The sequence below is a fragment of the Paenibacillus sp. FSL M7-0896 genome (genome assembly GCF_037975415.1).
Taxonomy (GTDB): Bacteria; Bacillota; Bacilli; order Paenibacillales; family Paenibacillaceae; genus Paenibacillus_AQ; species Paenibacillus_AQ silagei.
The window spans coordinates 1-57,671 of sequence record NZ_CP150250.1 but is presented as its reverse complement, the minus strand read 5'-3'; the positions used below and the strand labels follow the sequence as shown (position 1 = coordinate 57,671).

At 53.2% G+C, this 57,671-nt stretch carries 52 protein-coding genes and 1 pseudogene (1 of these 53 running past the window's edge); 18 read left to right on the top strand and 35 right to left on the bottom strand.

Annotated elements, in window-relative coordinates:
- The 15 genes from MKY12_RS00265 to MKY12_RS00195 all read right to left on the bottom strand — a co-directional run.
- A protein-coding gene (locus MKY12_RS00265) for a TerC family protein (protein WP_036695602.1) crosses the window boundary here: on the bottom strand, window positions 1-98 show its 5' portion. Its footprint begins 646 nt before the window's first position; only the first 98 of its 744 coding nucleotides appear in the window; the start codon lies at window positions 96-98; its stop codon lies off the left edge, out of view.
- Window positions 99-125: 27 nt separating this feature from the next.
- Window positions 126-1,451: a TerD family protein gene (locus MKY12_RS00260; protein WP_339312434.1), complete on the bottom strand. Its 1,326-nt coding sequence runs from the start codon at window positions 1,449-1,451 to the stop codon at window positions 126-128.
- Between the two features lie 94 nt (window positions 1,452-1,545).
- Window positions 1,546-2,127 (bottom strand): TerD family protein, encoded by a 582-nt coding sequence (locus MKY12_RS00255; protein ID WP_036723550.1) that lies wholly within the window; start codon window positions 2,125-2,127, stop codon window positions 1,546-1,548.
- A 50-nt stretch (window positions 2,128-2,177) separates the two neighbouring features.
- Window positions 2,178-2,753 (bottom strand): TerD family protein, encoded by a 576-nt coding sequence (locus MKY12_RS00250; RefSeq protein ID WP_209876311.1) that lies wholly within the window; start codon window positions 2,751-2,753, stop codon window positions 2,178-2,180.
- 29 nt (window positions 2,754-2,782) lie between these two features.
- Window positions 2,783-3,379 (bottom strand): TerD family protein, encoded by a 597-nt coding sequence (locus tag MKY12_RS00245; protein ID WP_339312433.1) that lies wholly within the window; start codon window positions 3,377-3,379, stop codon window positions 2,783-2,785.
- 111 nt (window positions 3,380-3,490) lie between these two features.
- Entirely contained in the window at window positions 3,491-3,937 is a 447-nt protein-coding gene (locus MKY12_RS00240) for a tellurite resistance TerB family protein (RefSeq protein WP_036723555.1), read from the bottom strand.
- Window positions 3,938-4,194: 257 nt separating this feature from the next.
- Window positions 4,195-4,926, bottom strand: coding sequence for an amino acid ABC transporter ATP-binding protein (locus MKY12_RS00235; protein ID WP_339312432.1), 732 nt, complete (start codon window positions 4,924-4,926; stop codon window positions 4,195-4,197).
- Between the two features lie 5 nt (window positions 4,927-4,931).
- Window positions 4,932-5,579, bottom strand: coding sequence for an amino acid ABC transporter permease (locus MKY12_RS00230; RefSeq protein WP_339253102.1), 648 nt, complete (start codon window positions 5,577-5,579; stop codon window positions 4,932-4,934).
- Window positions 5,580-5,676: 97 nt separating this feature from the next.
- Entirely contained in the window at window positions 5,677-6,435 is a 759-nt protein-coding gene (locus tag MKY12_RS00225; protein WP_235191809.1) for a transporter substrate-binding domain-containing protein, read from the bottom strand.
- Between the two features lie 270 nt (window positions 6,436-6,705).
- Window positions 6,706-7,581 carry an N-carbamoylputrescine amidase gene (aguB, locus tag MKY12_RS00220; protein ID WP_036723561.1) on the bottom strand — a complete coding sequence of 292 codons (876 nt, stop codon included), beginning with the start codon at window positions 7,579-7,581 and terminating at the stop codon, window positions 6,706-6,708.
- 21 nt (window positions 7,582-7,602) lie between these two features.
- The gene (locus MKY12_RS00215) at window positions 7,603-8,631 is read right to left on the bottom strand and encodes an agmatine deiminase family protein (RefSeq protein WP_339315030.1); all 1,029 of its coding nucleotides are present in this window, start codon (window positions 8,629-8,631) and stop codon (window positions 7,603-7,605) included.
- A gap of 153 nt (window positions 8,632-8,784) precedes the next feature.
- Window positions 8,785-9,336 carry a phosphodiesterase gene (gene yfcE / locus MKY12_RS00210; protein WP_209876298.1) on the bottom strand — a complete coding sequence of 184 codons (552 nt, stop codon included), beginning with the start codon at window positions 9,334-9,336 and terminating at the stop codon, window positions 8,785-8,787.
- 252 nt (window positions 9,337-9,588) lie between these two features.
- Window positions 9,589-11,073: a glutamate synthase subunit beta gene (locus MKY12_RS00205; RefSeq protein WP_339312429.1), complete on the bottom strand. Its 1,485-nt coding sequence runs from the start codon at window positions 11,071-11,073 to the stop codon at window positions 9,589-9,591.
- 292 nt (window positions 11,074-11,365) lie between these two features.
- On the bottom strand, window positions 11,366-12,358 hold the full coding sequence (locus tag MKY12_RS00200; RefSeq protein ID WP_339312428.1) for a permease prefix domain 1-containing protein: 993 nt from the start codon (window positions 12,356-12,358) through the stop codon (window positions 11,366-11,368).
- A gap of 5 nt (window positions 12,359-12,363) precedes the next feature.
- Window positions 12,364-12,690 carry a PadR family transcriptional regulator gene (locus MKY12_RS00195; RefSeq protein WP_036723569.1) on the bottom strand — a complete coding sequence of 109 codons (327 nt, stop codon included), beginning with the start codon at window positions 12,688-12,690 and terminating at the stop codon, window positions 12,364-12,366.
- Window positions 12,691-12,919: 229 nt separating this feature from the next.
- On the opposite strand from MKY12_RS00195, the gene MKY12_RS00190 reads away from it, so the two are divergent.
- Together MKY12_RS00190 and MKY12_RS00185 are read left to right on the top strand one after the other, a co-directional pair.
- A complete protein-coding gene (locus MKY12_RS00190) occupies window positions 12,920-13,441 on the top strand; it encodes a TetR/AcrR family transcriptional regulator (protein ID WP_339312426.1) in 522 nt (173 codons plus the stop codon).
- Between the two features lie 120 nt (window positions 13,442-13,561).
- Window positions 13,562-14,404, top strand: coding sequence for a hypothetical protein (locus tag MKY12_RS00185; RefSeq protein ID WP_339315028.1), 843 nt, complete (start codon window positions 13,562-13,564; stop codon window positions 14,402-14,404).
- A 247-nt stretch (window positions 14,405-14,651) separates the two neighbouring features.
- Here the strand turns inward: MKY12_RS00185 and pulA are convergent, their stop codons facing one another.
- The 3 genes from pulA to MKY12_RS00170 all read right to left on the bottom strand — a co-directional run bounded on the left by pulA (window position 14,652) and on the right by MKY12_RS00170 (window position 21,009).
- Window positions 14,652-16,607 carry a type I pullulanase gene (gene pulA / locus MKY12_RS00180; protein WP_339312424.1) on the bottom strand — a complete coding sequence of 652 codons (1,956 nt, stop codon included), beginning with the start codon at window positions 16,605-16,607 and terminating at the stop codon, window positions 14,652-14,654.
- Window positions 16,608-16,912: 305 nt separating this feature from the next.
- Window positions 16,913-17,512, bottom strand: a complete 600-nt coding sequence (locus MKY12_RS00175; protein WP_339312423.1) for a C39 family peptidase — start codon at window positions 17,510-17,512, stop codon at window positions 16,913-16,915.
- Between the two features lie 23 nt (window positions 17,513-17,535).
- On the bottom strand, window positions 17,536-21,009 hold the full coding sequence (locus MKY12_RS00170; RefSeq protein ID WP_339312422.1) for a PAS domain S-box protein: 3,474 nt from the start codon (window positions 21,007-21,009) through the stop codon (window positions 17,536-17,538).
- Window positions 21,010-21,311: 302 nt separating this feature from the next.
- Here MKY12_RS00170 and MKY12_RS00165 point away from each other — a divergent pair, with 302 nt between their 5' ends.
- The 3 genes from MKY12_RS00165 to MKY12_RS00155 all read left to right on the top strand — a co-directional run bounded on the left by MKY12_RS00165 (window position 21,312) and on the right by MKY12_RS00155 (window position 23,957).
- Window positions 21,312-22,136: a hypothetical protein gene (locus tag MKY12_RS00165; RefSeq protein ID WP_339312420.1), complete on the top strand. Its 825-nt coding sequence runs from the start codon at window positions 21,312-21,314 to the stop codon at window positions 22,134-22,136.
- Between the two features lie 104 nt (window positions 22,137-22,240).
- On the top strand, window positions 22,241-23,347 hold the full coding sequence (locus tag MKY12_RS00160; protein ID WP_339312418.1) for a glycosyltransferase family 4 protein: 1,107 nt from the start codon (window positions 22,241-22,243) through the stop codon (window positions 23,345-23,347).
- 283 nt (window positions 23,348-23,630) lie between these two features.
- Window positions 23,631-23,957 carry a P-II family nitrogen regulator gene (locus MKY12_RS00155; RefSeq protein WP_036723574.1) on the top strand — a complete coding sequence of 109 codons (327 nt, stop codon included), beginning with the start codon at window positions 23,631-23,633 and terminating at the stop codon, window positions 23,955-23,957.
- A 236-nt stretch (window positions 23,958-24,193) separates the two neighbouring features.
- On the opposite strand, the gene MKY12_RS00150 is transcribed toward MKY12_RS00155, so the two are convergent.
- Window positions 24,194-25,435, bottom strand: a complete 1,242-nt coding sequence (locus tag MKY12_RS00150) for a DUF445 domain-containing protein (RefSeq protein ID WP_339312416.1) — start codon at window positions 25,433-25,435, stop codon at window positions 24,194-24,196.
- Between the two features lie 297 nt (window positions 25,436-25,732).
- Here MKY12_RS00150 and MKY12_RS00145 point away from each other — a divergent pair, with 297 nt between their 5' ends.
- The 3 genes from MKY12_RS00145 (at window position 25,733) to MKY12_RS00135 (ending at window position 29,792) form a co-directional block, all read left to right on the top strand.
- Window positions 25,733-26,608 carry a Cof-type HAD-IIB family hydrolase gene (locus tag MKY12_RS00145; protein ID WP_339312414.1) on the top strand — a complete coding sequence of 292 codons (876 nt, stop codon included), beginning with the start codon at window positions 25,733-25,735 and terminating at the stop codon, window positions 26,606-26,608.
- 274 nt (window positions 26,609-26,882) lie between these two features.
- Window positions 26,883-27,353, top strand: coding sequence for an Imm30 family immunity protein (locus tag MKY12_RS00140; protein ID WP_339312412.1), 471 nt, complete (start codon window positions 26,883-26,885; stop codon window positions 27,351-27,353).
- Between the two features lie 93 nt (window positions 27,354-27,446).
- A complete protein-coding gene (locus MKY12_RS00135; protein WP_339312411.1) occupies window positions 27,447-29,792 on the top strand; it encodes a UvrD-helicase domain-containing protein in 2,346 nt (781 codons plus the stop codon).
- A gap of 88 nt (window positions 29,793-29,880) precedes the next feature.
- Here MKY12_RS00135 and MKY12_RS00130 read toward each other — a convergent pair whose 3' ends face one another.
- Window positions 29,881-31,209 (bottom strand): 6-phospho-beta-glucosidase, encoded by a 1,329-nt coding sequence (locus MKY12_RS00130; RefSeq protein ID WP_339312409.1) that lies wholly within the window; start codon window positions 31,207-31,209, stop codon window positions 29,881-29,883.
- A gap of 273 nt (window positions 31,210-31,482) precedes the next feature.
- Between MKY12_RS00130 and MKY12_RS00125 the strand changes: the two genes are divergently transcribed.
- Window positions 31,483-32,199: a GntR family transcriptional regulator gene (locus tag MKY12_RS00125; protein WP_036723582.1), complete on the top strand. Its 717-nt coding sequence runs from the start codon at window positions 31,483-31,485 to the stop codon at window positions 32,197-32,199.
- Between the two features lie 92 nt (window positions 32,200-32,291).
- Here the strand turns inward: MKY12_RS00125 and MKY12_RS00120 are convergent, their stop codons facing one another.
- Both MKY12_RS00120 and MKY12_RS00115 read right to left on the bottom strand, forming a co-directional pair.
- On the bottom strand, window positions 32,292-34,835 hold the full coding sequence (locus MKY12_RS00120; protein ID WP_339312407.1) for a hypothetical protein: 2,544 nt from the start codon (window positions 34,833-34,835) through the stop codon (window positions 32,292-32,294).
- 23 nt (window positions 34,836-34,858) lie between these two features.
- A complete protein-coding gene (locus MKY12_RS00115) occupies window positions 34,859-36,823 on the bottom strand; it encodes an S-layer homology domain-containing protein (protein WP_339312406.1) in 1,965 nt (654 codons plus the stop codon).
- A gap of 617 nt (window positions 36,824-37,440) precedes the next feature.
- Here MKY12_RS00115 and MKY12_RS00110 point away from each other — a divergent pair.
- The 3 genes from MKY12_RS00110 (at window position 37,441) to MKY12_RS00100 (ending at window position 40,687) form a co-directional block, all read left to right on the top strand.
- Window positions 37,441-38,736 carry an extracellular solute-binding protein gene (locus tag MKY12_RS00110; protein ID WP_339312404.1) on the top strand — a complete coding sequence of 432 codons (1,296 nt, stop codon included), beginning with the start codon at window positions 37,441-37,443 and terminating at the stop codon, window positions 38,734-38,736.
- Window positions 38,737-38,819: 83 nt separating this feature from the next.
- Window positions 38,820-39,704, top strand: coding sequence for a sugar ABC transporter permease (locus MKY12_RS00105; RefSeq protein ID WP_339312402.1), 885 nt, complete (start codon window positions 38,820-38,822; stop codon window positions 39,702-39,704).
- Window positions 39,705-39,745: 41 nt separating this feature from the next.
- Window positions 39,746-40,687: a carbohydrate ABC transporter permease gene (locus tag MKY12_RS00100; protein WP_339312400.1), complete on the top strand. Its 942-nt coding sequence runs from the start codon at window positions 39,746-39,748 to the stop codon at window positions 40,685-40,687.
- 126 nt (window positions 40,688-40,813) lie between these two features.
- Here the strand turns inward: MKY12_RS00100 and MKY12_RS00095 are convergent, their stop codons facing one another.
- The 3 genes from MKY12_RS00095 to MKY12_RS00085 form a co-directional block, all read right to left on the bottom strand.
- Entirely contained in the window at window positions 40,814-41,398 is a 585-nt protein-coding gene (locus MKY12_RS00095; RefSeq protein ID WP_339253070.1) for a 50S ribosomal protein L25, read from the bottom strand.
- An 84-nt stretch (window positions 41,399-41,482) separates the two neighbouring features.
- A complete protein-coding gene (locus tag MKY12_RS00090) occupies window positions 41,483-42,430 on the bottom strand; it encodes a DUF1861 family protein (RefSeq protein WP_036723585.1) in 948 nt (315 codons plus the stop codon).
- Window positions 42,396-42,692 carry a helix-turn-helix transcriptional regulator gene (locus MKY12_RS00085; RefSeq protein WP_339253067.1) on the bottom strand — a complete coding sequence of 99 codons (297 nt, stop codon included), beginning with the start codon at window positions 42,690-42,692 and terminating at the stop codon, window positions 42,396-42,398. The genes MKY12_RS00090 and MKY12_RS00085 overlap by 35 nt, the downstream gene beginning before the upstream one ends.
- A gap of 201 nt (window positions 42,693-42,893) precedes the next feature.
- Between MKY12_RS00085 and MKY12_RS00080 the strand changes: the two genes are divergently transcribed.
- From MKY12_RS00080 to MKY12_RS00070, 3 genes are read left to right on the top strand one after another with little or no spacing between them, the layout of a single operon-like run.
- Entirely contained in the window at window positions 42,894-44,075 is a 1,182-nt protein-coding gene (locus MKY12_RS00080) for a glycosyltransferase family 4 protein (RefSeq protein WP_036723587.1), read from the top strand.
- Window positions 44,075-45,181 (top strand): glycosyltransferase, encoded by a 1,107-nt coding sequence (locus MKY12_RS00075; RefSeq protein WP_339312399.1) that lies wholly within the window; start codon window positions 44,075-44,077, stop codon window positions 45,179-45,181. Before MKY12_RS00080 ends, MKY12_RS00075 begins: the two co-directional genes overlap by 1 nt.
- Complete coding sequence (locus MKY12_RS00070; RefSeq protein ID WP_339312398.1) at window positions 45,174-46,256, top strand: mannose-1-phosphate guanylyltransferase; 1,083 nt, start codon at window positions 45,174-45,176, stop codon at window positions 46,254-46,256. The genes MKY12_RS00075 and MKY12_RS00070 overlap by 8 nt, the downstream gene beginning before the upstream one ends.
- 812 nt (window positions 46,257-47,068) lie before the next feature.
- Here the strand turns inward: MKY12_RS00070 and MKY12_RS00065 are convergent.
- The 9 genes from MKY12_RS00065 to MKY12_RS00025 all read right to left on the bottom strand — a co-directional run bounded on the left by MKY12_RS00065 (window position 47,069) and on the right by MKY12_RS00025 (window position 55,717).
- Window positions 47,069-47,305 carry a hypothetical protein gene (locus MKY12_RS00065; RefSeq protein WP_339312396.1) on the bottom strand — a complete coding sequence of 79 codons (237 nt, stop codon included), beginning with the start codon at window positions 47,303-47,305 and terminating at the stop codon, window positions 47,069-47,071.
- 95 nt (window positions 47,306-47,400) lie between these two features.
- Window positions 47,401-48,177, bottom strand: coding sequence for an ABC transporter permease (locus MKY12_RS00060; RefSeq protein ID WP_339312394.1), 777 nt, complete (start codon window positions 48,175-48,177; stop codon window positions 47,401-47,403).
- Window positions 48,178-48,195: 18 nt separating this feature from the next.
- Window positions 48,196-48,984 (bottom strand): ABC transporter ATP-binding protein, encoded by a 789-nt coding sequence (locus MKY12_RS00055; protein ID WP_339312393.1) that lies wholly within the window; start codon window positions 48,982-48,984, stop codon window positions 48,196-48,198.
- A 22-nt stretch (window positions 48,985-49,006) separates the two neighbouring features.
- The gene (locus MKY12_RS00050) at window positions 49,007-50,035 is read right to left on the bottom strand and encodes an ABC transporter substrate-binding protein (RefSeq protein WP_339312392.1); all 1,029 of its coding nucleotides are present in this window, start codon (window positions 50,033-50,035) and stop codon (window positions 49,007-49,009) included.
- A gap of 47 nt (window positions 50,036-50,082) precedes the next feature.
- Window positions 50,083-51,537 (bottom strand): aryl-sulfate sulfotransferase, encoded by a 1,455-nt coding sequence (locus tag MKY12_RS00045; RefSeq protein ID WP_209876243.1) that lies wholly within the window; start codon window positions 51,535-51,537, stop codon window positions 50,083-50,085.
- Window positions 51,538-51,579: 42 nt separating this feature from the next.
- Window positions 51,580-52,122, bottom strand: a complete 543-nt coding sequence (locus MKY12_RS00040; RefSeq protein ID WP_209876242.1) for a MarR family transcriptional regulator — start codon at window positions 52,120-52,122, stop codon at window positions 51,580-51,582.
- Window positions 52,123-52,331: 209 nt separating this feature from the next.
- A complete protein-coding gene (locus tag MKY12_RS00035; protein ID WP_339312391.1) occupies window positions 52,332-53,453 on the bottom strand; it encodes a hypothetical protein in 1,122 nt (373 codons plus the stop codon).
- A 102-nt stretch (window positions 53,454-53,555) separates the two neighbouring features.
- Window positions 53,556-55,028: a HAMP domain-containing sensor histidine kinase gene (locus MKY12_RS00030; RefSeq protein WP_339312390.1), complete on the bottom strand. Its 1,473-nt coding sequence runs from the start codon at window positions 55,026-55,028 to the stop codon at window positions 53,556-53,558.
- Window positions 55,025-55,717 (bottom strand): response regulator transcription factor, encoded by a 693-nt coding sequence (locus MKY12_RS00025; RefSeq protein WP_036723597.1) that lies wholly within the window; start codon window positions 55,715-55,717, stop codon window positions 55,025-55,027. The genes MKY12_RS00030 and MKY12_RS00025 overlap by 4 nt, the downstream gene beginning before the upstream one ends.
- Before the next feature lie 238 nt (window positions 55,718-55,955).
- Between MKY12_RS00025 and MKY12_RS00020 the strand changes: the two genes are divergently transcribed.
- The 3 genes and pseudogenes from MKY12_RS00020 to MKY12_RS00010 all read left to right on the top strand — a co-directional run.
- A complete protein-coding gene (locus MKY12_RS00020; RefSeq protein WP_339312388.1) occupies window positions 55,956-56,366 on the top strand; it encodes a hypothetical protein in 411 nt (136 codons plus the stop codon).
- Window positions 56,367-56,571: 205 nt separating this feature from the next.
- On the top strand, window positions 56,572-57,015 hold the full coding sequence (locus MKY12_RS00015; protein WP_339312386.1) for an SMI1/KNR4 family protein: 444 nt from the start codon (window positions 56,572-56,574) through the stop codon (window positions 57,013-57,015).
- Between the two features lie 18 nt (window positions 57,016-57,033).
- A pseudogene (locus tag MKY12_RS00010) lies at window positions 57,034-57,150 on the top strand (flavin reductase family protein); the annotation flags it as partial.
- On the opposite strand, the gene MKY12_RS00005 reads toward MKY12_RS00010, so the two are convergent.
- Window positions 57,147-57,671 (bottom strand): helix-turn-helix domain-containing protein, encoded by a 525-nt coding sequence (locus MKY12_RS00005; RefSeq protein WP_339253042.1) that lies wholly within the window; start codon window positions 57,669-57,671, stop codon window positions 57,147-57,149. The pseudogene MKY12_RS00010 and the gene MKY12_RS00005 overlap by 4 nt on opposite strands.

The following is a 57,671-nucleotide window of genomic DNA, read 5'->3' as shown; positions in this document are numbered from 1 at the left end:
CTGACAGGGTCGGAGAGCGTTCCTGCAATATCACTCCATGAGAAGAAATGCCCGTAATTCTCACCGATACTCCTAAAAAAATCACTGAACCAGTCCATTCCACTTGCGCCTCCGGTAATATCAAATTATTTACTTCCCGCTACCCAGCGAAGCCCCCAGCCATAAGCCTCATCCATCTCCCGGTGACCGCTGAAATATTGCACGAGCCGTTCAATACTGAAGGTCTCGTTATCCACATTCCGGATCAGCGCGATGGCGCACATGCCTTTACGGTTGTTATGCTCGTCCAGATTCACGATAATATCCGGCCCTCCATCCTGCTTCAGGGTAACCACCCCATCCGCCTCAGACCAGTTGGTAACTCCTTTGTAAATAAAGGCAAACACCAGAATCCGTTCGATCTGGGCTACCTTACTTCCGTTTATACGCAGATTCTCGCCGGATGTTACGGAGCCTGTCCGATCATCTCCATCGAGCATCATATAAGGCTGCTGCTGCAGGTTACCGAACGCATTGCCCAGTGCCTGCACCACGCCTTTGCTGCCGTTCTTCAGCTCATACAGACAAGCCAGATCGAGGTCCACCCCGCCCTTGTTACGGCTGAACAGCCCTCCGCCCTGCTTCTGGTTCCAGTTCAGGTTAATCAGCAGCTCACCCAGACCGGAAGCGGATTTCTTCAGGTTAATCGAATCGCCCTTCTTCTTCAGCTCAATCTTCTTCAGATTGAGATTCAGCGCCGGTGCGGGAGCAGCCTCCTGCTTAGGCGGTGCCGGTGCAGGCGGTGGCGGAATCACAATATTCGGTCTGGATGACTCTGCGCGGGGCGGCGGCACTTGAAGCGGCGGTCGTGCCTGTGTCGGTGTAGGTTCCGGCGGCTTCGGTGCCGGTGCAGGCTCGTCCTCTACTTCTATGCCATAGTTGCCGCAGAGCGCCTTAAGCCCGCCCGAGAAGCCCGCAACAATCGCACTGTATTTCCATTCTTCACCATGTCTATATAATTCTCCAACTACAACAGCCGTTTCCACAGAGAACTGATTTCCAAGGTTACACCGCAGAAGCTGCGCACCTGCCGCCTGATTCACGATCCGGCACTCCGCTTCACTCATTTGTCCGAACATCTGCTTGCGGTTTTCTCCGTCATACAGAGTAAGCGTGAAGGCAATCTTCACTATGTTTGCCGGAATCCGCTCCAGCGAGACCTCGAACTGCTTCAGTCCGCCCGAAGCCGTACCCGGCACATCCTTATAAGTGATATATGGAGTAGACGGGTTATTGTAAAAGATCAGATCGTCATCACTGCTCACTTTACCGCCAGCTCCAAGCAGGAATGCGGAAGCATCAATATCCATGGAAGACGGAGCTTTCCACCCGATCTCAACCGTAATGCTGCGGAGCCCCGGGTTCCCTTTGGTCAGATCTGCTTTCTGTCCTTTGACTACTTCTGTATTCATTCTTACGCCACCTTTATACATGGATAAGAGCGCAACTTATCAGATTTTGTGTATAAAAAGGGCAGGATCGATGATGATCCCGCCTTTGAAGCTCTTATTGCGCGTCCAGCCCGTAGTTCTTGCATAATGCGCTTAGTCCGCCGGCGAAGCCGCTGCCAATCGCCTGGAATTTCCAATCCGCCCCCTGGCGGTAGAATTCACAGAAGACCACAGCCGTCTCGGTGGAGAAATCCTCGCCCAGATCGAACCGCAGAATCTCACGGTCACTGGATGCATCAACTACACGGACGAAAGCGTTGGAGACTTGTCCGAAGTTCTGCGCCCGGGCCTCATAATCATAGATCGTGACCGTGATCCCGATCCGCTGAATATTGGCAGGCACCAGACTGAAGTCTACGACGATCTGCTCATCATCCCCGTCGCCTTCACCTGTGCGATTGTCCCCTGTATGGGTTACAGAGCCTGTACCGCCGCTCGGGTTGTTATAGAATACAAAGTCATTTTCGCTTTTGGCTTTGCCGTCCTCATGCAGCAGGAATGCTGATGCATCGAGGTCGAAATCCTTGCCGCCGCTGTACTTGTTTGTATCCCAGCCCAGTCCTACAACTACTTTGGTCAGACCCGGATTGGTCTTGGTAAGATCAATCCGCTGTCCTTTGGAAAGACTGATCGTCACTGTCAAAAACCCTCTTTCCTTACAGATTTAATTCCCGTAATGTCAGAGCCTTATTGCAGACCGTAATCACGGGTCAAGCCGGAGAGACCGTCCTTGTAGCCGCTGCCAATCGCGTTGAATTTCCATTCTGCGCCGTTACGGTACAATTCGCCTACAACTACGCCTGTTTCAACGGAGAAATCTTCACCCAGGTCAAAGCGGATCAGTTCCTCACTGTTCGCATCGTTGACGATACGTACATAAGAACGGGAGACTTGTCCGAAGTTCTGGCTTCTGGATTCTGCTTCATAGATGGTAATGGTGAAGGCAATCTTGTCCACATCTGCAGGAACATTAAGCAAATCGACTTGAACCTGCTCATCGTCTCCGTCGCCTTCCCCGGTACGGTTATCGCCGGTGTGAACAACAGAAGCGTTCTCGTTCTGTTTGTTGTTGAAGAAGATGAAGTTGGTTTCTTTATCGACTTTACCGTTCGCATTCGTCAGGAACACGGAAACATCAAGGTCAAAGTCCTTACCGCCATCATATTTATTCGTATCCCATCCGAGGCCGACTGTGATTTTGGACAAGCCTGGATTTGTTTTGGTTAAATCAATTTTTTGTCCCTTGGATAAGTTAATAGCCATGAATAGAGCCCTCTTTTCTCAAATTGGATTTAGATATAGCGTTCTGCCAGCTGATTGATATGCGCGGCGTGGGCCGCTTCACCGATGGCTGCGAATTTCCACTCTTCGCCATGACGGTACAGCTCGCCGCAGATCAGTGCCGTGAAGCCTGTATAATTGTCTGTCAGATTAAACTTAACCAATTCTGCATTCCCTGCCGCATTAATAATGCGGATATACGCAGATTTGATCATTCCGAAATCCTGCTTGCGGTTCACCGCATCGTAGATGTTAACCACAACAAGGACCTTATGGACATCGGCAGGAATCTGCTTCAGATTCACCATGATCTGTTCGTCGTCCCCGTCGCCCTCACCCGTCAGATTATCCCCCGAGTGGACTACAGAGTTATTCGCATTCTGTTTGTTGTGAAAGCAGACAAGGTTCTGCTTGTTCGTCAGCTTGCCGTTCTCATTCAGCAGCAGCGCTGAAGCATCGCAGTCAACATTCGCCTGTTTTTTAACCCCAAAGAATCCCCTTGCCGGTTCGGCAGGGTCCCAGCCCAGTCCTACGATTACGTTAGACAGTCCGGCATTGCCTTTGGTTAAATCGATCTTCTGACCTTTTACCAGATTAATTCCAGCCAACTTGAAGTACCTCCGTTTCCAAATAGAAGTGTGCTTGCGGGTGTTACATCAGTGATACGGCGGTCCATCGCCTAAAGTTTCAGTAATTAGCAAATGAAATCCAGCCTGTACTTACAGGCTGAATTCACTTGGGCTAAGTCCCAGTACGCTGCAGATATTCCGCACAACTGCCTTCTCATGCTCGTCGAAGTCACCGTCTGCTGCACCAATCGCCGAGCATACGCCCACGATTAAGCGTCCAACCTCCGGTTTGCCGTTAAACTTCCCGATGGCCTTCAGCGCTTCCTGCTTGCCGATCTCCGGCGAGAACTCGAAGTTGCTTACATAGTAATTGAACTGGGCAATGACGTCCCTCATGTCAAATACCTTGAGTTCATTGCTGAGATTCATATATCCCGCCATCTTGTTCTTCTCAGCTTCCTCAATCTTGCCGTCAGCAGCAGCGACCAGCGCGCAGCCCGCCACCACCGCGTTCATAAAGTCTTTATTTTTAAATTTTTTCACTTGATCCGTCAGTCCGCTTTTGGTGGTATTCAGCCAATTTTTGAATGTGCTCATCGTATTCTCCTTCTATCATTATGGAATTATGACCAGCAGAAAGCCTATGCCGTCTTATTAAGCACCCTATCCTTTTCTGCCGGAAATATAAGGATAAATCATTATGCAGAACCGCTGTCATCCTTATACTTTAAAAAAAGATATCGCCGAGCCTCCTCCCCGCCACCCTGGGCAGCTATTCACGCTTGGACTTATTGCCTATTTCTTACTCTTCTAATATAACCGATTAAATAACAATATTCTACTTTGGGCGATTCTTACAGCACCTTGGACAGAAACTCCCGTGTACGCTCATGCGACGGGCTGCCGAACAGCTGCTCCGGTGCACCCTGTTCGACTATGGCCCCCTGCTCCATAAAAAGCACCCGGTCCCCCACCTCACGGGCGAAGCCCATCTCATGAGTCACCACGACCATGGTCATCCCCTCACGGGCCAGCTCCTTCATGACCGCCAGCACCTCGCCCACCATCTCGGGGTCCAGGGCCGAGGTCGGCTCGTCGAACAGCATAATCTTCGGCTCCATCGCCAGTGCCCGGGCAATCGCCACCCGCTGGGCCTGACCGCCGGAGAGCGAGGCCGGATACATCTCCGCCTTCTCGCTAAGCCCTACCTTCTGCAGCAGCTCCAGCGCCTTCTGCCTCGCTTGATCCTCCGTCCATTTCCGCACCTTCATCGGGGCCAGCATGATGTTCTCGATCACCTTACGGTGCGGAAACAGATTAAACTGCTGAAAGACCATTCCCACCTCGGTACGGATATCGTTAATCCTTGTGCTCTTGGCCATCAAGGAAGTGCCTTCAATAATAATATTGCCCGCTTGCGGCTGCTCCAGCAGATTAAGGCAGCGCAGAAAGGTCGATTTGCCTGAGCCCGAAGGCCCGATGACAACCACAACCTCCCGGCTGTGAATGTCGACACTGATATCCGTCAGTACCTGATGGGCACCGAATGATTTGTGCAGATGCTTGACTGAAATAACCGGTTCCATAGGGGCTACACCTTCCGTTCGATATAATTAAGCAGCTTGCTGAGCGAATAAGTAAGAATGAAGTAGATCAGTGCAGCGGTCAGATACGGCTCCCAGATCCGCAGGTATTGTCCTTTCATGGTATTGCTCCAGTACATAATCTCAGGGGCGGCAATCAGCGCCAGCAGCGAGGAATCCTTAACCAGCACAATGAATTCATTCCCGAAGGCGGGAACCATCCGTTTGATGGCCTGGGGCAGAATAATGAAGCGCATCGCCTGCTGCCGGGTCATTCCGAGAGACAGGGCCGCTTCCCGCTGACCGGGGTCGATGGACTGGATACCGGCGCGGAAGATCTCCGCAGAATAGGCGGCGGAATTGAGCGACAGCGCCACGAATGCGCTCATCAGCGCATAGGTTTTGCCGTAGAACAACGGGATCAGCCCAAAGTGGACGATCAGAATCTGCACATAGAGCGGCGTACCCCGGAAGATATTAATATAGGCGTGGAACGGCCAGCGGAAATACCATTTGGGCGCCATTTTACCGAAGCCGATAATCAGCCCCAGCAGGGAGCCGCACAGAATGGAGACCAGCGATACGCCGATGGTGAACAGGGTCCCTTTTAGCAGAACCGGTAAATAATGAATGATGATGTCGAATCTGAAATCCATAGAATTCTTCCCTTCTCTTCTGCTTGTGGCTTGCTCAAAAAAAGAAGCACGCGCAATAGCAATCATTACGCATGCTTAATTGTTGCTGGCCCCTATGCTACTTCGCGTTCATAAGCGCCGCCGTGTCCGGCTCTTCGCCGAACCATTCCTTGTAGATCTCCGCATATTTGCCGTTCTCGATGACCTTCTTGATCGCCGGGTCCAGCTTCGCCTTCCATTCACTGCCCTTCGGATACAGAATGCCGTAGTACTCGGAGCCAAAATTCTCCTTATCAATAATGCCTGTCAGCTTCTCCTTCGGATTGTTCTTGATGTATTCGTTTACGATGGCGATATCCGCGACCACCGCATCCGCTCCGCCGCCGTTCAGCTCCATCAGCGCTACCGCATTGCTGTCGAACCGCTTCAGGTTACCGTTGTCGACGCCCATAATGCCGCTCATCAGCTCATCTGCTGTCGTGGCTGCCTGAACCGCAACCTTCTTCCCCTTCAGGTCCAGGGCGGATTTGATATCGCTGCCTTCCTTCACCATGATCATGTTCGTAGATTCGAAATAAGGGATGGAGTAGTCATAGGTTTCCTTGCGCTCATCTGTAATTGATACCGAGGATACACCCGCCTGATATTCAGTGCCCTGCTTCACACTGGTCAGCATGGTATCCCAGCCTGTGTTGGTGACCGTGTAATCAATGCCGGCCTCCGCCATCACCGCCTTAATGAAATCAATGTCAAAGCCCTTGATCGTATCGGTATCCATATACTCCATTGGTGCATAGCTGGCATCGGTAGCGATTTTGAGGCTTTTCCCGTCCGCACTGCCGCCTTTCGCATCATTACCAGAGCTACAACCCGCCATTGCCAAGACCAGGAGCGCCACCATACCTGACATCGCCCATTTTTTCCGGATTCCCATTCTCCAATCCCCCTACTTATTTGTAAAATAACTTAAGGAGATTTTATCAGATTAAAGTAGTGATGACAATTAACTTTATCCTTGTGTGTAATATAATATGACATTATTATCGATATATTGTAACATCTCATGCAAAAAAGCAGCCAGAATGCCCCGGAGAGAGCTCCGGCAGCATTCTGGCTGCTTAATGGTCTATACATATTAGCGCATAAGTTAGAAGGTCAGATCGCCATCATAGGAAGCAATCATCCGGTACAGCTCCGGACGGCGGTCACGGAAGATCCCCCATTCAATCCGGCCTACCTCAAGCGCATCCAGGTCGAATTCGCTGACTAGCACGGTCTGCTCATCCCGTCCGGCTTCGACAATCTTGTTGCCCTGCGGACCAGCGATGAACGACGAGCCGTAGAAATCAATGCTGGAATCCTCGTCAGTCTCCTTGCCGATCCGGTTGGAGGCCACGACAGGAATCAGGTTAGCGGCAGCATGACCCAGCATGCAGGTCTGCCAGTGATCCTTGGAATCGATTGACCCGTCCTGCGGCTCCGAGCCGATCGCTGTAGGATAGAACAGAATCTCCGCACCCATCAGGCTCATCACCCGGGCAGCTTCCGGGTACCATTGGTCCCAGCATACGCCGACTCCGATTTTGGCATAGCGGGTATTCCACACCTTGAAGCCGGTATCGCCCGGGTTGAAGTAGAACTTCTCTTCATAGCCCGGACCGTCAGGAATATGGCTCTTGCGGTATTTGCCCATCACGGTTCCGTCCGCATCAATGACCGCCAGCGAGTTGTACCGCGCATAATTCTTCTTCTCATAAAAGCTGATCGGCAGCACCACCGCAAGCTCCTTGGCGATGGCCTTGAAGTGGTTCACCGCCTTGTTCTGCTCAAGCTCCGTAGCATAGGCATAGTAATCCGACTTCTCCTTCTGGCAGAAATACGGCGTCTCGAACAGCTCCTGCAGCAGAATAATCTGCGCGCCTTGGGCTGCCGCCTCTCTAACCAGAGTCTCCGCCTTGCGGATATTCTCATCAATGTCGCCGGAACAGCTCATTTGCGTCGCGGCTACTTTTACTTGTCTCATGGTTGTTCCTCCTTGTATAGTCTAATTCACCGCAGGCATCTGCTGGGTGGTGCAATGCACGTTTCCGCCTTCGCCGATCACGGCCATTCCGTTCACGGTACGGACCCTGCGGTCCAGGAACAGCCCGGCCAGCGTCTCCTCGGCCAGCTTGTCCGTCTCAGCCGCTGTACCGCCGAAGACCGGCAAGATAATGCCGCCGTTCACAAAATAAAAGTTCAGATAACTCAGTGTCAGGCGGCTGCCCTCGAAGTCCACGCGGGGCGGCTGCTGAATGCGGATAATCTCCAGCTTCCGGCCTTTGGCATCGACGGCCTGCTCCAGGATGCGCAGATTCTCCTGCGTAATCGCATAGTTCTCATCCTGCGGGTCCTCGCAAACCTGGATAATCACCTTACCCGGTGCCGCGAAGCAGGCGATGTTATCGACATGCCCGTCCGTCTCATCCCCGCTGAGGCCGCGCTTCAGCCAGATAATGGACTCGGTCCCGGTATATTGCTTGACATAACCGGCAATCTCTTCGCGGTTCAGCTCAGGATTACGGTTCGTATGGAGCAGACATTCCTCCGTGGTTAGCAGGGTGCCCTCGCCATCCGTATGAATGGAGCCGCCCTCCATCACCAGTGGAGCATCGAACGCGCTGACCTCCAGGTGCTTCAGAATCTGGGGAGCTACCTCATCATCGAGATCCCAAGGCGAGTATTTGCCGCCCCAGGCATTGAATTTCCAGTTGACCCCGGCCAGCTTCCCGTCAGGACCCGTGAGAAAGGTCGGTCCGTTGTCCCGCAGCCAGGCATCGTTGTGCCGGATGGGGAGCAGTGTTACATTGTCCCCAAGCGCCAGCTTCTCTACCGTATCCAGCTCATCCGGATTGACGATAACCGTCACCGGCTCGAATTCGGCAATCGCCCGGATAATCTCAGCATAGCCCCTACTAACCGCTTCATGATTATCAGGATGTACCATAGAGTCCTTCACCGGCCAGGAAATGAAGGTCCGTTCATGCTTGGCCCATTCGGCCGGCATTGTATAGTGTAAATCACGTGGATGCATCATTTAGTTACCTCTGCTGTTTAGTTTTTGAAGCCGGGGATCTGCCCGCAAGCTCCTCACCCATCATACATGAATATGCCGGCAGGCTCAATTGCCGCGCAGCAATAATCCCTCTGGAAATATCCAGAGGGATTAGAGTGTGAAGCTGACTTGTTACAACCCGATCTGCTTGATGATATTGCCACTGAAGTCCTTAATGAGAAATTCCCCATTCTCCAGAACGCCGTAGGAGTTCGGGTTGTTCTCCTTCGGCAGCGCAATCGATCCGGGGTTGAGCACAGTAATGCCGTCCTTCACCTCTGCCACCGGCAGATGCGTATGCCCCTGAATGAACACATCCTGCGGGGATAGCGCCGGTAAGTGGTCGATGCTGAATCCGTGCCCGTGCGTCGCATAGATCTTGCGGCCCTCGTGCAGAATTAGCACATAATCGCCCATCATCGGGAACTGCAGCAGCATCTGATCCACCTCGGCGTCACAGTTACCTCTTACCGCCGCCAGCGATTTGCCCGATTGGCTGTATGCATTCAGCTTATCGGCGACCCCCTGCGGGTTGTACCCCTCCGGCAGTGGATTCCTAGGTCCGTGATACAGGAAATCCCCCAGAATGACCAGCGTGTGCGGCTCCTCCTCCTCTGCCTTCGCCAGCGCCTGCTCCAGCCAGTACAGGGATCCGTGAATATCGGAAATAAACATCAGCTTCATGTGAGTGCTTCCTTTCTGTCCATATATCCTGCCCAAAATGCAACATTTCGCTCACCATTCCCGTACGAATCGACTATTGTTGCATAAAAAGCAGGTTTCCTGTTCCTTCAAGCTGAATTGCGGGATGATTTCCTGCAATTTGTGCAACATTTCGCCTAAACTCCCATGTATCCATGCACCAAAACTGCAATATATGCAACAATCCGATGCAGACCACACCTATAAGATTAAAAGATTAATGTGCGTCCAGCCTCAAGGCAGATTGGACGAGCCCATCAGGAAGCGGTCTACCTCGCGGGCGGCCTGGCGGCCCTCGTTAATCGCCCAGACCACCAGACTCTGGCCGCGCCGCATGTCACCGGCCGTGAAGACTCCCTCCACATTCGTTGCCTGCGCGCCGAACTCTGCCTTAACGTTGGAACGCTCATCGCGCTCCACGCCAAGCTCTCCCAGCACTGTCTCCTCCGGTCCAGTGAAGCCCAGAGCCAGCAGCACCAGCTGCGCTCGAATGACCCCCTCGCTGCCCGGCACTTCTACAGGGGCCATCCGTCCGTCCTCTGTGCGCTTCCATTCAATACGCACCGTGTGCAGCTCCTGTACATGTCCGCTTGCATCGCCGACGAAGCGCTTGGTATTCACCAGATAGCGGCGCGGATCTTCTTCATATAGAGAAGCTGCCTCCTGCTGTCCGTAGTCCACCTTCAGCACCTTCGGCCATTCCGGCCAAGGATTGCCCGGCTGGCGGGTTAATGGCGACTGCGGCATAATCTCCAGCTGGATCACGCTGCGGCAGCCGTGGCGGATCGAAGTGGCTACACAGTCTGTCCCCGTATCTCCGCCACCGATAACGACCACATCCTTGCCCGCCGCTGACAGATACTCTCCGTCCTCCAGTCCGGAATCCAGCAGGCTCTTGGTGTTCAGTGTCAGGAACTCCATCGCCTGATGGATACCACGCAGCTCCCGGCCCTCCAGCGGCAGGTCACGCGCCTTGGTAGAGCCGCCGCAGAGGACGACCGCATCATGCTCCTCCTGTAACTGAGCTGCTGCAATATCTCTGCCAATCTCAGTCCGGGTGACGAAGGTAACGCCTTCCGCTGCCAGCAGATCCACCCGGCGTTGCACCTTCTTTTTATCCAGCTTCATGTTGGGAATGCCGTAGGTCAGTAGACCGCCGATCCGGTCAGCCCGCTCATACACCGTTACACTGTGTCCCGCCTTGTTCAGTTGGGCAGCGCAGGCAAGTCCGGCAGGGCCGGAGCCGATGACGGCAACCGTCTTGCCTGTCCGGGTAAGCGGCGGCTCAGGAACGATCCAGCCTTCAGCAAACCCTCTATCTACAATCGCTTTTTCGATCGATTTAATGGTTACCGAATCGCCGTTCTTCCCTACTGTGCAGGAACCTTCACAAGGCGCAGGGCAGACGCGTCCCGTAAATTCGGGGAAGTTGTTCGTCTTGTGCAGGCGCTTCAGCGCGACCTGCCAGTTGCCGCGGTATACCATGTCATTCCACTCTGGAATCAGATTATGCAGCGGACAGCCGCTGGCCATCCCTGACAACATACGCCCCACATGACAGAACGGTGTTCCGCAATCCATACAGCGGGCACCCTGCTCACGCAGTTGTTCTTCCTCCATCGGAACCGAGAATTCATTCCAGTTCTTAATCCGCTCCATTGGCTCGCATTCAGCAGGCGTCCGCCGCTGATATTCTATAAATCCGGTTGTTTTACCCATCCCTGTCATCCTCCGAGTCTCTCTGATTGGCCGCCGAAAGGTAATAGACGGCATTCATGCCCACACCCGGCTCCAAAAAGAAACACACTCTTCTGTCACCGTCCGTTATTCTGTCACTGTAAAGCAGCGAAGCAAGAGGCTATAACGGGGTTTCAAATCACCCCGGTACAGGCTCTTGCACGGTTATAATAAGGGGAATAAATGCCTTCATATTATCATCTATCCGCAGAGAGGGAACATGAGCAATGTCACCTTTTGTGTTAACGTTATGTGGCAAATCGTGTACACAGACTCAGGCAGCATCTTTTTTCTTGAACATATTGTAGACCGAGCTGAACACCCCGAACAGAATGCCCGTTAACGGGAAGACGATCCAGTTGATCTCCCACTGGTCGAATACAATACCGCTGACCAGAAAAACACAGGTAACCAGCGGCCAGATAATAGCGGCAACCGCACCGACAATCCGGTCCTCCTCCTTCTTCTCCTCCTGCTTCTCCTCACTGAAATCGCCGGTCTTCAGCAGTCTCTGATAAGCCCCCCGGATATTCCCGTAATACACGAAGAGGAAAACGGCTACAGCCACTATAATCAATAGAACGGCTACCCCGTAGGAACTGTATTCATCTCCAAACGCGGAAGATACAAAGATAGCAATCGGCGAAAGTACGCATAAACAGACACCCATGATAAGCGACAACGTATACGTGGCAGCAAAAGCGGACTGTCTCTGCTCAATATATGCCTCCAGCGGATACGGCAGACTGAAACCCGACTCCATGTATTTGTATTTCTCCATCTTCGTACCGCTGTAGATAAATAATGCGATAGCCGGACCGAGCAGCAGTAACAGGGGGATCAGCCCGATCATGCTCATAGCATCTTCAGAGAATACATTTCCCATGAACCCGTTCTCCCCCAGACCTGAGATCAGGATAAGCAGAGCAGCACCCAGCATAATTAGCCCAACGCCCCAACCTACGAGCAAGCCGGATCTTTTTTTGGCAGCGATAAATCCCTCTACAGCAAGCTCATCCAGCATGGGCAGCCCTAGTCCTTCCTCCTTACGAACCTCTCCAAGCCCCAGCTCACTGACCAGTTCATCAATGTTGCCGAATTCGGAAATGACGATGCCCACCGCCTCGTTCTCCGACTTCCCTTCATGCTTCAGTTCATAGTATTTCTCCTCCATGTTGCCAAGCAGCTCCTGCTTCAGCATCGCCATCTGTTCCGTTCTGGGCAGAGATGCGAACATATTGTTCAAGTATCCAATGATGGTATCCAAGTTCCTCACAGCTCCTTTATGAATTTGTTGATAACTTCCTGCGTGATCTGCCATTCCTCGCATTTGGCCCGGTAGTAGGCAAGACCCTGCGGAGTGATGCGGTAGTAGGTGCGTCTTTTGCCAAACGTCTCATCCAGGTAAAAGGAATCAATATAACCGTTCTTCTCCAGCCGGGTGAATGCCGAATAGAGAGTGGTTTCCTTCATAATGTATTTCTCTTCCGATAGCTTCCGTATGTTCTTGGAAATCTCATAGCCGTAAGACTCCCCGTCCAGAAGCATGTAGAGGATCATCGTGTCGTTGTATCCCCTAATCACATCACTGCTGATCAATTGCCTGCCTCCTATACTTCATCTGTCGTAGTAATTAAATTCAGTGTAGCACAATTACTACGACAGATGAAGTAGTGTTTATGATGAATGGAGAATTATTTTTAAAAGCGGGTTTATGGGCGTTATCCGTGCATCGAGCTGTTAGCAAGAACAGCAGGATTGACAGACAAATGTTTCTTTTATATGATTCATTTATCGCTCGATAAATAAAAGAATGGAACTGATTACAATGGCAGCAAAGGAAGATAAAAAGCAAAAAATTATGGAAAGTGCCTTGACCTTATTTGCAGAATATGACTACTACAGGACAACCACTGCTATGGTAGCTAAAGCTGCGGGAGTTACGCAGCCCTACATCTTTCATTTTTTTGACAATAAAGAAGACTTATATATAGCTGTGCTAAAACGTGCCTACGATCGGATTTATAACACTTTTATGGAAGTCGAGGCACCTGCTGATCAGCTGGTTGGCGCGATGGGCGCCAGTTTTTTCAACTTAATGGAGACACACCATTCCGAAGTACTGATGGTCATGCAGGCTTACACCATATCGGAAGCGGGGATCAAACAACATTCTGCTAAGCTCTATACGACTATTTTTGACGAAGTGACTGCCAAATTTCAGAAAGCCGGGGTACCTGATGCGGAAGGAAATGCAATCCGTTTTATGAGCATAGGGCTGCTAGTCACGTTATCCGAGGTGCTTGATCTATCAGAAATAAAACAATCCATACTGATGACTAAAGAATGAAGGATGAAGTAAATGCAAGCAGCAAACGGATAAATTCGTATCTGTTACTGCTTGCAATTATTTTGGATAATTATTTATTAATCGATAAATAAATAAAGGAGTGAGCTAATCTTGCATACTATGTTCAACGAGTTGATGACATCTGCCGTATCTATTTATAGGCGTGAAAAAGGACTCGTTATGCTTGGAGGGCTCGGGTTTGTTATTGCGGGATGTGCTGCTGTCTTTATGTTCTTTCAAGGAGCAGTTGTTCTACCGGAAGGTAATATAGAAAATGTATTCTCGTTTGCAGCAGCCTTAGGAATTTTTCTGTTATCCATTGCTGCGATCTTACCCTTTGCAGGCTTTACCACTCGCATGAGAAAAGTGATTCGCCGGCTTTTTATTGCTGCTGCTTCATACAGCTATGTAATTGAAACCCTGCAGAATTTCCGGGGCTTCAATCCCCGTTTCTCTAAAGCCGGCGGCCTAGTGGATACCCTTGGGGGAGCTTTATTTGGCGTCGTATCTCTTTCTTTTGTCATCGGGGGTATCCTGCTGGCTGTCCAATTTCTGAAAATGAAGGCTCCCTTATCTCGCCCTGTACTAATCAACGGTATCCGTTATGCCTTGCTGGCGGTATTTATAGCTAATCTGGCAGGACTGATCATGATGAGCTTACAAGGACGTTTTATCGGAGCTGGAGGCAATTATATTGTACTACATGGAATTGGCCTCCATTCGCTCCAAACCCTGCTGTTACCCGCCTGGCTGCTGGAACATTCGAGTCTAGGGTCCGGCAAACAGCGTCTGCTCCTGCATACAGGTTGTATAGCTTGGCTGATTGCCATTTTGGTAATAGCCGTTCAGACCAGTCTTGGCCGTTCTATGTTTGAGATTAGCTTGTTCCCGATACTTGCCCTCCTCTGTTTACTGGTTTGGCTGCTCACTGTCATTTCGGCTCTAATGTTTAACAAAAGGTGAGTGTTTGGGCTTAATACAGCCCCCGACCCCAGCACATTGTATTCGGTTTTTCGCCTACATTCGGCCCACTCACCCTCCCGCCAGCACATTGTATTCGGTTTTTAGCACACATTCAGCCCACTCACCCTCCCGCCAGCACATTGTATTCGGTTTTTCGCCTACACTAAGCATATTTCCGCCACAGCAAAAAGCAGACTGCCCCGGCAGCCTGCTTCTGTGCGATACCTATAATCCCGGTACCTATGATTTAGTTCACAGCAAGTACGATCATTCCTATTCCTGCAGTGGTTAAAGTACCGCTCTCCAGCCGTCCAATATGCGCTTCGCCGAATACAATGTCCCATTCGCCCAGTTCGGGCAGCATCAGGGTTGCACCTTCGGGGTTGGCATTGTACAGAACGTACAGATACTCCGCCGAATCTCCTCCGGCATGATCGCGGAGCGTGAAGGCCACCGCATGCGCCGGTGCATCCTCGAACACAAGATGGTCACGGATCTCCTCTGCGGTACGCAGACGGAAGGCGGGATGAGCGGCACGCAGTGCGATCAGCTGCTTCATGTATGCTACAGATCCGGCATGTTCCGCGCAGCGTTCCCAGTCCAGCCAGTTCACTTCCACTGGCGATTTATAGCTGTTCTCCACACCGTCCTTGGTCCGCAGGAACTCCTGACCGGCATGAATGAAAGGTATCCCCTGACTCGTCAGCACCATAGCCGAGGCCAGATGGTGCATAGCGCGGCGCTGCCCGTCTTCCACTCCTGCCGTAGACAAGACCAGCTTATCCCACAGTGTATGATTGTCGTGGCACTCCACGAAGTTCACACACTGCTGCGGCTCCTGGGCGTATTGCCCGAGGCCGGGCCCGTAGTAGATCGCTCCGGCAATGCCTGCCTTCACATTGCGTTCGAAGCCGATACCACCGTTGATGAAGCCCTTCTGGTCATGCAGGAATATATTACCCTTCACTGCATCGCGGAAGCCGTCATTGAAGTGGCCAATGCCCGGCATCTGATTGGCCTGGCACTGGTTGGCCCGAAGGTCCTCGGCCAGCTCCGTGTCCATCACCCAGCCTTCGCCTATCGTTATAATCGAAGGGTCCAGATCATCCAGACGACGGCGGATCTCGTTCATGGTCCCTGTATCATGCAGTCCCATCAGATCGAAGCGGAAGCCGTCGATATGGTATTCCCTGGCCCAGTACAGCACGGACTCAACGATGAAGCGGGACATCATCCTCCGCTCGGAAGCAGTATCATTCCCGCAGCCTGAGCCGTTCGACAACCGCCCGTCCTGCTTATACCGCAGATAATAGCCGGGAACCAACTTGGTGAAGTTCACCCGGAAGCCGTCATAGACATGGTTGTAGACCACATCCATAATGACACGCAGGCCGCGGTCATGCAGCGCCTGAATCATTGTCTTCAGCTCCCGGATGCGCAGGCCCGGAACATACGGATCTGATGCATAAGAGCCTTCAGGAGCATTGTAATTCTTGGGGTCATATCCCCAATTATAATGCGGCTCCGTAAGAAGGGTCTCATCTACGCTCTCTGTCGCATAATCATAGATAGGCAGCAGCTGCACATGGGTAACACCCAGACTGGCAATGTGATCAAGACCGGTGGCAATGCCCTCAGGACCCCGGGTTCCGGCTTCTGCAAGGCCGAGGTATTGCCCTGTATGCTTAATCCCGCTGGCAGGATTAACCGATAAGTCACGCAGATGAAGCTCATAGATCACCGCATCCACCGGGTCCTCCAGCGGCGGCTTATCCTGCGTCCAGCGCGCGGGATCGGTCTTGCGCAGATCCAGTATAGCCCCTCTGTCCCCGTTCACGCCGATCGCGCGGGCGTACGGGTCCACCGCTTCATTCCATAGCTCCCCGATACGCACCCTGTAGGTGTAGAACATCCCATCCAGATCGCCCGGAACGCTGAGTCTCCAGGTTCCCCGGACGTCTCGCACCATGGGTATCTGCCGCTGCGCAGGATCCTTCCAGGATGGATAGAGCACCAGCTCCGCTTCCTGGGCCGTCGGGGCCCACAGACAGAACGCGGAGCCGGACGCCGAATAGATTAGGCCAAGATCCTCTCCGTCATAGCTGAACAGCTCATCGAAATTCCGGTCGAAGACGGAGATTCCGCTGGTAGCCGCCGGGTCCCCGTAATCAATCGGTTCCTTCATTTCCTTCTGTACTGACAAGGCATACCGCCTCCTTTACCCTTAACTAAATATACGGCAGGGCTCCTGGGATTTATACAATTCCTATTTTCTCTATTTGAAATTTTATCCTAACCGCCAACTTTGTGCAAACGTTTGAATCACACTCTGCAAGTGGAAACGGCTTTTCCGTCCTTTTAAAGGACGGTAACGTTTCAGCGAGAAATAGAAGGTTAAGTTATCCTGTGCAACATATAAATTCTATATTTCAAAAAGGCCGGGACACAGGAAATATCCTGCCCCGGCCCGGCTACTATCTAGAAGCAGACTGGTTGTCCGCCCGTCTGTCACGGCACATCTAGCGATTCCGGCAGATTGAGCGACACCATCGTAAGTATTCTTTTATTCGCGGAATAGGAGATCTGCCGTTCTCTGCCCGGCGTATAACCGCCGCCAGGATGTTGCACCCCGTTGTCATGGACAATCAGCTTACAGGAGCCGTCCTCCTCAGCCTCATAACCGATTCCCAGCACCCAATGATAGTCATACGCATATCTTCCGCGCCAGCGGAAGCTGAACCACTTGTCGAATTTGAGCGCGACCGGACGCCCGGCATCAATCTCGGCCCGATAGCGACCGATATCATTGAACACGGATACCTTAATCAGGTCGGAGCGGTTACTTAAAGGCGGCAGGGCTGCGCCGATGTACGCCCGGAGGCCTCTGACAAAGCTGCGTGCACTCATGCCCCAGGGCGTCCCGCCATGATGGGTGTAGATGTAATTGATATGCGCGGCCATGGAATCAAAATGACGGATACCCGGAATAAACGTCCGGCCCATATGCGAATGCCAATATTCCAGGAGGGCCGCCATGGTCGCCGGCCCGCAGGCTGAGGAAGGCGAGGCTACGCCTGTCTCCCACTGTGTATACGCCTTCGCCTTCAATCGCTCACCAGAAGGCCTCCGGCTCATAGGGATACCCTATGGCTGCAACGCTCCAGCACCCGGTCAATATCGGCAGCCAGGAACGGCTTGCTGACAAAGTCATCCATGCCCGCCGCATAGCAGCGCTCCCGGTCCTCTTTTCTGGCATACGCTGTCACAGCTGCAATATACGGCTGATGCGGGGCAGGCGCCTGCTCGCGGATTCTGGCCGTTGCCGTAAGCCCGCTCATCCCCGGCATCTGTACATCCATGAATACCAGATCATACTGCTCACGGAGCACTGCCTGCACCGCCGCTTCGCCATGATCGACCAGATCGGCGGCATAGCCTCTTTTGTCCAGCATAGTCACCAGCAGCTTCTGATTCACCGGATGATCCTCCGCCACCAAGATACGTAGAGGCCCGAATTCAGCAGCGGATTCGCCTTCTTCCGGGATGCTACTATGTTCAGAGACCGGCGCCGGATCAGAGACAATCACCGTATCCTCCCAGCCGCCTTCCGGCTCCAGCTCCATATCTACAGGCAGGATGAAATAGAAATTCGATCCTTCCCCGACTACGCTATCCACAGTGATGGCACCGCCCATCAGCTCCACCAGCTTTTTGCAGATGGCCAGCCCCAGTCCGGTTCCCCCATACTTGCGGTTAATGGACGGGTGCAGCTGCGAGAAGGACTGGAACAACAACGGCTGCTTCTCAGAAGGGATTCCTATCCCTGTATCGGCCACGCTGAATTTGAGCGTCAGCTTCTTGCGCTCCCTGCTATATTCTCTGCTGAGCAGAATGGAGACCTGTCCCGTCTCGGTGAATTTCACGGCATTGCTGACGAGATTCACCAGCACCTGGCGCAGCCGGGCCGCATCTCCCATGATCAGCTCCGGCACATCCGCAGCCATGCGGCAGGACAGCTCAATATTCTTTTCACGGGCCTTCGGCATGAACAGCTCCGTGATATTGTCGAGTAATTCCACCAGACTTACCGGCTCGTGGGTAAGCGTCATTTTACCAGCTTCGATTTTGCTGAAATCCAGAATTTCATTAAGAATATATAGCAGGGATGCACTGCTCTCGCTGATAATCTGGGCATACCCCCGCTGTTCTTCCGTCAATTCCGTCTCACTTAGCAGATCGGTCATGCCCATAATTCCGTTCATCGGTGTACGCAGCTCATGGCTCATGATGGCGAGAAATTCCGATTTGGCCTGGTCCGCCTTCTCCGCCAGCTCCTTGGCTCTGATAATCTCCTTCTCCCCGGTAATGTCACGGAAGACTACAACCGCTCCCTTCCGCTCACCCTTGTCGAACAGTGGGGTTACCTGGTACTCGGCCAGGAAGCTGGAGCCGTCCTTGCGCCACAGCACCGCATCCAGGCTCTGATGGGCTTCTCCTGCCCGGACTGCCCGCATCAGCGGAGACTCCTCCGGCCGGTAATGGTTGCCGTCAAGCGCGGTCTGCTGGATGGGGTCCAGGTAAGGATGCCCGGTAATCTCATCACATTCGAAGCCCAGCATATGCGCCCCCGCAGGATTAATAAAGGTGACCCGTCCCTCGTTGTCCAGACCAAATATTCCTTCGGACACGGCATTGAGAATCAGGGTATAATCATTGCTCAGCTTCTCAATCTGCTCCGTGTACCTGATATGATCCGTAATGTCGCGGGAGATCCCATATACCCCAACCACCTGATGATCCACAACTATTGGAATATTAATCGTATTGATCTCCACCGGATGCCCGTCTTTATGAATCAGCGTCAGATCATAGCTCTGCGGCTCCCCTTGGCTGGCCAGGGTGAAATGATGCAGCGTCTTCTGGATATCCTTCTCAGCCACCAGCGGTCCAAAATAATTGCCCAGCAGCTCCTCCAGCGAGTAGCCGCTCAGCTTCTCCAGATTGGCATTCGCCGTCAGATAATCGCCCTGCAGATTCATGGAATATACCGCCGCAGGATTATACTCGAACAGGGACTTGTAGCGTTGCTCACTCTCCTGCAGCTTCGATTCGAATTGCTTGCGTTCAGTAATGTCACGGCCTACGGCAATAATCTCTGTCTTCCGGCCCTGCGCGTCAAAAATATACCGGCTGTTCGTTTCAAACCAGACATAGGTACCGTTCTTGTGGCGGTAGCGGTAGGAGGCCGGCGGAATCAATCCCGAATCCACGCTCTCCGCCATCTGATTCAGAATCATCTCCAGATCATCAGGATGGAGGTAATCGTAGGCACTGGTGCCGATCATCTCCTCAGGCTCATAACCGAGCAGCGAACGGCTGGCCGGTGAGCAATACAGGAAGATACTGTCCTTAATCGCATGGCGCGAGATCAGGTCGAGGGAGTTCTCCGACATCAGCCGGAAATTCCGTTCACTCTCCCGCAGCTGCTCCTCCATATGCATACGCTCCGTAATATCCTGCATCATGCCGAACAGCTGGGCTGGCTGGCCCTCCGGTCCCAGGATGACATCCCACTGGACATGCACCATCAGGACCTCCCCATCCGGCAAAATCATCCGGTAAGCCGTATTCCCCGGCTCCCCTAGTCCCATAGCCCGTTCTACGGCCTCCTGCAGAATCCGGACATCTTCCGGATGGACCAGTGCCAGGAAGGCCTCCTGATTCACTTGGCCTGTCTCCACACTATATTGCAGAATACGCCGCAGTTCGTCGGAGAACGTGATTCTGCCCTTCACCAGATCCCAACCCCATGAGCCTATTCGCGCCACCCGCTGCGCGGACGCAAGGGCCTCCTCGCTGTGCTTGCGCCGGGTGACGTTACGGCCAATCCCCATAATCCGTGTGATTTCACCCTTATCGCCGCGGACCACATGGAAGGATGTCTCGAACCATAGATAATGGCCCTCCTTATGGCGCAGGCGGCGACTGGAGATATTGTTCTTCAGCAGGCTGCCGGAGCTGTTGATTGCTTCAACATCCTCCAGGTGATAGAATTCGGCGCGGTTCCTGCCGACAATCTCCTCCGGATGGTATCCGATCTGGGAATAGGAGGACGGCGATATGAAGGTTATCGTCCCGTCGGGCAGGGAGAAGGAGATCATGCTCTGATCGTCTTTTATGAATAAATTGTACAGATCGCGGCTGTCTACGGTCAGCTGGTCAGCAATTTTGCGGTCTGTTACATCCTGTGCATATACAATAACGGTCCGGCCGGAAGGCTCCTCTTGGGCCGGAATGAAGGTCAGGGCGAGCCAGAACGGCTGCCCGTCAATGCCGGAGAACCGCTGCTCCACCTGTAGAGGCTGTCCCTGCCGCTGTGCAAGCTCTGTCCCGATTCGCTGAATAGAGAATTCTTCCTGCAGGTCCCGGCCGGCCCCCGATAGAGTCCCTGAGAGAAATTCAGGCTCAGTGCAGCCCAGCATATTGCAAAAAGCAGGATTAATCTTCATCCATCTGCCTCCTTCCGGAGACAATACAGCCATCCCCACCGGAGATAACTGGAAGGCTTGATCGAGAATGCTGTTATTCCTAGCCAGGTTATCCATCACCTAAGGCCTCCTTCATCTTGGGGCTGGCGCTTCTGCTGACCCTCTGTTGTGCTTCACTTGACGTTCTTCCTTCACAGTATACGATAAGACCGTCACGGAATGAAATGAAGGTCCTCCCCTTGGTTCGCATAAGTTAAAATTGATAATATTGACAAAATTAAGATAATATCTCTATAATAAAAAGCAAAACTATCTTCGTGACTCATTACGCCGGAAGCACCCGTAATAGAGGCCTGTTGGCCTTTACTGCGGGTGCTTTCTTTGTGTTCCGGGACATGAAGACAAGCGGAGGAATGTTAATGAACAATCTGTATAAGCCAAGTTGTCTGCTGCTGTCCCTCTTGATTGCCCTTGCCCTAAGCTTCCCGGCCGGTCCGGCTTCGGCAGCGGCGACGGTGATTACCTCATCGGTTCAGGCTTCCTTTGACCTGACTGCTGCTAAGGCGGACAGCACTGCCCGCGCCCGGATGAAGAGCCAGTTCACAGAGCTGACCACCCTGTCTGCCGGGTATGACAGCCGGGAGGTGCAGATCAGGACGCTCCATGATCAGAATACAGAGGCGTTGAATGCAGTCCGGGAGTCCATCAAGAATATGGACCAGGCCTCCATCACCAAGCTGAGCGCTGCCGTCAGCAGTGCCAAGCAGCGTTATCAGCCGCTGTTCGATCAATACAGCGCGCTGAACAAGCGGATCTCCCTGCTCAAGGGACTGAAGGACAAGACGCTGAACTCCGTCCTGAAGGCCCAGTCGGAAGCCATGAAGCTGCTGGTCCAGATTGCCCGCCAGGAGATCCGCGACAAGGAAGCGCTGCTCAAGGCCGCCAAGGATACCCGTACCCGCCGGATGGCCGCTGCCCGTAAGACCCTGGCGGGCATTGACAGACCGCAAAGCTTAATCAAATCACAGAAAAGCGCAGTCTCTGCCCTAAACAAGCGGCTAACGGCAGATTGGAGTGACTTCAAAGCGGCTATCCGCAAGCAGAATCCGGCTCTGGCCGGACAATCCTTATCTTCTATGGTCGCCGGGTACAAGCAGATCGCGGCGGGGAAGCTGAAGATCCTGGAGTATGAGCAGACGATTGCCGGAGTCATTGCAGCTACTCTTAGACAGACAGGCAGCTAGACCTTAGACGGCCGCTCCCTGCTTGCTCCTGTGTCTTCTGCACGCCTGAACGCATATGTTAGGTTAAGAACCATAACTACTATGCAGCGGGAGGAGCAGCCACAATGCATATCTGCATGATTGCACCGGAGCAGTTCACGGTTCCCGGGGACGGCTCTGTGGAGATTTGCATCTGGAATATCGCGCGGAGGCTGACCAAGAGACACAAGGTAACCATTGTGAGCCGCAGAGCCGCCGGGCTTCCTGACACGGATGAGCTCGAGCAGGTCCAGTTCATCCGGCTGCCCTCAGGCACCCCTTCCCGGTACCGCAGCTCCGTTCTTACATTCCTGGAAGCCTCAGAGCCGTTCGATCTTATTCAGATCGACAACCGGCCGCGGCTGGCGGCGGCTGTGAAGCGGCAGTACCCCGGCACTCCGGTGATTATATTTCTTCACTCTCTCACATTCGTGCCGCAGGAGCCCGGCATCGCCCGTTGCCTGGCCCTGGCCGATGCCGTCACGGCCAACAGCAGCTCCCTGGAGCAGCGGCTTATCCGGAGGTTCCCCGGCATCCGCAGCAAGCTTCGCGTGGTTCCTCTGGGAGCAGACCTGTCGCGCTTCACTCCTGCATCTGCGCAGGAGAAGGCGCGCCTGCGCACGCTGCATGGTCTTGGCCCGGGCTTCACGGTCCTGTTCGTAGGCCGGGTCATTCCGCGCAAGGGAGTGCCTGTGCTGCTCCGGGCCATGCACCGCCTGAACCGGCATATGCCCGCACGGCTGCTGATCGCGGGCAAGGGGAAGCCGCCGTATCTCCGGCAGCTGAGAGCTCTTGCCCGGCGGCTGAGCGTACAGGTGTCATTTCTCGGCAATATTCCCCATGAGGATATCCACAGTATGTATCAGGCTGCCGACTGCTTTATCTGCCCCTCCCAGCAGCATGAAGCCTTCGGGCTGGTGAATGTGGAGGCGATGGCCTCGGGGCTGCCGGTAATTGCCTCCAGCAACGGCGGAATCCGGGAGATTATTGATTCGGGCCGTAACGGCTATCTGGTGAAGCAGTACAGGAACCCCGCTGCTTTTGCCAGCCGTATGCTGCAGATCGGCCGCAATCCGGACCTTGCCGCAAGGATCGGACTGCAGGGAAGAAGTGATGCGCTGCAGATGTATGAGTGGCAGCATACCGCAGAGCTGCTGGAGAATATTTATCTGAAGCTGGTTCCTTCACGTTAACCAGAGGAAGCATCCTTCTAGAAGGCTCCTCCGGTTAACGAGGGGCACAACACTTTACCTTGAAATACTTTCCTGGCGGGCGGACAGCGCCGAACTGTAAGTCCAGTCAGGATACGACAATGTGTAATACGGATTTTGTGATCCTTCTCGCAGGATGCAGCCGGAGTTAATAATATACTACACATGTAAGCGTTGCCATTAAACAAATGCACTATACAGTAAGCCACCGAGATATTGGCAACCCCCTACAACCTATTATTCGCTGTAGAAAGGGTGCATCGTTATGTTAATGATCAAAGCTATCGTAAGACCTGAGAAAGCGGATGAAGTAATGGCCGAATTGCTGCTGGCCGGCTTCCCCTCCATCAGCAAGATGGATCTGCTCGGGCGCGGCAAGCAAAAGGGCATTCAGGTCGGAACCAACCATTACAACCAAATCTCCAAGAAGCTGCTGATGATCGTCATTCAGGATGAAGACAAGGATGACGTCATCAGCATTATTATGCGTACGGCCAGATCCGGTGAGCATGGCTCCTTCGGCGACGGCAAAATCTTTGTCCTGCCTGTACAGGAGGTCTTCACCATCAGTAACGGCAAGAACCAGCTATAGAGAAAGAAAACCTTCGCCCTGCTATATTCGCGCCAAGTGGAAACGGCTTTGCCGTCCTTTTAAAGGACGGTACCGTTTCGGCGAGAAATAGAAGGATAATGTATAGCGTGAAACATATACATTCTTATATTTCCATGAAAGAGGCAGCAAAGCATCCCCCCCGCTCTCCGTCTTCACGGAAGACCGGGGACTGCCTTGCTGCCTTTATGAATTCCTGAGTTCCTGATACATCAACCTCAGATCAGCTGGATCACGGTAAGCACCAGCCCGACCACAAATCCGCAGACGGCCCCGTTGACACGAATCCACTGCAGATCCTTGCCGACCTTCTCCTCCAGCATATTCACCAGAGCGGCATCGTCCATCTGATCGAGGTTCTCCTTGACCAGTTGCCCGATCCGGTAATGATTAGCTTCCACGAAGGAGATCAGTGTACCGCGAATCCGGTCCTCTGATGTCTGAATCCATTCCTTCTCCTGGCTAACCCGCCGGACCAGCGCGGCATACAGCGAGAACAGCCTGCGCCCGCCCCGGCCCCGGTCCTCTTCCAGCAGTGTAACCGCCTTGCCCCGCAGCCCTTGCAGCTGCTGTAGTACAAATGCGGCAGCGGCTTCCCCTTGAAGCTCATTCAGCGCCCAATTCTTCAGTGAGGCAATCCGTTCTTCATCGCTCAGCAGCTGGAACAGAGCCACCCGGATCTCCCGGATGACCTCCTCCCGGTAAGGGCTGTCCTCTTCCTTAAAGTCACGGATCGTAGACTGTACCATACCCTGGAGCATTTCCCCTAGCATATCAGCATCCACGAACCCCACGAAGGCCTGGAAGGCCATTCCCTTCAGTCCGCCAAGCTTAACCTCGGCCAGCTTCTCACTGGCGATCTTGCCCAGCATGGCCCGCGTCTCCGGGCGTCCGCTCCAGGCGGAGATCCCCTCCAGCGCAAAATCAAGGGCTGCAATATCCTTGCCCTCATTCATCAGGCTGGTTGCTATGGTATCTGCTGCGACTCCGAGCTTAGCTTCACGCAGATAGCTTGCTGCTGCCGATTGAATATACGGAACAGCCTGCTCTACCGGAAGCCGCAGCACGAAGCCCTTCAGCTGCTCCAGCACTTCCTGCCGCGCTTTCTTTCTGGAGAAGAACCGGGTCAGTACGCCAGCTCCAAGCGAGACTATATTGAAGGTGCGCAGCTTGTTCTCAATGCTCTCCTTGTTCAGCAGTTCATTCTCCATTGCAGAGATCAGGGACTGGATCAGCTTATCCCGGTTCTTCAGCAGCAGCGAGGTATGCGGAATTCTAAGGCCCAGCGGGTGACGAAACAGCGCCGTCACAGCAAACCAGTCGGCTATTCCTCCGACCAGACCTGCCTCGAAGCCGCCTCTCAGCAGAATAACTGCCAGATTCTCCGGCAGAAACAAGGTGAACAGAAAGCCGCAGGCCATAATAGCCAGAGAGATCGTAGCTAAATTTCTGGATTTCATCAGTATCTTTTCCCCCTTACATAGCGACCCCATGCCGCTTGCATCCCGGTCATCGTCCCTTGCACATGCAGAAGACGAACCAGGCTGTCAGGTTACAGGTCTGCCTTACATTGTACCACGGGAGCACTCTTTTCTGAAAATCCGTCACGCTGCATGCAGCAGCGAAGCTGTTCTGTAATACTATAGATGAACACTTTAATTTTAAATTTCCGAGTAAATAATGATAAAATACAGGCAAAGCATACGCACCCTTGCATGGGAACCTACAATAAACAGATAGAACAGGAGAACAATCACATGCTTATTGCACTGGATATGGACGGAACACTGCTCAATGCGGAGGGTGAAATCAGCAACGAGAATAAAGAGGCTATTCTTCAAGCACAGCGCCTGGGGCATATCGTGATTATCGCTACAGGCCGGTCCTACATGGATGCTGAACGGCAGCTGCGGCTGGCTGATCTGGAGTGCCCTGTGGTGAGTCTTAACGGTGCTGTGATCACGCTGGCTGACCGGACGGTGGCGGCAAGCACTCCGCTGAATAAAGAGGATATTATCCCCGCACTGCGCTGGATGAATGAAATCCCTGAATTGTATTACGAGGTATACACTAAGGATAATGTATATGTAGAGCTCGACAAGCGGGTACAACTGGAGAAGCTGGCTACTCATAAAGATACTGAGGTTCCCGAGGAATTAGCTTGGCTGCTTCAGGCGATGGTAGACCAGCAGTTCCAGCAGGCAGCGGTAACCTACGTGGAGAAGATGGAGGACGTCTGGAGCAAGGAAGAGAATCTGATCTATAAGACCCTGGTCTTCTCGCTGAACCGTGAGCTGCTGAAGGAAGCCTCTGTGCGGTTCGCTGCCATTCCCGGGCTGATTATTACCGCATCGCATGTCAACAATATCGAGATCAACCATAAGGAAGCGAATAAGGGCACCGGTGTAAGCATGCTCGCAGCCCATTACGGGATTCCTGCGGAGCAAGTGGCGGTGATGGGCGACAGCTACAATGATCTGCCTATGTTCGAGATGGCGGGGTACAAGATTGCCATGGAGAATGCCGCCCCTGTGCTGAAGCAGACCGCCGACTTCATTACGTTGAGCCATACGGAGAATGGTGTAGCGGCGGGACTGCGGCATCTTCTGAACAGCAAAACAGCCTTCAAATGAAGGCTGTTTCCGCTAACGGCGGTCGGTCCCCGAGCGCCGAAAGCATAATAATGAGATGGCGCCCAGGTTGACTGCCAAATATAGAATGAGCGTCAACCGTTCGGCATTGGTTAATTCCATAAGCACCGGAATAAACATGATATCCCTCCATACCTCACTTCTATTTGTCTATCTGTTATAATCAGCTAGTCCTTTGTCCAATATATTAGTATTATCTGTCAAAAAGTGGACTTTATGATAAATGGCGTTATTTTCTGCTGGGAGGAATTACTCTATGAACCACCTATACCCCGGGATTGCCCGGTTATATGAGAACCGGCTGCTGCGCACCGAGCTGGAATGCGAGCAGTTCGATCAGGCACTGGAGGGTCTGGCCGGTGATACAGAGGATGCCGTCATTCACCAGATCTTCAAAGTATTCGACGATGATACGGAGCAGGAAGAGGTGATGTTCAGCCTTGTTCATTTTGTGGAGAGTGTCCAGATGGAGATGTATCTGACCCAGCTGCTGGAGTCGCTGCCGGAGATGCTGGAGCACGCCCGCAACTGGGCGATTGTGCTGAATCAAAGAATTCTCCAGGACGACACTTACCGCAGGGATTACGCCGAGATCGCCGTCCGTATGCCGCCAAGAATCCGGCAGTGCCTGGCCTTCCTGCTGGAGGAGATCAAGGAGGACCAGCCCCGGCTGTACGAGCGCAAGGTGAATTCTTTTCTGGCCAAGCTGAATGCATCCGGGAGATAGCCTCGTGCAGAATAGAGTGCGGAATGGTATAGTGTATACTGGCCAAAACCGCATGACTGATTACGCATTCAGAAACAAACGAAGGTGAACATAATGAACAAGCTCTTATTTCATAATATCCCGCTGGGAGCCAGCGGTGAGAATATCCCCCAGGCGAAGGTAGCCTCAGCCCGGACAAGCCGGGAGACGGTACAGCCGGGGGACAGCGATGCCGCTTATTTCAGGCGGCTGGAGGCAGGCGGCATTCTGCTCAATCCGCCGCAGATCTCGGCGGTACGCCATCATCTCGGGCCGCTGCTGACACTGGCTGGAGCCGGCTCCGGCAAAACCTCGGTGCTGATCTGCAGAGCCGGGTATTTGCTGTCTGTGCGCGGCATCGCCCCCGGACGCCTGCTGCTGCTGACCTTCTCCAGCAAGGCAGCTGCAGAGATGCGCGAGCGGATCGCCCTGCTGCCCGGGGTGAACGAGGGGGATGCTGCGCGCCTGCAGGCGCGTACGTTCCACTCGTTCTTTCTTTATTTCCTGCGGCGGCAGGGACTGCGGCAGGATATTTTCAGCGAGACCCGCCGCCAGCATATTCTGCTGAAGCAGATTATGCGCGAGCTGGGACTGCCGAAGGATGCCTATCCGCCGGAGAATCTGCTCAGCCTGCTCTCCGCCTGCAAGATGAATATGGGCTTGCCCGGGCAGCTGCCGGAGACTACCGAGGCAGAGAAGGAGATGAAGGCCATCCTGGCTCTATACGAGCAGTGGAAGACCGATCATTTCAAAATCGATTTCGACGATGTCCTGCTGCTCGCCTACCAGATGCTCCGGGAACAGCCGGCGCTGCTGCGGGAGCTGCAGCAGCAGTATCAATATGTGATGGTTGATGAGTTCCAGGATACGAATGCGCTGCAATATGAGCTGGTGAAGATGGTTGCTGCTCCGCAGGATAATCTGATGGTGGTCGGCGACGATGACCAGACGATCTACTCCTTCAACGGTGCCCGCAGCGAGTTCATCCTGGAGTTCGAGAAGCTGTATCCGCAGGCCAAGGTGATCACACTGGATATCAACTACCGGTCCGGTCCGGCGATCATCGGGCTGGGCAACGGCATTATCCGCCATAATTCGCGGCGCCGCGCCAAGACGCTTCAGGCCGCCCGCAGCAGCGGCCTGCCGCCCCGTTATCTGCGTCCGCAGACGGCAGATGACGAGGCTGTGCAGATTGTGGAGCATATTGAGCGTGAGACTCAGAGCGGGACCCGGGAATTCCGTGATTTTGCCCTGTTATACCGCGCGACAAGCAGCAACCGGGCGGTCCTGGAGCTGCTGCTGCTGCACGATATTCCTTATATAGATTATGGGGAAGGCCAGCTGCTCTATGAGCATTGGCTGATCTCTCCGGTGCTGGATCACCTGCGCCTGTCGGTGAACCGCCGTAACTTCGCCGCCATGGAGAACATTCTGCCGACACTCTACATGAACCGGGACAAGGGAATGGAGCACATCCGGCGCATGGAGGCGGTACAGGCGAAGCAGGGCCCGTTGATTCATCTGCTCTCCATGCCGGGCATGGAGGATTTCAAGGGCGTCAAGCTGCGCGAACGGCTGGACCTGATCCGCGGCCTGCGCGAGCTGACGCCCGTGCAGGCGATCCGCCAGATCCGCACTGTATTCTATGATTATTTCATCGAAGGCAGCGAGCGCCATCAGGCTACGCTGCACCGGGAGACGCTGAAGGAAATGCTGGATGAGCTGGAGTCCTCGGCGGAGCGCTTCGCTACAATTCCGCTGTTCCTCGAATTCATCGACAACGTAACGGAGCGTAACGAGCAGAACCGGCAGCCGGGGCTGAAGGAGCAAGGCAACCGGGTGGCGCTGATGACCATCCACAAATCCAAGGGACTGGAGTTCCCCGTAGTCTTCCTGATCGGAGCCTCAGAGGGAATTCTGCCACATAGCTCCGCTCTGGAGGAGGACCGTGCGAAGGACCGCAAGCCAGCGAAGGCCTCGGTCAAGGTGATCAGCGCGGCTGCTGCAAAAGCCGCAGCCGAAGCGGGCATTGCCGCATTGGAGGAAGAGCGCCGGCTCGCCTACGTGGCCGTTACCCGGGCCAGGGAAGAGCTGTTCATCAGCTCGCCTGCAAGGCATCGGGGCAAGAAGGCGGAGGTCTCGCGCTTCATGCTCGCGGCCTTCCGCTCGGCGGCCCGCCCACAGGCACCGGCTCCAGCCGCCGGAGCCAGCAGCCCGGGCAGAACGCATGTAACCCGCAGCGGCACACACGGTTCAGCCGCAGTGAGAACACATACTGTTCCGGTCTGGCAGTGCACCGGCAAGTCCTGTCCGGGCTGGACCCGGATGAAGGCGGGCGGCGGCGAGGATCATCTTCCCTCGAAGCCCTGTCCGCTCTGCAAATCCCCAATGGTAAAAGGCACCCGTGACGTCCCGGTATAAAAGGACGCACGGCTGCCATGCATAACATCAGCCCCTTTCAGCAGCTAATCGGCGCTGCAGAACGGGGCTGTTGCTGTTATTCCCGGGTTTATCTTGCCCGCACCTGGAATTGGGGCAGGTACTCGGCATTCTGCTCCAGAATGTCGGCCAGTACTTCCTTGGCGATCTGCTCGTCACCCACCAGCGGATGGATCGTCAGGGCCTGCAGTGCAGAAGCATAATCTCCTCTTACTGCAGCATCTATGGTCAACTCCTCGTAAGCCTTCACTACCTGCAGCAGACCTCGGATCTGCGGGGGAAGTGGCTTGCTTGGTGCAAGCGCATGCGGCCCATCGGATTTGATGACACAGTTGATCTCAATGGAGACATCACCCGGAAGATCCGGAATAATCCCCTGATTACGCACATTGACGGTCTGAATATCGCCGGTATCATTATAGATGGACTTCATCAATTGAACCGCCGCTTCCGAATAGTAGGCACCGCCTCGTTTCTCCAATTGAGCCGGCTTACTGTTCACTTCAGGCTGCTTATAGATCTCGAACAGCTCGGCTTCCACTTCCTTCACATCATCGGCACGTGTCTTGCCGCTCTCCTGGTAATGCTCAGAGATCTCCCGGTACATCTCTTCCTTCATATAGTAGTAACGGTGATACGGGCAGGGAAGTGCACCCACGGACTGAATGAACTCCGAATCCCACTCCAGATCGGGGATGTTGGCCATCGAAGGCCCCTTGGCTCCCGACAGCTTATTGAGAAAGTCCTCCGTCACGTCCTCCCCTTCAATCAGTACCCGGGTCGTCCAGTTGAGGTGATTGATCCCGACAATCTCAATGAACATTTCCGATTGCGGAACCCCGTACAGCTCAGCGATCTGCATCTTCGTGCTTATCGGAAGATTGCATAGTCCCACAGACTTGACCTGGGAATGCTTCGAGACGGCTTCCGTAATGATACCGGCCGGGTTGGTGAAGTTAATCATGAACGCACCCGGAGCCAGCTCCTCGATATCCCGGCAAATGTCCAGAATGACCGGAATGGTGCGAAGCGCCTTGGCGAACCCGCCCGCGCCCGTCGTCTCCTGGCCGATTAAATGGTGGGCCAGCGGGATCTTCTCATCTCTGGAGCGTGCATCCAGCATACCGACACGGATCTGCGTAGCGACAAAATCCGCACCGCGAATCGCTTCGCGCCGGTCCAGTGTCGTATGCAGCCTGATAGGCTTGCCGCTTGCATCAATCATACGCTGCGCCAGCTCCCCTATGATTCTCAGCTTGTCCGCCCCTGCCTCGATATCTGCCAGATACAGCTCAGCAACCGGAAATTCATCATGATACCGGATCAGCCCTTCAACAAGCTCCGGCGTATAGGAGGAACCTCCTCCGATGACTGCGATTTTCAAGTGTTTCTTCTTCATTTGTGATTTCCTCCGTCTCTCTTGAAATGCTCTATTATTGCCCCGGTTAGATGTTTATAATAACAATTCTATTTATTGTTCCTACAAATACATGTCCTTTTTTAACCTTTTTTCTCCTCATTGGATTTTCTAATCGCTCAAATGATTTGTCAATCTCTATACCCGGCAAAGGGTGCACACATTATGGATTCAAAATCCCGTCATTTCCATATGGTTTCTCCTGCTCTTTTTCCGTGATATAATATAACAAATTGGCATCGGAGGAAACTTGTAATGACAAAGAGAACAAATAATACATTATATTTCAATATTAAAGAACAACTGCTCAAACAGATCCAATCCGGCTTCTATGCTGTCGGAGAGAAGCTTCCCACCGAAGCCGCGTTATGCGAGATGTTCTCCGCCAGCCGGACCACCATCCGCCTCGCGCTCAGCGAACTGGAGGTTCAGGATATTCTTGAGCGGCACCAGGGTAAGGGCACCTTTGTCAAACGTAAGGAGCTCCAGCTTAACCAGAAACGAAGCTTCACTGAAGATGTGCTGATGAGCGGCAAAGAGCCGACCAGTACAATTATTGAAGCCAAAGTGACACCTGCGGAAATCCCGCTCAATGAATTCCTCAATATTCCGTTGAAAGCACCGGTAAACCAGCTATTGCGGCTCCGCTATGCCGATAATGAACCACTCTTGTATGAGACTACTTATATTGCCTGGGATCTCGCCCCGGGGCTCATTAATGAATATAAGGATGGATCGCTCTTCTCCTTCCTTGAGTCAGAGTATAACCTGAAGGCCCACCGCTCTGTGGAGCAGCTCAAGCCTGTACTCGCGGACAAAACAGCCAGCAGGCTGCTTGGTGTCAAAGAAGGCTCCCCCTGCCTGCAAGTGAGAACTTTTACGTATTTGGCCGATGGTTCCCCTCTGGAATACAGCTTCGGCGTATTCCGGGGTGATTTCCCCAGCTATACTATCGAGAGACAGTTTGGATGAAGGAAGGCCGGGCGACCGTCAGCGCAGAGAGCATACGGAGCACCCCTGGATGGGGCGCTCCGGCTCCGTTACCTTCAGTTCAGTAAGCCCTGTTACTCCTTGATGATCTCAAAATAGCGCCCCAGCCAGTAGGGCAGTGTGAATACCGAACCAGACTCAATGCTGCCCGAACGGTAGTTATACCCCGGATTGGCCCCGGTAGTCTGGCTGTCATTTTCAAACGGATTCGAGTTATGCTTAATGATGCGCCGCTCATCCGGAGCCAGTGCGTAGTTCGTCTGTTTATAATCATCGCGGTCACCCGGTTCAATATACAGCACATCCTGACGGTCCCACTGTACCGGGAATTCAATCTGGAATTCAGGGAAACGGTACAGGAAGCGGACCGCCGACTGCAGATCGACATCGGTTTTGTCCGGATGCGCAAGCTGGTAGAGGAAGGTGTAGAACGGATTCTCCTCCCGCACCTCATTGGAGTACCATTGATCATAGGCTGCTACAATCTGCGCATGTCTGCCTGCATCCTGCTCAAGCGTAACAAGTATGAATACCGGGAACCAGCCCAGCTCTTCATCCGAGTAATTGATATATTGGGTCCAGTCATTATGAAGCGTCGCATTGGTGTTCGTGCCATCGCCTGCATTATCCATAGTTACCGGCTGGTTGTCGTTCTCGCTATATGCATTGGTAGCCTGACGCACCAGTCTGCGCTCAATATAGTCCTGTGCCATGGCCATATAGCCCTTACCGTTGATATACGGCTCTTCCTTGCTGTAGCTGCCTGCAAAAGCCTGCTCATATGCCAGCTCATACTTGGCCGAATCAGCCGGATAGCTCGCTGCGACAATATAGCTTGCTGATTTCAGCGCAGCCATGACTTGCAGTGCGTTGAGCGGGCCGTCTTCGTAACCGTAGGACAGCGCATCATCCCCTTTTTCGTCAACGCCGATCTTGGACTGCCACTGTACCTGCTGCTCCATAACGCCAAGGCTGTCGTTGAAGTATTTGGCGAACCATCTGGACCACTGTGTTGATTTGCCGGTGGCATCCTCAATATAATAATGGTCGTCCTTCAAAATCAGCTCTGTCATGCGGTGCGTGGTTTCTTCAATGAGAGATTTCAGCTCAAGAAGTTCAGGATCGGTGCTGTCACCGACCAGATATTTATAAGCCGTATAGAACATGGCATAATGGCCATCCACTTCATCTGCAGAAGTATCCGCCTTATACACAATCTGGTTCATGTCGATATGGCCGTCCACAATTGCGCTATCCGGGAACAAATCATTAAAGAATTCCGGAATCTGCTCATAGACGGGAGCTGTCAGCTGAAACAGCGGCTTATTATTGATGCCCGTTGTCTTATCTTCCTTCGCGTCATTGTTGTTAGTGGCGGCCGTAATGACAGGCAGCACCTGATATACTGCGCCGGTTACGGTAGTTCCAACCCGTGTCTTGATATCAATCCCCAGCTTCTGGCCTTCAGGACGCGTCAGGTTCAGCTCGTCAATGGCAGCTTGACTAAGCCCAAGCCCATTGTAATTGAGCACATCCGTACCTCCGCTCGGGAACAGCGTGGAGCCTTTTTTGTTCTCTGCGTCTTTGGTTACCCTCACCATGGAATAGCCGATAGGCTCCACCCCGTCGTTACGCTGCATGCTTGGAATGATTCCATTCGGGTTAGTCATGTCCGGCCCGACAAAGTTCTGGAACCAGAAGCCGTTCTGAGATTGGTAGCCGTACACTGAATTGCCCACTGTAGCCGCACTCGCTTCGCTGGTCAGCATATAGGAGCGTGCCGGAAATCCGTTTCCGCGTCCGGAGACATAATCGAGCAGCAGAACGGCCTTGGTCGCTCTAAGCGCCGCCGCTCTTGCATCAGCAATTTCTGCCTGCTCCCCGGAAGCCGGGCTGGCTCCGTACTGCTCCTGCAGTGCTTTATAGCGGAAAATCTCCCCCATTGCATACATCGCTGTCCATAGACCGTCATTGTCACTGGTGGTAGGTGTGGAGGTGAATACTCCGGTCTTAGAGTTGTAATTGACCGCATCCAGCGTGCTGTCCATCTCCGTAAACGTAAAGCCTGCGCCATGAACCATGCCGCGCCGGTCCAGAATCGACTTCACCAGATCCTCATAGATAAACGATTTGTCATGCAGCGTCTTCTCCGGCATCGCGATATGCGTGACACCGCTCGCTGTCCGGACCCAAATGCCGTTCTGCCCGTCACTGGCAAGTCCCGTCACATGATCGTCTCCGCCATACAGATACCTTGGTCCGGCCATATACTGAACGATATCCTTAGTGTCGCTTGCGCCGAAGTCAACCCGCTGCAGGCCGGTCTCCGTTCCAATCCAGTAGACCCCCCCGTCCAGAACTACACTGGTTACATCACCGGTTACCGAGAGCGGCAGGAATTTGAGCGCAGCAGTACCGGTGACCCATTCAAGGGTGCCCGGGATGGAGGCAGATCCGGCTTTGTAATAGGTCATTTCCTTGGTCTGCACAGCCTCCAGCTGAACAGGAGAGTAGCCCGCACCCGGCAGCTTCTCCGCAAGCACGGGCGCTGCCGGCAGTACGAACAGCGTTAAGGCAAGCAGTGCACCCGTGATCTTCACGCCATTTCTTTTCATCATGTACATGGTAAGCTCCCCTTTCCTTATTGGTAGATATGCGATACGCCGCTTTGTGTAATAACCAGTACACCCGTACTTTCATCCGGTAAAAGCAGAAGCACCTTGTCATCGTACAATTGCTTGCCTTGTGCGGAATAACTTATCATTTCATTCGTGACGAGATTGATTTTGGTGACTCCGCTGTCTGTTCCGATCCACAAATAAGTCCGGGTTTTGTCCAATACAGAGGTGTTAATCCCCCGCATCGAAGCGAATATGGAAGGTTTGATATTAAATTCATAATTTACAAAGGTTATTGCATTCACAAGGTTCGGCATGGTCACATCTTTGTTCGCTATCGAAGGCGTGTATGAAGGGTCCTGAAGGAAGGTCAAGTATTGCTTGGCTAATCCTTCTGCTCCTGTGGATCTGAAGGAGCTTAAGGCTTCGGCATAGGTATACAGCTCCGGAGCTTTGGGCTCAGGTGTTGGGGTTGGCGTCGGCGTTGGGGTAGGTTTCGTTGTTGGTGTTGGTGTTGGCGTTGGTGTTGGTTTCGTTGTTGGCGTTGGTGTTGGTGTCGGTTTTGTTGTTGGTGTCGGTGTCGGCGTTGGACTCCCTGTACCCGGGCTTGAGGTTGGAGCCGGAGTAGGAGTAGGGGCCTGGCTTCCCGTGCCGCCGCTTGAACCGGTTCCTCCCGAATGGCCGGCCGCTGAAGTGATCAGTTGACCTGAAGCATCAAAATCCTGTCCGCCTATGCTTACCTTCGCGGCATTCATCGTCAGCTTGTCCGGCTTGACAGAGAAAGACACGCCTTCTCCATTGACCACCGCTTCTGCGATTATTCCTTCACCGGTTATAGTTGCTGCGCTGTTCAAGGTCATTTTCTTGACAACCCCGCCTTTATTCAGCTTAATCGCTGAGCCGCCTGCTTTGGACGAGACGTTGAAGCTTCCAATCTGGCCGCCCTCCAGCGTGAAGCTTGCCGGTGCAGCTACATTCAATTCATTAACATCCCCTGATACAGAGACAGCATCGGAAGCCCGCGTAAGCAGGTTAACGGTACTTACCGTCTGATCCGATTCATTGACAATCCGGGCAGCAGAAGTTACATCAATCTTCCCGGCTATCGTCTTTCCCTTCAGCAGAACCCTTACCGGAGATGCGGGCTTGCTGATTACAATTCTGCCCACATGACTGTCCGTTAAGGTGATGCTGTTCATACCGCCGCCGTTTATGTAAACGGTGCCTCCAATCTTAGCATTGATGAAACTCAGATTACCTTCGCCAACGCCGGGAGTAATATATACATTCCCTGAGAAGTTCAGATCCGATAGCGTGCCTCCAGCTGTGTTAACAATCAGGTTGCTGCCGGAGGTTCCCGAATGATCTCCGCCGTCGGCAACCAAGAGGCCCATGGTGTTATTCATCATCTTCACGGCCTCGGCCCGTGTCAGTGCCTTCTTGGGCTGGAACGCGCCTTGCGGTGTGCCCGCCACATAACCAGCTTCCTTCATCGCATAGACCGCTTCCTTGGACCAGCCGGCAAGTTGAGCATCATCGGTAAACGGGACGAAGGAATTCCCGGAGGCTGCAACATTAAATACTCTGCTGAGAATCAGCGCCGCCTGCTCACGGGTCAGGACCTCCAGCGGATTGATCCTGCCTTCGCCGTTACCAATAAGAGCACCGGCAGCAACCGCTTTACTGATGTCAGAGGCGTACCATGCCGTCTTAGGGACGTCGGTAAAGCTCTGGCCGCTCTCCTCACTGAAATTAAATATCCGGTTAATCAGGGCGACGAATTCTGTTTTTCTGATTCCTTCATTCGGCAGAACGAGACCTTCCTGATTGCCTTTGAGCAGCCCCATCTCTTTCCACGAGGCTATTTCCTCTGCGGCCCATGCAGGAATCTTCTCCGCTACTTCTGCAGATGCTGCGGGCATGCCCGTAAACGCCACGGATGACACTACGGCGAATACTCCAAGCGTCTGCTTCCATTTGAACTTCATATGCACTCCTCCTCAAGGTTTTGTTAAGCGGTACTTCAGCTGATAACTTCGTACACAACTGCTTCGGAAGCATGTACTGCATAATCTCCAGGGGTGACATCCTTTTCAGGTTATCTTTTCAAATTGGCAGGTTTTTTCATGTCACCTCCATGTCATATTATCAATGTTATTGTAGTAACATTTACCCACATTCTATTTTTAATCATAACAAATTGTCAATACATTTATTAATTAGAGAGATATTCTTCCTCCCTTTTCCACAAACTCCCATAACAACGTAAATTTCCATGTAAAATCAATGTTGTTTGCGCTTACAATAATCCATTGGTCAAAAATACTTACTGCTTACTTTCTGGATAAAATGATTTTTATATGTCTTTTTGCATGAAAAAACAATTGACAGGCTTCTTGCTATCATGAATAATGAAAGCAATATTGTTACTACAAATATTCGTTGCTCAACCAATCACACACAAAAATCAGAAACACCTCACTCATCTGAGTCATATAACATTACATTTAGGAGTGTGAACGCGTAGGGGAGAGTAGGGACTAAGGATAAAGAGCGTAGTCGCGTCAACTTATTTGCCAATACCAATCAAAGGAGCGATTAACGAATGAACAAACGGATGATTGCACTGATCTCAACGATGCTGGTTACCGCCTTAACGGGCTGCTCTTCTGCAGCTTCTAATAACAGCCCGGCCAATAACGGAGGCTCCGGTGCCAAACCGGAAATACTCCGTATTGCTATGGGTTCGCCCGGCGAAGGATTAATCAAGGTCTGGGAAACGATCGGCAAGGAGTTTGAAGCGCAGCATCAGGGGATTAAGGTGGAATTCAGCTATCAGGACGATGACACCTATCAGACGATCGGATTGCCAAATCTGCTAAGCGGCAAGAACGCTCCTGACCTGTACTTTGAATGGGCGGGGCAGCGCCTGCAGACAAGAGTAACGGACGGTTATGCAGCGGATATTACAGAGCAGCTCCAAAGCTCAGGACTGAAGGATATGTTCGCGGAGGGTACCTTCAATGGTATGGTTAACGACGGCAAGACGTATATGATTCCAACTGCGGGCGATGTGACGAACGTAATCTTTTACAATAAAGCGGTATTCAATGATCTGGGTCTTCAGCCGCCGGCCACCTGGGAGGAATTCCTTAAGATATGCGAGACTATCAAGCAAGCAGGCATCACCCCGCTCGTGATCGGCAACTCCGATCTGTGGACGGCAGGCAACTGGGTCGCCCATATCATTTCCCGGGTTGTGGGCGAGGACGCCTACAGTGAGGCTATGCAGCTGAAGCAGCCGTTCAATTCGCCTGATTTTGTCAAAGCCTACGGTTACGTGCAGGAGCTCTGGGATAAAGGCTATATTAACGAGAATGTAACTGCCGCAAGCGACAGCGAGGCGGACATGCTGTTCCTGAACGGCAGCGGTGCCATGCACCCGATCGGCAGCTGGCTCGCTCCGACCGCAGTCGAAGAGACGCCGGAACTTGAGCTTGGCTACTTCAATACTCCGGCCATACCGGACGGCAAGGGCAATCAGGAAAGTGTAATCGGCGTGTTGAACGGAATGGTGGTCAATAAAAACTCCAAGCTGATCGACGAGGCCATTGAATTCATGAAGCTCTACAGCTCCCCCGAATCCTCCAAGAAGCTGTCCGATGCCGGAGCTGTTCCGATTACCAAAGATGGGATCGACAAGGAGACCATGCTTCCGCTCTCGCTGGAATTGAACGATCTGATGGAAAATGCTCCAGCGCTTGTGTCGCCGCCCGATACCGGCTATTCCATCGAAGTTGCCAACGCGCTCAATATGGCCACCTCTGAAGTTATCGGCGGCGCTAAATCACCTGAAGAGGCTCTGGCTGAGCTGGAGACAACTATCGCCCCTCTAAAGTAACGATGAGTACGTCCATAAGGCGGCTTCATCCGGAAATCGAAGATTACGCATCCCCCCTTATACCTTGAATTGGAGGTGGACCCATGTCCGGCCGAAGCAATAAGTTATCTCCCTACCTGTTCATATCTCCAGCCCTCCTGCTCTTTGGCTTTGTTGTACTTGTCCCCGTCCTTATGACCTTCGTATTCAGCTTCTACGATTGGAACGGGATCGGCACTATGCAATTCACCGGCTTCGACAACTACATCCGGGCTTTTCAGGACCGTGTCTACATGAACTCCTACGGACACACGCTTATCTATATTGTCGCCACTGTCTTTGTTGAAGTCATTGCCGGACTCGGGCTCGCAGGCTTGATCACGATGGGCCGCAAGGGAAGCGGACTCTTCCGGCTCGCCTTCTTCGTGCCCGTCATGCTGCCGATGATAGTCGTCTCCTACTTATGGAAATTCGTCTATAATTCCGACTTTGGCCTCATCAATATCCTGCTGGAGAAGATCGGCCTGGAGAGCTGGACCCGTGTCTGGCTGGGCAACCCCGATACCGCGCTTTATGCCATCTGCATCGTATCCGGCTGGGTCTACGCAGGCTTCTATATGACCATCTTTTATTCCGGAATCCAGCGCATCTCTAGAGAAGTCTATGAATCGGCCTATCTGGACGGCGCAGGGGAAGGACAGATCTTCTTCAAAATCAAGGTGCCCATGATCCGTAATCTGGTGGAGACAGGCATCATGCTGTGTGTACTTACCGGCTTCCAGTCCTTCGATCTGTTCTATGTAATGACCAACGGCGGACCGTATAATTCAACCGAAATCGTTACGACCTACCTGGTCAAAGTAGTCTTTACCCATATGAGCATCGGCTACGGCTCCGCACTTGCCGTCATCATGACAATTGTGATCGCAGTGATCGGGCTTGTGGCCGGCAGACTGAATAAGAAAGACTCCAGTGTACTGGAGTATTAGGAAGACACGGCTTCGCAGTCTTCTGAAAGAGGCTTCGGGTGATGACTCAGGTACTTTGCGGGGACCCCGATACATGTACATTATACGAAAGTGAGGTGTACCGCTTGACGACCACAGCCCTGGATCTCAAGAAAGACGCTTACAGCGGCGGGGAAGCGGCCAGCCGCAGAGCGTTCTCGCATATTCTGTATTATCTGTTCATGATCTTCATTTCCTGCTTCTATTTCTACCCGATTCTCTGGCTTATTCTCTCCTCCTTCCGTGAGAACCGGGAGATCTTCTCCGCTCCATTCGCACTGCCGGAACAGATCAATCTCCAGAACTGGTCCAAAGCCTGGACCGTCGGCAATATGAGCACCTACGCCGGCAACAGTGTAATTGTAACCTCGGCCACCGTTGCGGGCATCCTGCTCTTCGCGAGCCTCGCAGCCTTCGCCTTCAGCAAGCTCCGCTTCCGTGGCAGCAGCTTCCTGATGCTGATGTTCGTATTCGGACTGTTTATGCCGCTGCAATCCTTTTTCATTGCCCAGAGCTATATTTTTGAGCAGCTGAATTTGAAGGATTCCTATATGGGCTTAATCCTCCCTTACATTGGAACCGGCCTTCCGCTGGCCATATTCCTGCTCAAGGCATACTTGGATTCTATACCGAAAGAGCTGTTGGAGGCTGCCCGGATAGACGGCTGCGGCAACTGGAGAATGTACAGCAGGATTATCCTTCCGCTGCTTATTCCGAACATGGCCACCGTCGGGATCTTCTCAGCGCTGAATGCATGGAATGAGCTGCTGCTGGCCATGCTGTACATCCAGAATGATGCACTGAAGACGATACCGGTTGGTCTGCTGGCCTTCTCCAGCCGGTATATGACCGACTATAAGCTGCTGTTCTCAGCACTCGCGATTATTACGCTCCCAATGATTGTCGTATACCTCTTCTTCCACCGCTACATCGTCGCCGGCCTGACAGAAGGGGCGCTGAAATAACCTCCCCCTGACTTCCTTCCTGTCCCCCACAACAACAAAAAGCCCCTTCGGGCAGACGTAGCGGAATCATGATATATCATGAGCTTCCAAGACGTTCTGCCCGAAGGGCTATGCGTCATACTGTATTTAAGCCGGAGTAACTACTACCGGTTCTTCAACTTCTTCATGTACAGTCTTGATTTGAATCATGACCGTACTTGGATCGGTTAGCACTTCAATGCCATCCTGGAAAATGAGATCCGACACCAGCAATTGGTCGCCGATGGCAAGGCCGCTGATATCCACTTCCATGGAAGTAGGCAGATCGCCCGGCATACAGCGGACTTCTACTTCATAGATTTCCACCTGCAGTACGCCGCCTTCTTTGACGCCAACAGCTTCGCCTGCAAAATGAATGGTCACCTTGCTGTCCATGCTGATGCTCATGTTCACATGCTGGAAATCAATATGCAGCACTTTACCGGACATGGATTGCTTCTGGATGTTCTGAACCACTACCGGAACGGTTGTACCGTCGGTCAATTTCCCTTGCAGGATCGCCCGCGGATTCGTTCTCAGCACTTCCAGCAGTTCCTTCTCGTTCACTTCAAGACTAAGAGTATCTTTACCAATTCCGTACAGTACAGCCGGGATGCGGCCCTGCTTTCTTGCCACATTCAGGTTGGACTTCGTGTCAGACGTACGATTGCTTAGTTGAATAAATTTACTCATTGCTTGGTTCCCGCTCTCTTCGACCATAAATTCTTGTCACCTCAAGTGTAACATGACCATAGAATCTAGTCAAACCTGCGGCAATCAGACTTCATATTCGGCAAAAGGATCAGGGATCTCGATTCTATAGGCTTCCGCATCGCTGACGCCTACAGACAATACCGCCCGGCCGTCCGCTCCGCGTACCAGTCCGCCGCTGAAGATGACATCCTGCAGATCAGGACGTTTGCCCGGACCGATCGGGAAATCGCTTCTGGCTGCGATGATTTTAACCGGGGTAGTCTCCAAAGTGTCCGGATTAAGCGAGAAGACCATAGAGTAGTAATGCTTCTTCCCCAGACGGTCGAAGCAGGCAATATGCCCCAGCACACCTATATGGCCATTGCGCAGCAGATGGGCTTCATTGGCTCCGCCCCACTCTTCCGGCACGAATTGATGCTGCAGAATCTCCGCCTCCAGTAAGGTCTGTTCATGCAGCTCCTCCAGTGAATCAATAATGGTGAAGCCAATTTGTCCTCTGCCGCCCCGCTCTCCCTGCGGTCTGGTCAGTACACCGATTCTGCCATCCTGAAGCTCAATCAGCCGGATATCCTTCATCAGCTCCGGACCGGAGGCGAAGTGATGAAGCGAGTCGATCCGGTATCCCCGGTAAAACTGGGTGACCCAGGAGACTATCTTGGGCGGATTATCCCCAGCCGTAATCACCTCAACTCCGCCGACAATCAATTCTCCCTTAACGCGGGTTACGCAGGGGTCCTGCAGATTATAGGTATGGGTATGCGCACGGGGAACCCATACCCCATCTGCGCCGGATGTAAAAAAGAAGACTTGAGAGAACTCGCTATCCCGTTCCTCAACTCTTCCCAAGATTACTTCCTCCCCGTCATGCAGGAACGGGGCTGTTATATTGTATACATCGCGTCCGCCCACGCCGGAGAAGACCAGCTTCTCCACGTGCACGGTACGGAGATTGGCATAAAAGGTATCCAGCAGTTCATTACAGGTTGCTGTCTTCGCCGGGCTCCTTGTCATTGCCTTCCTCCTCATATTCATTTGCCTTATCTATTGCCCAATCGTTCTCATCCGGTTCCATCCGGATCAATTCCCCAGGCTGAATATTGAAATACGTACACAGCTTCAGCAGCAGATCCCGGGGATACTGCACCATCTCGTCTTTGTACATCCGCCGAACGGAATCGAAATGGTAATTAATGTCCTTCGCTAGCTTGCGAATCGATAATTTCGGGTCATGCTTATCCATAACCTCACTCAATTTACTGCGTATGACTGGCATCCATACACCTCCTACATCACTATATCCGGTGATTTCAAGGGAGTCAATAAATTGACAAGATTAAATGGTCATGTTATAGTTTGGTCAGGAAATAATTTGCAGAAACAAAACTTTATACCACTCATCCCCGGAAAATAAAGTCCTCTTTATTTTCTTTTTTTGTCCCCAAAAGTTCGATAATCAATAGGGAGGCTTTCTATTATGAACCACAGCAACCGCAATAAAAATATTGTTTTCCTGTCCACCAGCCTGCCTAGAGAATGCGGAATTGCTACCTTCACCCAGGATCTGCTGGATGAATTCACGAAGCTTCAGGGCTTCAACAAACCGCGCATCATCGCCATGAATAACAACGGGAACTACCGTTACACGGATCAGGTCATGCGGGAAATCAACCAACATCAGCTATCTGATTATATAGAATCAGCCAGGGACATCAACCAGTCAGATACCGATCTGCTAGTCATTCAGCATGAATTCGGCATCTACGGCGGAGAGAGCGGCGAATATCTGCTGCAGTTCACAGAAGAGCTTCAGATCCCTTACGTGGTTATCTTCCATACTGTCTTAACCAAGCCTACCCCCAAGCAGCATGAGATTATCACCCGGCTCGCCGAAGGAAGCGTCAAGGTGGTGACCATGGCCCAATCCACAGTAGAGGATCTAATCTCTGTCTATCATATTAACGCCGCCAAAATAGCATTCATTCATCACGGCGTTCCTTTTGTCCAGACCTCCACCCGTGCAGAGCTGAAGCTTCAATACAAGTTCGGGGAACGCAAAATCCTCTCGACCTTCGGCTTCCTGAGTCCCGGCAAGGGCATTGAATATGCGATTGAGGCTATGAGCGGCGTAGTGAAGCAGCATCCTGACGCGCTCTATATCATCTGGGGCAAGACGCATCCGGTCGTTAAGCAGGAGACCGGTGAAGTCTACCGGCAAAAGCTGACCGATCTGGTGCATGAATTAGACCTGGTCAATAATGTGCTGTTCGTCGACAAGCTGCTGACCCAGGAAGAGGTCATTGAGTCCCTGGTGATGTCGGATATATATATGACTCCTTATCTGGGCAAGGAACAGGCCGTCAGCGGAACACTCGCTTATGGAGTCGGCTATGGCAGAGTGATTATCTCCACCCCTTACCGCTATGCCGAAGAGATGCTGGCGGGAGGCAGAGGACTGCTGGCAGAATTCCGCGATTCGGCTTCCCTGGAGGCCTGTATTCTGGAGCTGCTGGACAGTCCGGCCAAAGTCCGGGATATGGAACAGCGTACACAGGAACTCGGCAGTACAATGATGTGGAGTGAGGTTGCGAAGACCTATGCCGCCATCTTCCAGGACATTATAGGCCTTGCCACACCGGCTGACCGGAGTGTGATCTGATGCAGGCGCCAGCGGTGTTACAGTTCAAGCCGGACTATATGCGCCGGATTACCGATGATACGGGGATTTTTCAGCATACGAAATTCGGGGTTCCCGACCGTGCCAAAGGCTACACTACCGATGATAATGCGCGGGCTCTAATTGCAGCCGTTCTGATGTATAAAAAAAATCAGGACAACTCCTCCCTCGACCTGATCCATACGTACCTCTCTTTCGTCCACCATGCACAGACTGAAGAAGGCAACTTCCGGAACTTCATGGACTATAACCGTTCCTTCCTGGAAGAACGGGGCTCTGAGGATTGCCAGGGGCGTACCCTCTGGGCGTTGGGCTTCGTACTCTCCTATTCCTCCATATTGCCTGATAATCTGCTGAATACCTGCCGTTATTTAATCAACCAGGCGCTGCCGCATATCGCAGGCCTGCGGTCGCCCCGGGCTCTGGCCTATGCCGTGATCGGACTCAGCTATTTACCCGGGACTCCAGGAGCACTCACCTACTCCTTCCCTTATCCGCATATACCAAGTACAGAAGAAGAACGTGCCTTCCTGCCTGAAGCCTTCATCACAGAACTTATTGAATCTGTTGCCGTCCGGCTGAATGACCAATACAATCTCACCAAGGGCGAAGGCTGGAACTGGTATGAAGACAGTCTTACGTATGGTAACTCGATGCTGCCCTGGGCGCTGCTTAAGGCTTACAAGATTTCCGGCAATCCGGCGCTGAGAATCACGGCTAAGGAAAGCCTCGATTTCCTGATCTCCCGGACCTTCGCGCCGGAAGGCTATTACAAGCCCATTGGCAGCCACGGCTGGCTGCTGCGCGGCGGCAGCCCTGCGTTATATGATGAACAGCCCATCGAAGCCTGCGAAATGCTGCTGGCCTGCGAGGAAGCGGCCGTTGTGCTGAAGGACCCGGCTTATCTGCAGCGGGCTGACCTGTGCTACGCCTGGTATACAGGGAATAATTCCTTGCAGATCTCCCTGATTGACCCCCAGTCCGGGGCTTGCTACGACGGCATTCACAGCTCAGGGCTGAACCTCAATCAGGGATCGGAGAGCATTATATCCTTCTCGATTGCCCATCTGGTGACTCATCATGGATAAATACGCAACCATACTTGCAGGCGGTGGCGGCACCCGCTTCTGGCCGCTGTCCAGACAGGAAATCCCCAAGCAGCTGCTGAACATCAGCGGCAACGATATTATGCTGAACGATACGATCGAACGCTTCAAGGGCATCATCCCGCAGGAGAATACCGTTATTGTAACGAACCGCACCCAGGCGGTCCTGCTGGAGAGCATTATGCACAGTAGTGTTCAGAAAAGCAATATTCTGATCGAGCCTGTGGCCCGGAATACTTCAGCAAGCATCCTGTTTGCCGCCTTCTCCATCCAGCAGATGAGTGAAGGGGATTCCCTAATGGTCGTCCTGCCTTCCGATCATTATATTACCGATGAGCCGCAGTTCCGGCTTACACTGGACGAAGCCTGCACCGTCGCGATGGAGAGTGACGCCATTGTCACGATCGGGATTAAGCCGACCTTCCCGTCCACCGGCTACGGCTACATCGCTTATGACCAGGAGCCGATCGCAGTCAAACCGGTTGCTGTATACGATGTAGCTGAATTCGTGGAGAAGCCGGATTTCAAGAAGGCACAGGGGTATCTGGCCTCAGGCAATTATCTCTGGAATAGCGGGATCTTCATTTGGAAAACTTCGGTCATTATTGATAACTTCAAGCGTTACCTGCCGCGGCTATATAATACGATGCTGCCGATCAGTGAAGCGCTCGGTACAGACCAGGAGCAGGAGACGATTAACCGGATCTATCCGCTGCTGCAGAATATCTCCATTGACTATGGCATACTTGAACGCTCTGATGAGGTAGTGGTGCTGTCCGGCCAGTTCGGCTGGAATGATATCGGCAGCTGGGACGCACTCGGCGCCATCTTCCCGCCTGATGATGAAGGCAACATTATCAAGGCCAATCATGTCGGCATCGACACCCACAATTCCATTATCTATGGTAACGGGCGGCTGATCACCACCATCGGCGTGGACGGCTTCATTATCGCCGACACCGGCGACGCGGTCATGATCTGTCCCAAGGATAAGGCGCAGTCGGTTAAAGATATCGTTGATCTGCTCAAGGACAAGGGCATGCTGGAATATGTATAGGGGATGTCACCCGCAGAATGAAGACTTCTTACTATGATGGAGAGCTTCCTAGTAGATCGTCAGATTTAAAAAGGTGGAACAGATGCAATTCCCCTTCAAAATATCATCTTTTCCAAGCGGGGTTGTTCTTCAGGGACGTTTGGCTTAGCGTAACGGACTGAGGCGCTCTTATTAAATAAGAAAGTCGTCACTTGGGCGGGTAACGGACCCCATGGAGCTTATCCCCTGCAATTCAGCTCCGAAACGTCTCGTAGAGAGGCGATAAGGTCGCCTGAGTCCGTTACGCTGCAAAAGGTGGCGTTCTCGTGGGGATAAGGCCTCTCCGGTCCGTTAGATTTTGGGATGGAGTTTCGCAAGCTTATCCACCCTATTGAATCTGATGCTGCGATTGTGTTCCGTTTTTCGTATACATTTGGGCGGATTACCTTGGCACCAGCACAATGTGTTCTCTTTTTCGCATACATCTGGTCCAATGACTTCGCTCTTTAAGTTCTTCATACCTTATCGCTCCTACTCACCCTTTTAAATCTGACACTGTACTAGTAGCACGGTAGGCACAAATGTTGTACGTTATACAATTTTAATTCCTCTATAGCTGTGTTTTTGTTGAATTGTTGTAGAAATTGCAGGATTCGCCCTGCTAAACCGGATGAACAAGTGAAAATACTGCCTTCTTTACAACAATCTTGGATTTGGGCCAATGTAATGAGGAGAATGTTGTATTAAGGGCAGGAATATAACAAAAGGGAGCATTGCTATTACAGCATGCTCCCTTTGTTATATTCTTATGGGCAACCTCTACTCGTCCAGCCTCAGGTCCAGGCCCACAGGAACCCGTCGCGGTCCCAGGCAATCCGGCCGCCATGCAGCTTGCGGAAGGCCTTCTTCACATCCTTGGATAACGAGGCATTGCCATTCTCATTCACGAATACAAACTGTTCACCGAAATTTGCTTTCACATATTCAATCGCAGCGGTCTGGTATAACGTCCCTGTGAACTTGATCTCCTTCACCATCCACTCCGCTACTTCCTGTGCGGTTACTTCCATTGGGGGTACTGCTCCTTCCTGTTCATCCTGCTTGCTTGCAGCTTCCCCCATTATACCACGAATCCCGTTGCTACTAACCGATCCGAGCCATTCCTTTATCTTCTGTGCGCAGCCACGCTGACCACACCGTAGCGGTAGAGCACCTTCCGGCCGAACCAGCCGAAGACCCGGTCTGTGAAGAAGCCCATGAAGCCGAGGCTAATCAGCCCCACGAAGATCCAGTCCGTACGGAAGAACAACCGCGAGTTCCAGATCAGATACCCTACCCCTTCGTTCGAGGCAATCATCTCGGCGCCGATAATCGCCATATAGGAGGTGCCCATCGCCAGCCGCACACCGGTGAAAATATAAGGAATGGTCGAAGGCACAATGACATGCAGCAGAATCTGCCACTCACTGGCCCCCATGCTGCGTGCGGAGCGGATCTTATCCTCCTCCACCGACATGACTCCGGTCAGGGTATTCAGCACCACAATGAAGAAGGTGGCGTACATAATCAGCGCGATCTTCGACTGCTCCCCGATGCCGAACCAGACCAGGAAGAGTGTAATGAAGGCAATCGGCGGAATGAAGCGGATGAAATTCAGGAACGGCTCGGCAAACAGGCGTATAGCATTCACTTTGCCGGTGATCAGTCCTGCCGGAATAGCCAGCAGACTGCCGAGCACCCAGCCAATCAGCACACGGTACAAGCTGACCCCGATATATTGCACCAGCGTCCCGTCCTCCAGCAGCTCCCGCCCGCCGCGGGCCGTGGCCCACGGCCCGGGAATGACATCGGGACCATACACCCAGGCGCCAAGCTGCCAGAGGAAGAGTACGGCAAGCCACAGCAGGGATACGGATACCCATTTCTTTTCCACCCATCTCATCAGGTGTCACCTCCCGTCCTATTCTTCAAAATGGCTCTGAATCCGGCTGTACAGCGCGTAGAATTCAGGTGAAGCCACATCCCGCGGGAAGGGCAGCGTATTGTCGTAGATGTCTGTGATATTGGAGGAGGGCCCTACCGACATAATGCCGATGCGCTCCCCCAGCAGCAGCGCTTCCTGAATATCATGGGTCACGAAGATCACCGTCTTATGCGTCTGCTGCCAGATCTGCACCAGTTCCTTCTGCATCGTCCGCCGGGTCATGGCATCCAGCGCGCCGAACGGCTCATCCATCAGCAGAATCGCCGGATCATTCGCCAGCACCCGGGCCAGCTGTACCCGCTGCTTCATCCCCCCCGACAGCGCCTTCGGGAATTTGTCCTCATGACCGTCCAGCCCGACAAGCTTGATATACCGGCTAGATAAGCTCTGGCGCTCTGCCTTCGCCACCTTCTTCATCCGCAGTCCGAACTCTACATTCTCCCGCACCGTCAGCCAGGGGAACAGGGACGAATCTGCCTGCTGGAATACCACCGCCCGGTCCCGGCCCGGCTTATCCACCTCAATGTTGTCTACACGCAAATGTCCGCCCGATTTGGAGACGAACCCCGCGATCATATTCAGCAGCGTGGATTTGCCGCAGCCGCTTGGGCCAAGCAGCACGAAGAATTCTCCGCCCTTGATCACCAGATCTACATCCTTAATAATGTAGTGGACATCTCCGGCTGCCGGTTCACTGTAGCTCTTACGCAGCTGCTCAATATGAATAGCATGCTGCCTTGCCGCTGGTTTAGCAGATAAAGACATGGGGCACCTCCTGTGGTTTTATTTATTTCGGATAGGTCACTTTATCCGGCAGCGCCTGCTTCAGCGGCTCCAGCTTAAGCTTGCTGCCAAGGTCAAAGTCCTGCGTGATAATCCCTGTATCCACCATATATTTCTTCTGTCCGGCGAGGCTGTCATACGCAGCCTGGGTGAAGCCCACCTTCCACGGATTCGCCGGCAGGTCCTTCAGCGTCGCTTCCTTCGGCTGCTTCACTTCCTTGAACATCAGCTCCGCCACTTCCTCCGGATGCTCCTGCACATACGCCGAAGCTTCATCCACCGCTGCCAGGAAAGCCCCAATGCCTTCAGCATGCTCCTCTACAAAAGCATTCTCGGCTACGATTCCCATCCCCAGCCGCACCGGCGTCTTCGACATATCGGTCAGCTCATGCACGCCCTCAAGCGCAGCCAGCTTATCGGTCAGCGCTGAACCGCTGAACCAGGCGGCATCGACATCCCCCTGCTTCAGGGCAATGAAGGCTTCGTCGAAGGCCCCCTGTCCTGTAAGCTTCACATCGCTGAGCGCGATGCCCTGCTCCTTCAGGTATTCATCCCACAGATACGGCAGGAACGTCCCGCGCAGGAAGCTCAGATTCTTGCCCTTCAAATCAGCGGCAGACTGAATGTCGTCTCTAGCGTACAGCTTCCATACTGCCGCTGCCTGATCCGTGGCCTGACCGGCGGAAGCGATGATCGAATAGTCGCCCTTGGCAACGGCGTTCAGCACCGGAAAATCCGCGCCGAAGGCCACATCCACCTGCTTGATGAACAGCGCATTCACTCCCTCCGCCGGCGTCCCGAAGTTGATGATCTCCGCATCGATGCCGTGGCTTTTGAAAATGCCTTGCTTAAGGGCTACCCGGAAGGTCGGATTCGTGTTGATATCAGCAATCCTGATCTTCAGGGTCTCCGGTGTTCCGCTGCCCTCTCCCGCAGAGGCTGCCGCATCTCCCTTGGAGCTGCAGCCGGAGAGTACCAGTACCAGAAATAAGGATAAGAGCAGAAGGCTTAAGCTGTACCTTGATTTTGTCACAAGAACGCACCTCTTCGTCTATGAATTTCTGAAGCCTGCCTGAGTCTCTACTTGGCCCGCCGGACGCTGCCTTCATCCGTAGTGGCTACACAGGCAGCTCCCTCTGTAAAAGGCAGCGTCGTCGCTACCTGCACGACCGAATCTGATCCCTTCGGCGCGGCTCCCGGCACCCGGAAGCTGGACACATCGAGCGGCTCAATCGCAAGCTCCTGCGGCTTCGTAAGCTGCGGCACCCAGGCATAGGGTACCCGGTAAGAACGGTAGACCATATTCGTATTGCGGCGGTCGGTGTATGGGGAGATATACTCCCAGACCAGCTCATGCGCTGCCGTGACCTCGAACAGCCGTCCATTGGAGCCTTCGGTAATCAGCGTGTTGCCGTTCGCAAGCCGCTGCGCCGAGCTGATATACGGGCTGTAGAACTTATAGGAATCCGTCGGAATGGAGAATCCCGCCTCCGCCGAAGTATACTGCCACTCGATCGCAAGCGTCACCGGGTTAATCTCCAGCACACGCGAGTGATCGCGTAGCGCATTCTTCTGCCCGAAGGGCGATGCCGGATTCGGCAGACCGTAGCCGCCCCAACCGCCGTTATCGAATACAAGCAGATTGCCTTCCCCCGGCAGCCCCTTCGGAATGATGTGGGCGTGATGCTGGCCGATAATCCAGCCGATATGCTTCACTTCGGGCAGGGAATAATCCGGGCCCAAGCGCCAGACAATGGCCCCGCTGCGCTTATCCGTGATCGCGATGATATTCGCCTCACGGGCATCCCAGATAATATTGTCCGGGTGGAAGCGCTCGTCTCCCTGATCATAGAACCGGTTCGGCCCCACATAGGACGCAGAGTTAATATGCAGCCAGTCGCCTACGCCGCCGCCCAGATCGCCGAAGGAGCGGGTGTTGGGGTCGCGGAACAGGACATTGCGCGCCGCCTGGTCGAATCCCAGCTCCGCGAAATGATCGCTGGCCGCCCACTCCCAGAGGACATTACCTTCCCAGTCCACTTCAATAATCGTGTCATCCAGCAGCTCTTTGTCGGAAATCTCGGAGTTATGCAGATTTTTATGCGCCAGGATGAGCGTTGTCCCGCTGTTAACCGAAGGTTCAAGCCCGGGAGCATAGTATCCGGCAGGATTGCCTTCCCGCTGGTAATCATGGTGCTGGCGGGCATACCAGAGCGGCTCGGCCCCAGGGTCCTCGATCAGCTCATAGCTGTTGTATCTCCAGACCACATTGCCTTCCCAATCCACCTGCACCAGATCGACATTATCCTGAATGCCGAATTTGGGATCTCTTCTGCCGGTGCTGCCCAGGACATAGCCACCGGGAAGGATTTTGGCCGGAAAACCGATTAGCCCTTGCCATAGATGTACCTCCTTGCCGCTCATGTCGATCAGCACTACGCCCTCATCGCCCGCCTGAAATACCGTGTAGCCGCTCCATGCCTTGGCCGGGTTATATATGGTTGCCCCTGTTGGATATATTGTGGAATGTCCCATGCTCATCTCTCCTCATCATTAGGTTAGTATTCTCTTCATTCCTCAGTAGCTGAGATAATTGCTCTTCGTAACTGCTCGCGGCTTCTGTTCAGGCTCTGCGGGAACGGGATTGGCAGCATTCTGCTGGGCCAGCTCCAGCAGCGTCTCCGAGAACCCTTCCAGATTCCCGATCATCCGCTCATAGAAACGGCTCTGCTGCTCCAGCTCTTCCTCCGTAAAGCCCTCGAACAGAAGCGTAATACACCTGGCACCGATGTTGCCGTTACGCTTCACCATCTCCCGGCCGCTGGCGGTAATATCCAGCAGCACGGTCCGACGGTCATCCTCCTTACGCCTGCGTACCGTATATCCGCCCGCCTCCAGCTTGTCACTCAGCGCCGTTATGGCGCCTGAGGTGAAATCAAGCTGCTCCGCCAGATCGCCGAGCCGCTGCTCTCCGTCGCGGATGATTTTGTGCAGAATCAGCATTCCCGGCAAGGCCACCCCTTCCACGCTTACCCGGTCGCGCTCCTTGACGAACCTGCGTACCAGCTTACGGAACAGATGATCCGCCTGCTCCAGTTGCTCCCACTGTCTATCCTCCATGCCCTCTCTCTCCTCCACGGGACGCAAATAGGCCCCCGGTCCATTCCCTGTTCGGGAACTGTAACGGGAGCCTTTGGTGGTCCAATCAGCTCAAATCTCAGGTATGATGTTCACAGCGATTATTTCACTGTTCATTTAATTAGCGGTGAAGTATTGCTGTTATCATATACCCCCTTAAACCAACCTGTCAAGTAAGAATTACAAAATTGTTACGACAGGCTGACCACGTAGGTCAGAAACTGATAGATATTATCCTCCAGCACCGTAGCTGTAGCCAGCAGCTTCTTACCGGACGGACTCCAGTGGAGAGGATCAGCCAGATGAAAATCATTCAGCACAGGCGTCTGCTCTCCGGTCTCCACCTCGGTAATGAACAGGTCCTGCTGGTCATCCGTTGAACCGGCCGCCGTCACTGCATAAGCCAGCAGCTTGCCGTCCGGCGACCAGCTGGTGCCGAAGATCTGCTGCCCTGAAGCTAGCTTAGACTGCTCATTGCCTTCGCTGTCACAGAGCTTCAGAGTCATCTCTCCGCGTCCGATACGCTCGACAATCGCCATCTGACTTCCGTCCGGAGAAGGAACCGCCCAGATCACATTCTTTCGCAGCACCTTGGTCTGCTTCGTCGCTGTGTCATAGGCGCTAAGCTGGCTGTCTTCACCTGTAACATAGAGAATCCGGCTGCCGGTCTGAACCACCTCATGCACGTACGGGATGCCCGTCTTCACGATCGTCTCCTGCTTGCCGGTTAGATCTGCACTTAGAATATTGCCTTCCATATCAGGAAAAATCACATGCGCGTCATCCGCCCACTTTCCTTCCTCCACCCGAAACTCTGCATCGCTTACCTTCACCGGTGCACCCCCGGACAGATCCATAATATAACCGAATCCTGTGATGTCATGCAGCTCCTTGAAGAAGACATGCGTCTTGTCCGGGGATATTTGCGGCGCGCCAACATTCAGCTCTCCAACCTGCAGCGGGGCTTCCTCACCTGTGGACAGGGTATGCAGATAGAGATTCAGCGGATACCGTTCCTGTCCTTCAATAATCTGCGAGGGAAGACTGCGGTTCTCCTTGGTCACTACCATTACATTCTCTCCGGCAAAATCCGTCCCCCGAACCCCTTCCACCTTCTGTATGCCCGCAAGCTTCAGCTTTGTGTAGACCGGTTCGCTGATATTATCGAGGACTGTAATTTTGCGGCCTGCCTTCTCTACAACCTCACGTGTATCTGTGCTCTCAGTACTACAGGCAGTAACCGATAGGAGAACAGCTCCGCAGAGCAGAATGCTCCAGATCTTGCCCCAGGCTCTATGGCTCTTATGATTCATTCGGCTTCCCTCCAGCTCATCGCTCATGTTGCCACTTCAGCATAGCGGACGCTTATTTCCAAACCGCATCGCAAATATCTCCAACTTGTAAACTTTATCCCTTCAGGTCACCAGCGGAAAAGACAGCTCAAACGCCGCCCCTTCGCCTGAGCCTTCCAACAAGGCAATGGTTCCGCCCTGCTTCTCCACCAGATTACGGACCAACGAGAGACCAAGCCCTGTGCCACCCGAGGCTCTGGAACGGTCACGATTGACCGTATAGAACGCTTCGAAGATCTTCTCCCGCGACGCCTCCGGAATGCCGATGCCGGAATCCTGCACGGTGATCCATACCCGCTGATCCCTGACCTCACTGTACAGATGAACACTCCCCTGCGGGACATTATATTTGATCGCATTGTCCAGCAGATTGATGAAGATATGCATGAAGCTTTCTCTATCGATCCAGATATGCGCGGGCTGGGCGTCAAGCGTGACTGTGAGGCCGTAGCGCTCCGCCTTGCCTTTCATCCGTCCGCAGATATCGCGCAGCGTACTCTCAACCTCCAGCAGCTCTGCCTGGGATTCAAAATCATACTTCTCCAGCGCCGTCAATTGCAGCACCTTCTCCACCATCTCGTACAGCCGCTCTGTCTCCTTGGCGATACTCAGCTTGGCATCATGCAGCAGCTTGGGGTCATCGTCATACATATTCAGCAGATCGACATAGGCCTTAATCGAGGTCAGCGGCGTCTTGAATTCATGGCTGATGTTCCCGATGTACTGCTTCTGCTGCTGCTCCAGCGCCTGAAGCTTCTCCACCGCCAGCTCCAGCTTACGCCGTTCTTCATCCTTGGCGGCAATGCTGCGCTCGATCTCCCGGCTCATGAAGTAGATGCCCTCGGCCAGCTCCCCCAGCTCATCCTTACGCCGCACCGGCGGAGCCGTGATATAGTTGGCACCGCGGATATCCTCCGCCGCCTTCTTCAGCCGCCCGATGGAGGCAGCCGCACGGTTGAAATACAGGTACCCGAGGATGAAGCTGAACACCAGAACCACGCCGCCTGTCGTCAGGAACAGATTCAGCAGCGTCTGCTGGAAGCTGCGGGCGCCCTCCAGGGAGTATTGCAGCTGCACCACGCCCATCTGGCCCTCCGGCCCCTGCAGCGGGGCCAGGTAGAACAGCTTATCGCCTTCACTCTGGTAGGCGACCTTGTTATTCAGCGCGTAGTCCAGCGCTGTGCTGAGATCCGGCTTGCCCGGACCCGGCCCAGGCCCGCCTTGCGCCGAGGTGCCCGCCTGCTGGCCCTGGCTGTCGTACAGGGTCACCTCCAGGCCGGTGAATCCGGCCAGCTCGGCAGCCAGCGCCTTGCCGCGCTGCTGCATGAAGACCTGCGGCGTAAGGCGCGCACCGGTATAGTATGTCTGCTTCACGCGCAGATTGACCGTGTTGACGTGCTGGGCCAGATTGTGCTCCGTCTGGCCCTGCTCATTGCGCTCCACGCCGCGCAGGACGAAGTAGCTCAGCACGCCGACGGCCAGAATCAGCAGCGCCGCCAGGAACAGGCTGAACTTCAGTTTTATGCTGATTCTCATGAGTAGCTCCCCGCAGGCACTGCCTTATAGCCTACACCGTAGACGGTTTGCAGGATATTCTGGTAGGGCTCGCCCAGCTTTTTGCGCAGCCGCTGGATATGAATATCCACGGTGCGCGTTCCCCCGGCATAGTCCATGTCCCAGACCTGCTCCAGCAGCTCCTCGCGCATATACACCCGCTGCGGGTGCGAGAGCAGCAGATGCAGCAGATCGAATTCCTTCGGGGTCAGCTCCAGCGGCTCCCCGCCAAGCTCGGCGCTGCGCCGGTCCGGGTGAACCTGCAAGAGGCCGTATTCGATCAGCTCACTGCGAACCTCAGCCGTATTCTTCTCCAGCCGGCGCAGCAGCGCCTTCACCCGGGCCAGCAGCTCGCGGATCTCGAAGGGCTTGGTCATATAATCGTCTGCACCCAGCTCCAGACCGACAATTTTATCAACAATATCATTCTTGACAGTCAGCAGGATGATTCCAATATCATCCCGGTCCTCCAGCTTGCGGCAGACATCATAACCGCTCAGCTTCGGCATCATTACATCCAGCACCAGCACATTCGGACGGAAGGTATTCGCCTTGCTCAGCGCTTCCTCCCCGTCACCGGCAGTATCGACCTCATAGCCTTCACGCCGCAGCGCGTAGGCAATCGCACTTACAATGGCCGGTTCGTCATCGACGACCAGTATTTTTTTCATTGACGGTTCATCCTTCCGCTCACGCTTGTTCTGATCTGTTACTGCCCTTCAAGAATAACGCAGATGAAGAAGCCGGAGCAAGGAACCGGCAGAGCCAAGCAAAGTTTAGGTTATCTTTAAGAAGACTTAAGCTTCATTTCAGTATTATTGGGTAAACTGTACTTAGCTGAAGTTCACTAGCCGCCGTAAATGATGAACCTTGACCGATATAACCAACCACGAAAAGAGGATTATACACATGAATATAAAACATATGAATATTAAGCGTGTAATGATTGTAGGAACAATGATCGTAGCTATGTCGTTCGGAGGAACGGCCTGGGGTAAGCCGGCTTTACATACCCTTCCTGTCGCCAAATGGTCCACCTCTGATGTGGCCGATACCGATGAGCTGCTGGATGCCCTGAACCTGAACCCGACTTCCGACGAAGAGCTGTACGACGCCTTGTATGACGGCAAATCCCTGCGTAACATTGCAGAAGAGAATGGCGGCAACGTGACCCAGGTCATCAACCTGCAGGTCAAGCAGCTGACCCAGCAGCTCGAAGCCAGACTCGCCAGCGGCAGCATCACCCCGCAGCAGTTCAACGCACAGAAGGCCGAGCTCAGGGAGATTGTCGCGCAGAGTGTCGAAACTTCGTTTGGGTGAGTGAATGGGCGCAGCGTTAACTAAATAGGATTGAAAGTATTTAAAAAGCTGTCCCTTCGCAGACTTACTGCGTATGGGACAGCTTTTTTTATATCCGGCTCATATGCCTTCGCAGCAACACATTTAGATCATTCAAAGAGCACTATTGACCTAAGTCCCGCTCTTGTTATGATTAATAGATACTCTTAGAAGTGGAGGAATAGCTATGAATGATGCGCTAATGGAACGTTTGCAGCTTTTTTTAACCAAAGAGGGGAATCAGAGTCTGCTCGGTACACCGGCAACAGAGGAACAAATCGCTGAGGCAGAGAAGCAGCTGGGTCTGTCACTGGATCAGGATTATGTTCAATTCATCCGAAGCTTTGGCGGCGCCTATGCCGGACTATCCGTACACGCCTTCAGCAACGGTTCCTCCATCGGACGGGAGAGTGTGATCGAGTTAACGTTGTCCTTCCGCGAGGATTACAAGGATACCCCTATGAGCGGGCTGCTTGCACGAAGTGTAGTCTTTTCCATGGACGGCTCGGGCAACCCAATCCTGCTTGACCCCAAGGGCCGCGTGCTGCTCATCGACCATGATAACGGGGATTACGAGGTGATCGCAGAATCGTTTGCTGCGCTGATTGAAGAGAATTTTATGGAGTGGTAGCTTCATTCCTTGCACCTAATTATTATGGATGACAATCATTTCGATCCTCTGAAATGGAGTCCACTCCTCTTCAATTTCCGCCATTATTTTGGTCTGGGTCATCAGCTCGGCAAAACCTACCGGATAGAAACCTAACCCTTACGGTTGGTGTCCCATGCTCCCATAGAGCAGAACTCGACCTTAAGGCTGGATGTGCCTGTAATATCTTCGAGAATCGGTACAATCAAAATGGAATAACGGTGATATAACCATTCTGAAGCAAAACGGCTCGGACTGTAGACGCAGTAAGTCTCCCCCAGCTGTTTCCCCTTCGTGCCCTTGAACCAGGTGTTGAAGCTGGGTGGTGAGATGCGGCCTTGGATATGATTCAAGGCTTGCGTCCAGACCTCATCTGGCAGCTCGATGGGAGGGCTTATATTTTTCTCAGAAGCTGAATCGCCGCTAACACTATCCCCTAACAGAAGCTCTTCCACCGACTTCCCGAAGACCTGTCCAAGCTTCAGCAACACCCCGATATCAGGCAGGCAGTCTCCCTGTTCCCACTTAGAAACCGCCTGATGGCTTACGCCAACTAAGCTGGACAGTTCTGTTTGGGTCAGGGATAGCCCCTTCCTTAAGTTCAATATATTCTGCCCGGCTTTGTTATTATCTATCAA

Bases quoted from the DNA above. Each gene is read 5' to 3' on its own strand.
- yfcE (WP_209876298.1), bottom strand. From the start codon at position 9,336: ATGAAGCTGATGTTTATTTCCGATATTCACGGATCCCTGTACTGGCTG.
- MKY12_RS00060 (WP_339312394.1), bottom strand. From the start codon at position 48,177: ATGAGATGGGTGGAAAAGAAATGGGTATCCGTATCCCTGCTGTGGCTT.
- MKY12_RS00095 (WP_339253070.1), bottom strand. From the start codon at position 41,398: ATGAGTAAATTTATTCAACTAAGCAATCGTACGTCTGACACGAAGTCC.
- MKY12_RS00260 (WP_339312434.1), bottom strand. From the start codon at position 1,451: ATGAATACAGAAGTAGTCAAAGGACAGAAAGCAGATCTGACCAAAGGG.
- MKY12_RS00125 (WP_036723582.1), top strand. From the start codon at position 31,483: ATGACAAAGAGAACAAATAATACATTATATTTCAATATTAAAGAACAA.
- MKY12_RS00080 (WP_036723587.1), top strand. From the start codon at position 42,894: ATGAACCACAGCAACCGCAATAAAAATATTGTTTTCCTGTCCACCAGC.
- MKY12_RS00100 (WP_339312400.1), top strand. From the start codon at position 39,746: ATGACTCAGGTACTTTGCGGGGACCCCGATACATGTACATTATACGAA.
- MKY12_RS00035 (WP_339312391.1), bottom strand. From the start codon at position 53,453: ATGAATCATAAGAGCCATAGAGCCTGGGGCAAGATCTGGAGCATTCTG.
- MKY12_RS00030 (WP_339312390.1), bottom strand. From the start codon at position 55,028: ATGAGAATCAGCATAAAACTGAAGTTCAGCCTGTTCCTGGCGGCGCTG.
- MKY12_RS00215 (WP_339315030.1), bottom strand. From the start codon at position 8,631: ATGCATCCACGTGATTTACACTATACAATGCCGGCCGAATGGGCCAAG.
- MKY12_RS00115 (WP_339312406.1), bottom strand. From the start codon at position 36,823: ATGAAGTTCAAATGGAAGCAGACGCTTGGAGTATTCGCCGTAGTGTCA.
- MKY12_RS00225 (WP_235191809.1), bottom strand. From the start codon at position 6,435: ATGGCGGGTTGTAGCTCTGGTAATGATGCGAAAGGCGGCAGTGCGGAC.
- MKY12_RS00025 (WP_036723597.1), bottom strand. From the start codon at position 55,717: ATGAAAAAAATACTGGTCGTCGATGACGAACCGGCCATTGTAAGTGCG.
- MKY12_RS00075 (WP_339312399.1), top strand. From the start codon at position 44,075: ATGCAGGCGCCAGCGGTGTTACAGTTCAAGCCGGACTATATGCGCCGG.
- MKY12_RS00020 (WP_339312388.1), top strand. From the start codon at position 55,956: ATGAATATAAAACATATGAATATTAAGCGTGTAATGATTGTAGGAACA.
- MKY12_RS00055 (WP_339312393.1), bottom strand. From the start codon at position 48,984: ATGTCTTTATCTGCTAAACCAGCGGCAAGGCAGCATGCTATTCATATT.
- aguB (WP_036723561.1), bottom strand. From the start codon at position 7,581: ATGAGACAAGTAAAAGTAGCCGCGACGCAAATGAGCTGTTCCGGCGAC.
- MKY12_RS00120 (WP_339312407.1), bottom strand. From the start codon at position 34,835: ATGATGAAAAGAAATGGCGTGAAGATCACGGGTGCACTGCTTGCCTTA.
- MKY12_RS00110 (WP_339312404.1), top strand. From the start codon at position 37,441: ATGAACAAACGGATGATTGCACTGATCTCAACGATGCTGGTTACCGCC.
- MKY12_RS00090 (WP_036723585.1), bottom strand. From the start codon at position 42,430: ATGACAAGGAGCCCGGCGAAGACAGCAACCTGTAATGAACTGCTGGAT.
- MKY12_RS00160 (WP_339312418.1), top strand. From the start codon at position 22,241: ATGCATATCTGCATGATTGCACCGGAGCAGTTCACGGTTCCCGGGGAC.
- MKY12_RS00185 (WP_339315028.1), top strand. From the start codon at position 13,562: ATGTTCAACGAGTTGATGACATCTGCCGTATCTATTTATAGGCGTGAA.
- MKY12_RS00040 (WP_209876242.1), bottom strand. From the start codon at position 52,122: ATGGAGGATAGACAGTGGGAGCAACTGGAGCAGGCGGATCATCTGTTC.
- MKY12_RS00240 (WP_036723555.1), bottom strand. From the start codon at position 3,937: ATGAGCACATTCAAAAATTGGCTGAATACCACCAAAAGCGGACTGACG.
- MKY12_RS00135 (WP_339312411.1), top strand. From the start codon at position 27,447: ATGAACAAGCTCTTATTTCATAATATCCCGCTGGGAGCCAGCGGTGAG.
- MKY12_RS00165 (WP_339312420.1), top strand. From the start codon at position 21,312: ATGAACAATCTGTATAAGCCAAGTTGTCTGCTGCTGTCCCTCTTGATT.
- MKY12_RS00235 (WP_339312432.1), bottom strand. From the start codon at position 4,926: ATGGAACCGGTTATTTCAGTCAAGCATCTGCACAAATCATTCGGTGCC.
- MKY12_RS00070 (WP_339312398.1), top strand. From the start codon at position 45,174: ATGGATAAATACGCAACCATACTTGCAGGCGGTGGCGGCACCCGCTTC.
- MKY12_RS00150 (WP_339312416.1), bottom strand. From the start codon at position 25,435: ATGAAATCCAGAAATTTAGCTACGATCTCTCTGGCTATTATGGCCTGC.
- MKY12_RS00155 (WP_036723574.1), top strand. From the start codon at position 23,631: ATGTTAATGATCAAAGCTATCGTAAGACCTGAGAAAGCGGATGAAGTA.
- MKY12_RS00250 (WP_209876311.1), bottom strand. From the start codon at position 2,753: ATGGCTATTAACTTATCCAAGGGACAAAAAATTGATTTAACCAAAACA.
- MKY12_RS00190 (WP_339312426.1), top strand. From the start codon at position 12,920: ATGGCAGCAAAGGAAGATAAAAAGCAAAAAATTATGGAAAGTGCCTTG.
- MKY12_RS00085 (WP_339253067.1), bottom strand. From the start codon at position 42,692: ATGCCAGTCATACGCAGTAAATTGAGTGAGGTTATGGATAAGCATGAC.
- MKY12_RS00230 (WP_339253102.1), bottom strand. From the start codon at position 5,579: ATGGATTTCAGATTCGACATCATCATTCATTATTTACCGGTTCTGCTA.
- MKY12_RS00145 (WP_339312414.1), top strand. From the start codon at position 25,733: ATGCTTATTGCACTGGATATGGACGGAACACTGCTCAATGCGGAGGGT.
- MKY12_RS00130 (WP_339312409.1), bottom strand. From the start codon at position 31,209: ATGAAGAAGAAACACTTGAAAATCGCAGTCATCGGAGGAGGTTCCTCC.
- MKY12_RS00105 (WP_339312402.1), top strand. From the start codon at position 38,820: ATGTCCGGCCGAAGCAATAAGTTATCTCCCTACCTGTTCATATCTCCA.
- MKY12_RS00170 (WP_339312422.1), bottom strand. From the start codon at position 21,009: ATGGATAACCTGGCTAGGAATAACAGCATTCTCGATCAAGCCTTCCAG.
- MKY12_RS00045 (WP_209876243.1), bottom strand. From the start codon at position 51,537: ATGGGACATTCCACAATATATCCAACAGGGGCAACCATATATAACCCG.
- MKY12_RS00065 (WP_339312396.1), bottom strand. From the start codon at position 47,305: ATGGAAGTAACCGCACAGGAAGTAGCGGAGTGGATGGTGAAGGAGATC.
- MKY12_RS00140 (WP_339312412.1), top strand. From the start codon at position 26,883: ATGAACCACCTATACCCCGGGATTGCCCGGTTATATGAGAACCGGCTG.
- MKY12_RS00205 (WP_339312429.1), bottom strand. From the start codon at position 11,073: ATGGGTAAAACAACCGGATTTATAGAATATCAGCGGCGGACGCCTGCT.
- MKY12_RS00015 (WP_339312386.1), top strand. From the start codon at position 56,572: ATGAATGATGCGCTAATGGAACGTTTGCAGCTTTTTTTAACCAAAGAG.